Origin of the sequence: Paracoccus sp. SY (genome assembly GCF_002901215.1) — a bacterium.
Lineage (GTDB): Bacteria > Pseudomonadota > Alphaproteobacteria > Rhodobacterales > Rhodobacteraceae > Paracoccus > Paracoccus acridae.
This window is the reverse complement of record NZ_NWMQ01000024.1, coordinates 1-49,004: the sequence shown is the minus strand read 5'-3', so window position 1 is coordinate 49,004 and position 49,004 is coordinate 1. Positions and strand designations below refer to the sequence as shown.

General features: G+C 60.0%; 54 protein-coding genes. 27 read left to right on the top strand and 27 right to left on the bottom strand.

What is annotated here, in order from left to right:
• The 14 genes from CK944_RS15580 to CK944_RS15515 all read left to right on the top strand — a co-directional run.
• Window positions 1–474: DUF2076 family protein (locus CK944_RS15580; RefSeq protein ID WP_103173987.1), on the top strand; the 474-nt coding region annotated here is incomplete at its 5' end.
• 75 nt (window positions 475–549) lie between these two features.
• Entirely contained in the window at window positions 550–1,176 is a 627-nt protein-coding gene (locus CK944_RS15575; protein WP_103173986.1) for an exopolysaccharide biosynthesis protein, read from the top strand.
• A 51-nt stretch (window positions 1,177–1,227) separates the two neighbouring features.
• Window positions 1,228–1,752 (top strand): TIGR00645 family protein, encoded by a 525-nt coding sequence (locus tag CK944_RS15570; RefSeq protein WP_103173985.1) that lies wholly within the window; start codon window positions 1,228–1,230, stop codon window positions 1,750–1,752.
• A gap of 145 nt (window positions 1,753–1,897) precedes the next feature.
• Entirely contained in the window at window positions 1,898–3,274 is a 1,377-nt protein-coding gene (locus tag CK944_RS15565; protein ID WP_103173984.1) for a hemolysin family protein, read from the top strand.
• Window positions 3,271–4,311, top strand: coding sequence for a CNNM domain-containing protein (locus tag CK944_RS15560; protein WP_103173983.1), 1,041 nt, complete (start codon window positions 3,271–3,273; stop codon window positions 4,309–4,311). Before CK944_RS15565 ends, CK944_RS15560 begins: the two co-directional genes overlap by 4 nt.
• A 127-nt stretch (window positions 4,312–4,438) precedes the next feature.
• Window positions 4,439–4,738 (top strand): hypothetical protein, encoded by a 300-nt coding sequence (locus CK944_RS15555; protein ID WP_103173982.1) that lies wholly within the window; start codon window positions 4,439–4,441, stop codon window positions 4,736–4,738.
• 182 nt (window positions 4,739–4,920) lie between these two features.
• A complete protein-coding gene (locus CK944_RS15550) occupies window positions 4,921–5,820 on the top strand; it encodes an IS30 family transposase (RefSeq protein WP_103173981.1) in 900 nt (299 codons plus the stop codon).
• A gap of 192 nt (window positions 5,821–6,012) precedes the next feature.
• Window positions 6,013–6,879 carry a transporter substrate-binding domain-containing protein gene (locus tag CK944_RS15545; RefSeq protein WP_103173980.1) on the top strand — a complete coding sequence of 289 codons (867 nt, stop codon included), beginning with the start codon at window positions 6,013–6,015 and terminating at the stop codon, window positions 6,877–6,879.
• A 63-nt stretch (window positions 6,880–6,942) separates the two neighbouring features.
• Window positions 6,943–7,689, top strand: coding sequence for an amino acid ABC transporter permease (locus CK944_RS15540; protein ID WP_103173979.1), 747 nt, complete (start codon window positions 6,943–6,945; stop codon window positions 7,687–7,689).
• 164 nt (window positions 7,690–7,853) lie between these two features.
• A complete protein-coding gene (locus CK944_RS15535; protein ID WP_239986098.1) occupies window positions 7,854–8,507 on the top strand; it encodes an amino acid ABC transporter permease in 654 nt (217 codons plus the stop codon).
• Window positions 8,508–8,560: 53 nt separating this feature from the next.
• On the top strand, window positions 8,561–9,283 hold the full coding sequence (locus CK944_RS15530; RefSeq protein WP_158248024.1) for an amino acid ABC transporter ATP-binding protein: 723 nt from the start codon (window positions 8,561–8,563) through the stop codon (window positions 9,281–9,283).
• Between the two features lie 70 nt (window positions 9,284–9,353).
• On the top strand, window positions 9,354–11,390 hold the full coding sequence (locus CK944_RS15525; protein WP_103173977.1) for an FAD-dependent oxidoreductase: 2,037 nt from the start codon (window positions 9,354–9,356) through the stop codon (window positions 11,388–11,390).
• A 48-nt stretch (window positions 11,391–11,438) separates the two neighbouring features.
• Window positions 11,439–11,693, top strand: coding sequence for a hypothetical protein (locus CK944_RS15520; RefSeq protein WP_103173976.1), 255 nt, complete (start codon window positions 11,439–11,441; stop codon window positions 11,691–11,693).
• Window positions 11,694–11,785: 92 nt separating this feature from the next.
• Entirely contained in the window at window positions 11,786–12,688 is a 903-nt protein-coding gene (locus CK944_RS15515) for a LysR substrate-binding domain-containing protein (protein ID WP_103173975.1), read from the top strand.
• Between the two features lie 34 nt (window positions 12,689–12,722).
• Here CK944_RS15515 and CK944_RS24015 read toward each other — a convergent pair whose 3' ends face one another.
• The 5 genes from CK944_RS24015 to CK944_RS15490 all read right to left on the bottom strand — a co-directional run bounded on the left by CK944_RS24015 (window position 12,723) and on the right by CK944_RS15490 (window position 17,700).
• Window positions 12,723–12,944: a cupin domain-containing protein gene (locus tag CK944_RS24015; RefSeq protein WP_239986097.1), complete on the bottom strand. Its 222-nt coding sequence runs from the start codon at window positions 12,942–12,944 to the stop codon at window positions 12,723–12,725.
• 170 nt (window positions 12,945–13,114) lie between these two features.
• Window positions 13,115–14,572 carry an NAD-dependent succinate-semialdehyde dehydrogenase gene (locus tag CK944_RS15505; protein WP_205049060.1) on the bottom strand — a complete coding sequence of 486 codons (1,458 nt, stop codon included), beginning with the start codon at window positions 14,570–14,572 and terminating at the stop codon, window positions 13,115–13,117.
• Entirely contained in the window at window positions 14,569–15,609 is a 1,041-nt protein-coding gene (locus tag CK944_RS15500; RefSeq protein WP_103173973.1) for a tartrate dehydrogenase, read from the bottom strand. The genes CK944_RS15505 and CK944_RS15500 overlap by 4 nt, the downstream gene beginning before the upstream one ends.
• Window positions 15,610–15,655: 46 nt before the next feature.
• Entirely contained in the window at window positions 15,656–16,957 is a 1,302-nt protein-coding gene (locus CK944_RS15495) for an FAD-binding oxidoreductase (RefSeq protein ID WP_103173972.1), read from the bottom strand.
• A gap of 8 nt (window positions 16,958–16,965) precedes the next feature.
• Window positions 16,966–17,700: an HAD-IA family hydrolase gene (locus CK944_RS15490; protein ID WP_103173971.1), complete on the bottom strand. Its 735-nt coding sequence runs from the start codon at window positions 17,698–17,700 to the stop codon at window positions 16,966–16,968.
• Window positions 17,701–17,878: 178 nt separating this feature from the next.
• Between CK944_RS15490 and CK944_RS15485 the strand changes: the two genes are divergently transcribed.
• Window positions 17,879–18,817 (top strand): LysR family transcriptional regulator, encoded by a 939-nt coding sequence (locus CK944_RS15485; RefSeq protein ID WP_103173970.1) that lies wholly within the window; start codon window positions 17,879–17,881, stop codon window positions 18,815–18,817.
• 150 nt (window positions 18,818–18,967) lie between these two features.
• On the opposite strand, the gene CK944_RS15480 is transcribed toward CK944_RS15485, so the two are convergent.
• The 5 genes from CK944_RS15480 to CK944_RS15460 all read right to left on the bottom strand — a co-directional run bounded on the left by CK944_RS15480 (window position 18,968) and on the right by CK944_RS15460 (window position 23,699).
• Entirely contained in the window at window positions 18,968–19,897 is a 930-nt protein-coding gene (locus tag CK944_RS15480) for a glyoxylate/hydroxypyruvate reductase A (protein ID WP_103173969.1), read from the bottom strand.
• 64 nt (window positions 19,898–19,961) lie between these two features.
• Window positions 19,962–20,690 carry an amino acid ABC transporter ATP-binding protein gene (locus CK944_RS15475; protein WP_103173994.1) on the bottom strand — a complete coding sequence of 243 codons (729 nt, stop codon included), beginning with the start codon at window positions 20,688–20,690 and terminating at the stop codon, window positions 19,962–19,964.
• A gap of 8 nt (window positions 20,691–20,698) precedes the next feature.
• A complete protein-coding gene (locus CK944_RS15470; protein WP_103173968.1) occupies window positions 20,699–21,361 on the bottom strand; it encodes an amino acid ABC transporter permease in 663 nt (220 codons plus the stop codon).
• Window positions 21,362–21,497: 136 nt separating this feature from the next.
• The gene (locus CK944_RS15465; protein WP_205049059.1) at window positions 21,498–22,343 is read right to left on the bottom strand and encodes an ABC transporter substrate-binding protein; all 846 of its coding nucleotides are present in this window, start codon (window positions 22,341–22,343) and stop codon (window positions 21,498–21,500) included.
• Window positions 22,344–22,382: 39 nt separating this feature from the next.
• Window positions 22,383–23,699 carry an FAD-binding oxidoreductase gene (locus tag CK944_RS15460; protein ID WP_103173993.1) on the bottom strand — a complete coding sequence of 439 codons (1,317 nt, stop codon included), beginning with the start codon at window positions 23,697–23,699 and terminating at the stop codon, window positions 22,383–22,385.
• A gap of 117 nt (window positions 23,700–23,816) precedes the next feature.
• On the opposite strand from CK944_RS15460, the gene CK944_RS15455 reads away from it, so the two are divergent.
• From CK944_RS15455 to CK944_RS15440, 4 genes are all read left to right on the top strand, one after another.
• Complete coding sequence (locus tag CK944_RS15455; RefSeq protein ID WP_205049057.1) at window positions 23,817–24,434, top strand: cupin domain-containing protein; 618 nt, start codon at window positions 23,817–23,819, stop codon at window positions 24,432–24,434.
• 58 nt (window positions 24,435–24,492) lie between these two features.
• The gene (locus tag CK944_RS15450; protein WP_103173966.1) at window positions 24,493–25,794 is read left to right on the top strand and encodes an FAD-binding oxidoreductase; all 1,302 of its coding nucleotides are present in this window, start codon (window positions 24,493–24,495) and stop codon (window positions 25,792–25,794) included.
• Between the two features lie 24 nt (window positions 25,795–25,818).
• Complete coding sequence (locus CK944_RS15445) at window positions 25,819–26,478, top strand: cupin domain-containing protein (RefSeq protein WP_146038682.1); 660 nt, start codon at window positions 25,819–25,821, stop codon at window positions 26,476–26,478.
• 226 nt (window positions 26,479–26,704) lie between these two features.
• Entirely contained in the window at window positions 26,705–28,006 is a 1,302-nt protein-coding gene (locus tag CK944_RS15440) for an FAD-binding oxidoreductase (RefSeq protein ID WP_158248023.1), read from the top strand.
• A gap of 149 nt (window positions 28,007–28,155) precedes the next feature.
• Here the strand turns inward: CK944_RS15440 and CK944_RS15435 are convergent, their stop codons facing one another.
• Entirely contained in the window at window positions 28,156–28,728 is a 573-nt protein-coding gene (locus tag CK944_RS15435) for a cupin domain-containing protein (RefSeq protein WP_103173991.1), read from the bottom strand.
• A gap of 136 nt (window positions 28,729–28,864) precedes the next feature.
• On the opposite strand from CK944_RS15435, the gene CK944_RS15430 reads away from it, so the two are divergent.
• Together CK944_RS15430 and CK944_RS15425 are read left to right on the top strand one after the other, a co-directional pair.
• Entirely contained in the window at window positions 28,865–30,142 is a 1,278-nt protein-coding gene (locus CK944_RS15430) for a 4-aminobutyrate--2-oxoglutarate transaminase (protein WP_103173963.1), read from the top strand.
• Window positions 30,142–31,608, top strand: coding sequence for an NAD-dependent succinate-semialdehyde dehydrogenase (locus tag CK944_RS15425; RefSeq protein WP_103173990.1), 1,467 nt, complete (start codon window positions 30,142–30,144; stop codon window positions 31,606–31,608). The genes CK944_RS15430 and CK944_RS15425 overlap by 1 nt, the downstream gene beginning before the upstream one ends.
• A gap of 157 nt (window positions 31,609–31,765) precedes the next feature.
• Here CK944_RS15425 and CK944_RS15420 read toward each other — a convergent pair whose 3' ends face one another.
• From CK944_RS15420 to CK944_RS15375, 10 genes are all read right to left on the bottom strand, one after another.
• Window positions 31,766–31,945, bottom strand: coding sequence for a DUF1127 domain-containing protein (locus CK944_RS15420; RefSeq protein ID WP_371411670.1), 180 nt, complete (start codon window positions 31,943–31,945; stop codon window positions 31,766–31,768).
• Between the two features lie 459 nt (window positions 31,946–32,404).
• Complete coding sequence (locus CK944_RS15415) at window positions 32,405–32,710, bottom strand: acylphosphatase (protein WP_205049056.1); 306 nt, start codon at window positions 32,708–32,710, stop codon at window positions 32,405–32,407.
• A 58-nt stretch (window positions 32,711–32,768) separates the two neighbouring features.
• Window positions 32,769–33,848 (bottom strand): BMP family ABC transporter substrate-binding protein, encoded by a 1,080-nt coding sequence (locus CK944_RS15410; RefSeq protein ID WP_158248022.1) that lies wholly within the window; start codon window positions 33,846–33,848, stop codon window positions 32,769–32,771.
• Between the two features lie 33 nt (window positions 33,849–33,881).
• Window positions 33,882–34,796 carry an ABC transporter permease gene (locus tag CK944_RS15405; RefSeq protein WP_239986096.1) on the bottom strand — a complete coding sequence of 305 codons (915 nt, stop codon included), beginning with the start codon at window positions 34,794–34,796 and terminating at the stop codon, window positions 33,882–33,884.
• 8 nt (window positions 34,797–34,804) lie between these two features.
• Window positions 34,805–35,896, bottom strand: coding sequence for an ABC transporter permease (locus CK944_RS15400; protein WP_239986095.1), 1,092 nt, complete (start codon window positions 35,894–35,896; stop codon window positions 34,805–34,807).
• A complete protein-coding gene (locus CK944_RS15395) occupies window positions 35,893–37,473 on the bottom strand; it encodes an ABC transporter ATP-binding protein (RefSeq protein ID WP_239986094.1) in 1,581 nt (526 codons plus the stop codon). The genes CK944_RS15400 and CK944_RS15395 overlap by 4 nt, the downstream gene beginning before the upstream one ends.
• 65 nt (window positions 37,474–37,538) lie before the next feature.
• Window positions 37,539–38,507: a PDR/VanB family oxidoreductase gene (locus tag CK944_RS15390; RefSeq protein ID WP_158248021.1), complete on the bottom strand. Its 969-nt coding sequence runs from the start codon at window positions 38,505–38,507 to the stop codon at window positions 37,539–37,541.
• A gap of 17 nt (window positions 38,508–38,524) precedes the next feature.
• Window positions 38,525–39,154, bottom strand: a complete 630-nt coding sequence (locus tag CK944_RS15385; RefSeq protein WP_103173957.1) for a glutathione S-transferase family protein — start codon at window positions 39,152–39,154, stop codon at window positions 38,525–38,527.
• A gap of 3 nt (window positions 39,155–39,157) precedes the next feature.
• A complete protein-coding gene (locus CK944_RS15380; protein WP_103173956.1) occupies window positions 39,158–40,033 on the bottom strand; it encodes a (2Fe-2S)-binding protein in 876 nt (291 codons plus the stop codon).
• Window positions 40,034–40,046: 13 nt separating this feature from the next.
• Window positions 40,047–40,709, bottom strand: a complete 663-nt coding sequence (locus tag CK944_RS15375; RefSeq protein WP_103173955.1) for a Rieske (2Fe-2S) protein — start codon at window positions 40,707–40,709, stop codon at window positions 40,047–40,049.
• 112 nt (window positions 40,710–40,821) lie between these two features.
• Here CK944_RS15375 and CK944_RS15370 point away from each other — a divergent pair, with 112 nt between their 5' ends.
• Window positions 40,822–41,763, top strand: coding sequence for a LysR family transcriptional regulator (locus CK944_RS15370; protein ID WP_103173954.1), 942 nt, complete (start codon window positions 40,822–40,824; stop codon window positions 41,761–41,763).
• Window positions 41,764–41,851: 88 nt separating this feature from the next.
• Here the strand turns inward: CK944_RS15370 and CK944_RS15365 are convergent, their stop codons facing one another.
• Complete coding sequence (locus CK944_RS15365) at window positions 41,852–43,093, bottom strand: FAD-dependent oxidoreductase (RefSeq protein WP_103173953.1); 1,242 nt, start codon at window positions 43,091–43,093, stop codon at window positions 41,852–41,854.
• A gap of 955 nt (window positions 43,094–44,048) precedes the next feature.
• Between CK944_RS15365 and CK944_RS15360 the strand changes: the two genes are divergently transcribed.
• The 5 genes from CK944_RS15360 to CK944_RS23270 all read left to right on the top strand — a co-directional run bounded on the left by CK944_RS15360 (window position 44,049) and on the right by CK944_RS23270 (window position 46,413).
• Window positions 44,049–44,258, top strand: coding sequence for a cold-shock protein (locus tag CK944_RS15360; RefSeq protein WP_103173952.1), 210 nt, complete (start codon window positions 44,049–44,051; stop codon window positions 44,256–44,258).
• A 118-nt stretch (window positions 44,259–44,376) separates the two neighbouring features.
• The gene (locus tag CK944_RS15355) at window positions 44,377–44,559 is read left to right on the top strand and encodes a hypothetical protein (protein WP_146038681.1); all 183 of its coding nucleotides are present in this window, start codon (window positions 44,377–44,379) and stop codon (window positions 44,557–44,559) included.
• 68 nt (window positions 44,560–44,627) lie between these two features.
• Window positions 44,628–45,008, top strand: coding sequence for a DUF6481 family protein (locus tag CK944_RS15350; RefSeq protein WP_103173950.1), 381 nt, complete (start codon window positions 44,628–44,630; stop codon window positions 45,006–45,008).
• A gap of 170 nt (window positions 45,009–45,178) precedes the next feature.
• Window positions 45,179–46,111, top strand: a complete 933-nt coding sequence (gene rsgA, locus CK944_RS15345) for a ribosome small subunit-dependent GTPase A (protein WP_239986093.1) — start codon at window positions 45,179–45,181, stop codon at window positions 46,109–46,111.
• A 125-nt stretch (window positions 46,112–46,236) separates the two neighbouring features.
• Complete coding sequence (locus CK944_RS23270) at window positions 46,237–46,413, top strand: hypothetical protein (RefSeq protein WP_158248020.1); 177 nt, start codon at window positions 46,237–46,239, stop codon at window positions 46,411–46,413.
• 40 nt (window positions 46,414–46,453) lie between these two features.
• Here the strand turns inward: CK944_RS23270 and CK944_RS15335 are convergent, their stop codons facing one another.
• From CK944_RS15335 to CK944_RS23265, 5 genes are all read right to left on the bottom strand, one after another.
• Window positions 46,454–46,708, bottom strand: a complete 255-nt coding sequence (locus CK944_RS15335; protein ID WP_103173947.1) for a hypothetical protein — start codon at window positions 46,706–46,708, stop codon at window positions 46,454–46,456.
• A gap of 159 nt (window positions 46,709–46,867) precedes the next feature.
• The gene (locus CK944_RS22940) at window positions 46,868–47,113 is read right to left on the bottom strand and encodes a hypothetical protein (protein WP_146038680.1); all 246 of its coding nucleotides are present in this window, start codon (window positions 47,111–47,113) and stop codon (window positions 46,868–46,870) included.
• A 140-nt stretch (window positions 47,114–47,253) separates the two neighbouring features.
• Window positions 47,254–47,655 carry a hypothetical protein gene (locus tag CK944_RS15330; RefSeq protein WP_103173946.1) on the bottom strand — a complete coding sequence of 134 codons (402 nt, stop codon included), beginning with the start codon at window positions 47,653–47,655 and terminating at the stop codon, window positions 47,254–47,256.
• Between the two features lie 104 nt (window positions 47,656–47,759).
• Complete coding sequence (locus CK944_RS22935) at window positions 47,760–48,620, bottom strand: hypothetical protein (protein WP_158248019.1); 861 nt, start codon at window positions 48,618–48,620, stop codon at window positions 47,760–47,762.
• A 75-nt stretch (window positions 48,621–48,695) separates the two neighbouring features.
• The coding region (locus CK944_RS23265; RefSeq protein WP_103173945.1) for a hypothetical protein at window positions 48,696–49,004 on the bottom strand (309 nt) is incomplete at its 5' end.

The following is a 49,004-nucleotide window of genomic DNA, read 5'->3' as shown; positions in this document are numbered from 1 at the left end:
CCCGGCGCGGCCTATTACCTGGCCCAGACCGTGATCGTGCAGGAACAGGCCCTGAACGCGGCACAGGACCAGATCCAGCAGCTTCAGCACCAGCCGCAACCCCAGCAGGGCGGCCTCTTCGGGCGGCTCTTCGGCGGCGGTCAGCAGCAAGCGCCGCGCCCGATGACCCCGCGCCCGCAACCCGCAGCCTATAGGCAGCAGCCGGGCTATGGACAGGCGCCGCAGGGCTACGGCCAGGCTCCGCAGGGCGGGTCTCCCTGGAATAGCGGACGTCCGAGTGGCGGTGGTGGCTTCATGGCCGGCGCGGCGCAGACCGCCATGGGCGTGGCCGGCGGCGTGCTGCTGGGCAACGCGATCGGTGGCATGTTCGCCGGCCCAGCCGAAGCAGCGGAAGCGGCAGTTGACGAGTATATGCCCGAGGAAGATGCGGGCTTCGACGACGCAGGCTTCGACGACGGCGGCGACGAGGAATGATGCAAAAGCTGCACCCGCATTCCGGCGGGTGCAGCCCCTTCGATCCCGCAGGAGACCTCCGGCCCCAGGACCTTGATGAGACCCCCTGACACGTTCCCGAGCGAACCGCGTCCGACGACCCTCAGTCGGGCGCTGACCCATCTGGCCGAGCGTTGGAGCGAGCCGCGCCTGTCGATCGCACAGCTGCTGACGGCACTGGGTGATCGGGGCCTGATCGGCCTTCTTCTCATTCTCGCGGTTGCAAACGCCATTCCCAATCCGCCAGGCACCTCGACGGTCCTGGGCCTGCCAATGCTGTATCTCTCATGGCAGGTGACGCGGGGAGGAATGCCCTGGCTGCCGCAGTTCCTGGCAGACCGGTCCTTCGATATTACCCATTTTCGCGCGTTGATTACTCGCGCCATGCCCTATCTTGACCGGGTCGAGCGCCTGCTGCGTCCCCGCCTTGCTGTGCTCAGCTCCCCTCTAGCGATAAAGGCTGTGGGTGGTGTGTGCCTGATCCTGTCGATCGTGCTGATCCTGCCGATCCCCTTCGGCAACCTGCTGCCTGCCACCGCCATCGCGATCATTGCCCTGGGTGCGCTAGAGCGGGACGGGCTCTGGATCCTCGGTGGTGTGCTGTTCGGCCTCGCCACAACCGTCTTTCTCGCCAGTGCCGTGGCGGTCCTGATCACGGCCTTGTTGCGCCTGCTGGGACTGTGACTGGACCAACGCAGGACCCTGAAGAACCTTCCCATACGCTAGATAACGATAATGGAACGACTGATTGAACGCGGGCTGTTTGCCAGCCGCTGGATGATGGCCCCGATGTATCTGGGTCTGGCCGTGGCCCTGGTGATCCTGGTCTGGATCTTCCTGATGGAATTGGGGCGCTTCGTGCTGATCGTTCCGGTGATGACCGTCAATGACGCGATCCTCGGCGTGCTGGCGTTGATCGACCTCAGCCTGGCCGCCAACCTGCTTCTGATCGTGATCTTCTCGGGCTACGAGAACTTCGTCAGCCGCATGGATCTGATGGATCACAAGGATCGTCCCGAATGGCAGGGGGATGTCGATTTCTCGGCCCTCAAGCTGAAGCTGGTCGCCTCGATCGTGGCAATCTCGGGCATCCACCTGCTGAAGGTCTTCATGGATGTCGGGAAATATCCCGCCGACCAGATCCGCTGGATGGTGATCATCCACCTGGTCTTCGTCATCTCGGGCGTGCTGCTGGCAGCCATGGACTGGATCGCCAACCATGCCAAGTCGCTCAAATACCGCAAGGCGGCTCCCTCGTGATCCGCCTGTCATGGATTTTCGAAATCCATGCGTGCCAAATGACGTTCCCGGACGTCATCCTTCCTGAACAGCCACAAAGGCAAGAAAATACGATGCATCCCAGCCCAGAGCCTATCCTTCCGCGAAGTCGCCGGAGAACCAGCCGATGATCGAGGCGCTTCTTCTGTTTCTGATCGGAACCCTCGTGATCCTGGCGATCATCGCCGCCAACGGGTATTTCGTGGCCCAGGAATTCGCCTACATGTCCGTGGATCGCGCGCGGCTGGCAGCGCAGGCGGCGCAAGGTGATGCCGCGGCCAAGCGGGCGCTTGCGGTGACGCGGCGCACCAGCTTCATGCTGTCGGGGGCGCAACTGGGTATCACGGTCACCGGCCTTCTGGTGGGCTTCGTGGCCGAGCCGCTGGTCGGCCAGTCGCTGGGCGTACTTCTGGGCGGGGCGGGCATCTCGACCGAGGTCGGGGTTGCGATCGGCACCATCTTGGCCCTTCTCGCCGCCACGATCATACAGATGATCTTTGGCGAGCTTTACCCCAAGAACCTGGCCATCGCTGACCCAGAACCGCTGGCTCGCAAGCTTGCGCGCTCGACGCTGATCTACCTGACCGTCTTCGGCTGGCTGATCGGGCTGTTCGACAAGGCGGCCAATCTGCTGCTGCGGGCCCTGCGGATCGAGCCTGTGCATGATCTCGATGTCACCGCCTCGGCGGACGATCTTCATCACATCATCGAGGACTCCCGCGACAGCGGCGACCTGCCGGTCGAGCTGTCCTTGATGATGGACCGGATCCTCGATTTCCCGCAGCAGGATGTCGAACATGCCATGGTGCCGCGGTCCCAAGTGGATTGGGTCAGCCCCAATACGACGCTGGAGGAACTACGCGGCATGATGGCGCGTGCCCATACCCGCTATCCAGTCATTGACGACGAGGATACGCCGGTCGGGGTCGTTCACCTGGCGGATGTGCTGGCTCACGAGACTTCGGGCAACATGGGCGGAACCGTCGCGGATGTGATGCGGAAACCCACAGTGATCCCGACCCTGATGGCGCTGCCGGATGCCCTGGCTCTGCTGGCCTCGTCCAACAACCAGCTGGCCTGCGTCATTGACGAATATGGCGGCTTTGCCGGCGTCCTGACGCTTGAGGACCTGGCGATGGAGATCGTGGGCGAGATCACCGATGAACATGATGACGGCCCCAGCGATGGGCTGACACCAGAAACCGAGGACAGCTGGCTGATCGACGGCGACGTTCACCTAGACGAGTTGCGGCGCGCCATTGGCCGCGACCTGCCGCAGCCCGATGTGGAAACCGTCGCGGGCCTGCTGATCGCCGAACGCGGCGCGCTGCCCGCCGAAGGCGAGCGGGTCACGATCCCGCTGCCCATCGATCCCGCCGAACTGGTGGATCGTGACCCGAGCCGCTGGTTGCTGGAGGTCGAGGTCCTGCGTGTCGAGCGCCATGTCCCCACGCGGCTGCGGGTGCGGCTGGTGGAAAGCCTGATCACCGAGGATGACGCATGAAAGACCCCCTGATTGTCACCCTGGTGACGATGGCCCTGATCGCGCTCAGCGCGCTCTTCGTCATCATCGAGTTCGCCTTGCTGGGCGCGCGGCGCCACCGGCTCGAGGAACTGGCGCCGACCAGGCGGTCTGCCCGTGCCGCCCTGCGGGGCATGAACGACCTGACGCTAATGCTCGCCGGCGCGCAGCTTGGTATCACCGTCTGCACCTTTGCCCTGGGCGCAGTCACGAAACCGGCCCTTGATGCCTGGATGGGGCCGGTCCTGGCTGATCTGGGACTGCCCCTGTGGCTGGCTGGAGGCGCGGCATTCGCCTTATCTCTATTCGTCGTAACCTTCCTGCATCTTGTCGTGGGCGAGATGGCGCCGAAGTCTTGGGCCATCGCCCATCCCGAGCGCTCGGCGATGACGGTGGGCCTGATCGCACAAGCCTTCATCTGGCCGCTGCGCCCCTTGTTGGGATGGGTGAACCGGCTTGCAAACCGGCTGGTCCAGGCCAGCGGTGTCGAGCCTGTCGAAAAGGCTGCCGTGGGCGGACGCGACGCGGCGACCATCCGCCAGTTGGTCGAGCATTCGGCCAAGGTCGGGACGCTGGCTCCGGAGGTGCAGCAGCAGCTGTCGGGCCTGATCGACCTGGGAACGCTGCGGGTCGCCGCGTTGATCGGAAAGAGCAAGGAGCTGACACAAGTAGGACCAACGGCAACGGCGGCAGATGTTCGTGCGGCTGGCCGTGTCTCGGGGCACATGCGCATCCTGATGACGGGGCAGGGACCTGTTCCCACTGTCGTGCATGTGCGCGATACCCTGCTATTGCCTGACGCCAGCCCTGTCGCCTCGATCACCCGTCCGGCGCATGTCCTGGACCCCAGGATGCCGGTCTATGAAGCCTTGTCCCGCATGCGCGCCGCAAGCGTCCAACTGGCCGTGGTCATGGAAGACGGCCGCCTGCTTGGGGTCATCTCGTTGTCCGACATCGTCAAGCGGGTTTTGCCGGGAGGCAATGTTGCGACCTCGGCACTTGGAGCGGCGCCCTCATGACAGAAGGGCCTCAGGTTCTGTGGCAATGGTCCCTGGAACGATCATTGCCATGCCTTGAAGTCCTTTCGGGCTGGGATCCCGCTGCCGAACATCGGCGACCCGGACATGCCGTGCGGCGGATGCTGCGATGAGCAGACTGCGGGCATTCTGGCGGGGCGATTTGCCGCTGGATGAGGCATTCTGGACATGGACGGTGATGGTGGGGCTGGCAATCAACCTGTCCGCCATCATCGCGCTTCTGACACTGCTAAGTCTTGATCGACCGTGGGAAGCCTTGATTGCCGGCTATGCGTTTACCGTGCCCTACAACATCATGGCGGTCATCGGCACCTGGCGATCGGCCGAGCGTTATCAGGGTCCGAGGGTACATGCGGATCTCGCGCGCGGAGCCAGTGTCATCCTGATGACCGTGTTGAGCCTGGTGTAGCCTGATCGCAGACATCCCTCATTCACAGTTCGGGCAGCAATTGCGGGATCAGCAGGAGCATCCACCGCTGTTAGCGAGAAACTAAGCGCTCCATAACACCCGTTGATCGCGATCGCGACGGGGCACATTCCATTCTGGAATGCATCACTTGATAGTTTCCTGAAGCTATTTAGGAGCACGTGATGAGGCGCCCTTTCACCAACCTGACGCTGGACGAACGCCGCGTGATAGCGCGTTTGTTGCAGGCCAAGGTGCCGAAGACGAAGATTGCGCAGATGCTCGGCCGCAGTCGCTCGACCATCACCCGCGAAGTCAAGCGCAACTGGTGGCATGACAAGGATGTCCCGCTGGCTGATGGATACTGGCATGTGACGGCTCAGTCCCAGGCCGACCGCAGGCGTTCCCGCCGGCGCAAGCTCGAGCGTCTTCCGGACTTACGCGCCGAAGTGATCCGTTGCCTTCAGGAAGGCTGGTCTCCCGAACAGCTTGCAGGCCGGCTCAGGATCGAACCCGGTGCCCCGCACCGGCTCTGCCATGAGACGATCTACCAGTATGTCTATTCTGCCGAAGGACAGTCCGCGCAACTGGCGCGCCTCCTGCCCGAACGGCGCCGAAAGCGGAAGCCGCGCTATGCCCGCACACCTCGCGACCGGGCTTTTCCTGTGGAAACAAGCATCCATAACCGGCCGTCCGAGATCAACGATCGCAGCCAGTTCGGGAATTGGGAGGGTGATCTGATGATCTTTGAGCGCGCTCAGGGCGATGCCAATGTGGCGACGCTGGTCGAACGCAAGACCCGCTACACCGTTCTGCTGCGCAACAATGACCGGAAGTCTCGGCCCCTCATGAACCGTCTGATTCATGAGATGTCACCCCTGCCCGCCGACGCGCGGCGCTCGATCACCTTTGACCGCGGTCTGGAGTTCGTGGCCTGGCGCGAGTTGGAAACCGGCATGGGCACAAGGGCGTGGTTCTGCGATCCGCAGGCGCCTTGGCAAAAGGGCTCGGTCGAGAACATGAACAGGCGGCTACGCCGCTACCTGCCTCGGGACACTGCTGTGTTCAAACTTCATTATGCATAAAACGCATTACGGACGGATAATTTATCACTTTGCACAGTGCCGAGAATCGATAAAGCTCAGCTTCTATCTGAGGGTGTCCACCTAAGATCCTGAAAGGCTCACTCCGACCTCGCTGTCTTGCGAAGGTAATGGAACGGTGTTGATCAGCTGCAAGGGCACCTGTGAACCAGAAGAAACAAAACTGGGTGGAATATGAAACTGCTAAGCACCATCATCACGTCCGTCGCCGTGGCCTGCGGAAGTTTGGCTGCGACTGCACCTGCTTTTGCACAGGAAACTGAAGCTGTTCAGCAAGGCACCGAGACGCTAGGCGAAATCCTCAATCGAGGTGTTCTTCGCGTGGGTGTGCTGGGCGCATTCAAGCCTTGGGCGTTTCGCGCTGAGGATGGCTCTTTGCAGGGCATCGAGGTCGACCTGGCACAACGCGTGGCAGATACACTGGGTGTCGATTTGGAACTGGTCGAGGTGTCTTCGGCCAACCGGATGCAGTTTCTGGAACAGAAGCGCATCGATCTGATCATAGGCGGCATGTATGACCGCCCCGACCGCCGGGAACTGGTCGGTATTGTAGAACCCGCCTACTGGGCCTCAGGACCCACACTGTTGGCGCGCGAGGGTGCAATCACATCCTGGGAGGACGTCAAGGGAAAGCCCATCTGCGCCAAGCAGGGCGTGGTCTATAACCAGCTGATCGAGACTCAGTTCGGTGGCCGCCTGCTGGCATTTGGTGGAAACACCGAAGGAAAAGAGGCGCTGCGATCGGGCAAGTGCGTGGCCTGGTTCTATGACGATAGCTCCATCGCTGCCGATCTGGCCAGCGGTCAGTGGGAAGGCTTTGCCATGCCCGTTGATACGCTGTTTGTTAACCCCTGGGGCGCCGGTGTTCCGCTCGCCGAACGGGATGGGGCCTTTGGCAAGATGCTGTCGGGGTTGATCTACGGCTGGCACGAAGACGGCACCCTGATCGAGCTGGAGAAAAAATACGGTATTCAGCCGACGAAATGGCTGGCCGATATGCACGAGAAGCTGGTCTATGACAGGTCCTACCTGACCGAGTAACATGATCGGCGGCGTTGCCCATGGCACCGCCGCAACATTCTGCTCGTTGTAGGAACCTGTCCCATGCTTGATTTCATCGCGCCCTTGTTTTTGTCGCTTCAGGAGGCGACGGGGCTGAACTTCTCGCCGTTCTTCGACGAGTATGATTTTTCGCGCCTTCTGCAGGGCGTCAAAACCTCGCTTCTGCTGATCCTGTGCGTTCTGATCGTGTCGCTTGTTGTGGGCCTAATCGGCGCCGCGGCGCAAAAATCGGGATCGCGCATCCTGCAGGTGATCGTCGCTGCATATATCGCGTTGTTCCGAAACACTCCACCCGTCGTTCAACTGTTGTTCTTCTATTTCGGGCTAGGCGCCTTTACGCCGCAGGTTGATATGGGCGGGTGGTACGAACCCATGATCTCGGCCTTCGGATGGGCAGTTATCGCACTTGGCATTTTCGGCGGCAGCTATAATGTCGAGATCTTTAGAGCGGGCATCGAAGCGGTGCCAAAAACCACGGCCGAAGCATCCGAAGCCCTGGGGTTCAGTCCGCTCCAAACCTTTCTTTACATCACATTGCCGTTGGGCATTCGCTTCTCGCTGCCGGCCCTTGCCAGCAACCTGATCAGCCTAGCCAAGACGACGTCGATTGCCTACGTGATCGCCGTTCCCGAGATGACCTATGCGCTCAGCGGCGTTTGGAACGATCGTATGAACGTCGGCGAGATGATGACGCTGCTGTTCATTTACTACATCGCTGTTGTCGCCATCATCGGGGCTGTCATGGGACGGCTAGAGAAGCGAATGTACGTGCCTGGGATGGGAAAATGACCCGATCTGCCGTTCAACCCCGAACCTTCGGACCCATGCCGGCCATCGTCAAGGGAACTGTGATCGTACTTGCCGGGCTGTGTGCGCTTTATCTGGCCTATCAGGGGCTGCGCGCAGCCTTTCCCGACGCAGCCTCGGGCAGCATGGGCGTCCTTGTCCAGTGGATGCCCTTCATCCTGCAAGGCTTCCTGTTGAATATAGTCATGAGCGTCATTGCCATGTTGCTGGCCACGATCCTGGGCGTCGTGCTAGGCTTCATGCAGATAAGCGACATGACCCTGATCCGGGTGCCTGCGCGCTTCATCACGCAAATCTTCCGCAACTCGCCCTGGCTGGTGATCCTGTTTGCCATCATGCTGATGGTCCCGTTTGAGGTCAGCCTGCCATACCTCGGCACCGTGATGATCCCCGGCTGGGTGAAAGCGACGGTAGGCTTCACGCTTCCCGTCATGGCTAATATCGCCGAGATCCTGCGCGGCGCCGTGGCCTCGATCCCAACAGGGCAATGGGAAAGCGCTGAAAGTCTGGCCTTCACACGCACCCAAACTATGCGCCATGTCATCCTGCCGCAGTGCGTGCGCCGCATGCTGCCGCCTTGGATGAACTGGTTCGCGCTGTTGACGCTGATGACCCCGATCGCGGCAATCCTGGGGGTCAACGAGGCTTTGGGCAACACGCAGGCAGCCATGGAGGCGGCCGGCTCCAGCCCGGATCTGCTGATCCCGTTCTACCTGTTCCTGATGTCTATCTTTTTCGTCTTCATCTATCCTGTTTCGGTCTGGACCAAGAGACTGGAACGCCGGTTTGCGACAGCATAAGCGAGGTCAATGTGAACGCTCATACTCCCGGTTCCTGGACGCCGGACCAGCCAATCATCGACATTCGCGGCCTTCGCAAATCCTTTGGCGCCTTGGAGGTTCTGAAGGGCATCGACCTTTCCATCCATCAAGGTGAGGTCATCTGCATCATTGGCCCGTCGGGGTCCGGCAAGTCCACCCTCATCCGCACCATCAATGGCCTGACGCCCATCAATGCAGGTGAGATATATGTCGAAGGACAGCTTATCTCCTCAGCAGGGTTCGACAAGCTGGCCTTGAGGCGCAAGGTCGGGATGGTGTTTCAGCAGTACAACCTGTTTCCGCACCGGACGGTTCTGGACAACGTGATGATGGCGCCGCTGCTGGTGTTGAAGGAGCCCAAGGCCGAGGTTCGCGAACGGGCCCGTGCCCTGCTGGCCAAGGTCAGGCTCGCCGACAAGGAAGATTACTATCCCGGCGAGCTTTCGGGCGGCCAGCAGCAAAGGGTGGCGATTGCCCGCTCGTTGTGCATGCGTCCGGATATGATGCTGTTCGATGAGGTTACTGCGGCGCTTGATCCCGAAACGGTGAAGGAAGTCCTGCTGACGATCAAGGAGCTGGCCGCCGAGGGCATGACCTGCGTCCTTGTCACGCATGAGATGGGCTTCGCTCGAGAAATTGCGGATCGGGTGGTGTTCACCGATGGCGGCCGGATTGTCGAAGCAGGCCCGCCCGAGCAGGTCTTCGGCAATCCCCAGGATCCGAGAACCCGGGAGTTTCTGTCCAAGGTTCTTTGAGCCCAAAGCCGTTCAACAGCAACAAGACCGCCGGCCCGGACCCGTCCGCGGCCAACAGAGAGTTAGTGCCATGACTATCCAGACGACAGCCGTTCGCGATCCGCTTCTGAGGCCTTTGACAATCAAGAAGACAACCTTTCGTAACCGGATCTTGTCTACCAGCCATGCCTGCGGGTTGCAGAAAGACGGCTTTCCGCAGGAGGCCTACCAGGCCTATCACGAGGAAAAAGCGCGGGGAGGCGTGGCGTTGTCGATGTTCGGCGGATCCTCGAACGTGGATCGCGACAGCCCCAATGTGTTCAGCCAACTCGACGTCGGAACGGATGATATCATCCCTCACTTCCGGCGCTTTGCCGAACGGATGCACGCTCAAGGTGCCGCCCTGATGTGCCAGATCACTCATCTGGGGCGCCGAGCCGAACCCTATGCGCAGGATTGGCTGCCAGCTATCGCCCCATCACCCGTGCGCGAGGCCCTGCACCGGGCGATCCCGCGCGAAATGGATGAAGAAGACATCGCTCGGGTCGTCAAAGCCTATGGCGCGGCAGCCAGGCGTTGTGAAGAAGGTGGATTGGACGGGATCGAGACGCTGGCGGGGGGACACCTGATCGGCCAGTTCTTATCTCCCAAGACCAACCTGCGAACCGACAGATTTGGAGGCAGCCTTCAAAACCGCGTCCGGTTCGCACTCATGGTTCACGAGGCCATCCGCAAGTCGGTCAGCGATGATTTCCTGGTCGGCATCCGTTATGTCGTGGACGAGGGGCAGGATGGCGTTCTGTCGGCTGAGGAATGCTTGGAGGCTGCGTCAATCTTGCGCGACGAAGGCGCAATCGATTTTGTCAATGCCATCTACGGCTCCATGGACACGGCGCGTGCGTTGTCCGAAGAGAACATGCCGGGAATGGGTGTCGGCTCCGCGCCTTGGGTCGATGCGGTCGGACGCTTCAAAGACCATATCGGACTGCCAGTCTTTCATGCGGCGAAGCTGTCAGACCTGGCAACCGCACGCTATGCTGTCGAAAGCGGCAAGATCGACATGGCGGGTTTGACCCGCCCGCAGATCGCTGATCCGCATATGGTCCGCAAGCTGATGGAGGGCAAGGAGGACCGCATCCGTCCCTGCGTCGGCGCCGGGCATTGCCAGTCAGGGTTCCGACCAAAATGCCTGCACAATGCCGCAACCGGACGTGAAACCTTGTTCCCTTCCGAAATTGCGCCTGTGTCGGCCGAGCAGAAGCGTCACGCCGTGGTGGTCGGCGCGGGTCCTGCAGGCCTTGAGGCCGCCCGCGTTCTGGCCCTGCGTGGCCATGACGTGCAGGTGTTTGAGGCCGCCGCCAAACCGGGTGGGCAGCTTCTTCTGGCAGCGCAGGATTGGCGGCGCGACCTCATCAGCATCGTGGACTGGCGGCTGATGGAGCTGCAGCACCTGGGTGTCGAGGTGACGTGCAACAGCTATCTGGATACTGACGATATCCTGGCACTTGATCCAGATCTGGTCATCCTTGCCACCGGCGGCATGCCGCAAACGGATTTCGGTCCCGGATCCGATCTGGCGATCTCCCCATGGGAGGTGCTGAGCCGGCAGATCACCGTCAAGGGCGACGTCCTGATCTGGGACGGCACTGGCCGTCACTCAGCCCAGCTCGCAGCTCTTGCGGCTCATGAGGCAGGAGCACAAGTCACCTTCGCGACCATCGACAAGGAACTGTCGCAGGAACAAGTCTACCCCGAGACGACCCGGTGGCGGAAAGAATTCGCCAAGCGCGGTATCCGTCCCGAGATCGACACCAGACTGATCTCGGCTCGACGGGAGGGCAACCGTATTGAAGCCACGGTGCTGAACGAACTGACCCGCGACACCCGCGCACTGCTGGTGGATCACCTGCTGGTCGAGATGGGGACCTTGCCCATGAACGACATCTATGACGAACTGCGTGGCCGATCCGGCAACAACGGCAAGACTGATATTCACGCTCTTGTCGCACAGCGTCCGCAGCCGAGAGGAGAAAGCGGCTTCGAGCTTCACAGGATTGGAGATGCGCAGGCCTCGCGCAATGTCCACGCCGCGATCTATGACGCTTTCCGTCTTTGCCGCCTTAGCTGAGCGGGCTCCGCATTACCGCCTTGCCATTCTTTCAGGAGGAACATCCCAATGGCCTATTTCACCGCGTTCATCCGTGCCCGCAGCGTTCACATTGGCTATGATGCCGCGGGCGAGTTGATCAAGCGCGATCTGCCCGAAACCGATTTTGTCGAGAAGGTTATCAGACTGGACCGTATACTGTCCTTCACCGAGGACCATCTATTCGTCGCCTGCCCGCACAACACGGTTCAGGTTTGGGACTACAAGGGGGATCTAGGCGATGTGAAGCTGCGGCTCAAACAGGCTGGCGTTCCGCTGGTCTGAGCGAGGTGCAGCCGGTCTGTGGTGATTAACTGCAAGCCATTCACAAGCGTGGTGCAAGGGCATTACGATGCCACCTTTTCCCGGAGGCTAGGATGAAGGCCAGCTTGCTTGAAGCGTTTCGGATCACCATGCAGACCGGCACCGTCTCAGGCGCGGCCGAGGCCTTAGGTCGGAGCCAGTCAGCAGTCAGCCGAATGCTGGACCGATTGGAAGAAGATTTACAGATCAAACTCTTCGAGCGGCGTAAGGGCAGGGTGGTCCCGACCCTGGAAGCCCATGCCCTGATTGAGGATGTCGAGCGAGCCTTTATTTCGCTTTCGGAACTCGAAACACGCGCCCGCCAGATCCGCGAAGGTCACGAGACGAATGTGACAGTGGCGGTTCTGCCTGCCCTCGGCATCGACTTCATGCCACGGGTGATCGGCCGGTTTTCACGAGTGAAGCCCGATGTGGGTGTCACCTCGCACGTCCTTGCCTCCCACAGTGTTGAGCAGTGGGTGGCCAATCACCAGGTCGAACTCGGCCTTGCCGAGACCCCCTTCCGGCGATCCGGCTTTGACACCTGGGTGTTCATAGACGAGCCCTATGTCTTGGCGGTTCCGGCAGGGCATCGACTGGCCGAACTGGACATGGTGCGTCCAAGTGACCTCCAAGGCGAATGCATGGTCCATTGGACCTCGGTCGTGGCGCCGCGCCGATTGATGGACGAACTGTTCCAGCATTCCGGTGTCACCATTCGCAGCAGCGCTGAAACCTCTATTTCATCGGCAATGCTGTCGTTGGTGCGCGAAAACCTTGGCGTCGCGTTGATCGATCCCATCACGGCTATCCTCAAGACGGATCCCAATGTCGTAATTCGTCGTTTTCAGCCCAGCATTCCTTGCCGTATCGCGCGAATGATGCCCCGCAAGGACTATAAACGCGCCATAGTGGATGATTTTCTCGGCTGCGCCGAGGATGAGCGTGACCGCGTTCTGGCGCTCCGGAATTGGTAGAGCAGGACAGCCTATTGCAGGCAGAAAATCCGGATCATTCCACCACGACGTAGATCTTGCGCACTCTTTCAATGGTTTTCCAGATGCCACGAAATCCGGGCTTCATGATGAAGCTGTCACCAGAACGATACGTTACTGGCTCCTCACCGTCTTCCGTCAGCTGCATGACGCCACTGAGGATATGGCAGAACTCAAAGGTCTCGCCCTTGGCCGAGATGGTCTTGCCCGGCGAAGCTTCCCAAACGCCGGTTCGCATGGGATCGCCAACGGCATCCTCGCGGGACCGGTCAAGCACCCGGGTCAGATAGGAGGGGTCGCCGGCAATCAGGCGTTCGGGTGCCGCCTTGCTGGCCTCGGGGGAGCCGGAAGGATTTGCGTTGATTCGTCAGAAGTCTGGGCATGCTGTCAGTTCCTGAGCGCTGCGGATCAAAGCCCGGCCATGTGGAAAGCCTTGGTTTCGAGATATTCCTCAATCCCGCTGCGTGCGCCCTCGCGGCCTAGCCCAGACTGCTTCACCCCGCCAAAAGGCGAAACGGTGGTGGAAACGGAGCCGGTGTTCAGCCCCACCATCCCGAACTCCAAGGCCTGACCCACACGCCAGGCGCGGCGATGGTTTTCCGTGTAGAAATAGGCGGCGAGGCCAAAGGGTGTGGCATTGGCGATGGCAATGGCCTCATCTTCAGTTTCGAACCGGAACAAGGGCGCGATGGGGCCAAAGGTTTCCTCGCTGGCCAGGACCATGGCCGTCGTGGCGCCACCCAGGACGGTCGGTGCGGCATACTGACCGTCCGGCACCGCGGCCTGCGCCAAAATGGTTGCGCCCCTGGCCAAGGCATCCTCGACATGGCGATGGATCTTGTCAATCGCGGGCTGATTGATCATCGGGCCGATCTCCACGCCCTCGTCCATGCCCGAACCGACGCGCATGACCGACACCTTTTCAGCAAGCTTCTGCGCAAAGGCGTCGTAAACTCCCGCCTGCACAAGAATGCGGTTTGAGCACACGCAGGTCTGGCCGCCGTTGCGGAACTTCGACACGATGGTGCCTTCAACCGCCGCGTCCAGGTCGGCGTCGTCAAAGACGATAAAGGGCGCGTTGCCGCCCAGCTCCAGCGAAAGGCGCTTGATCGTGGGAGCGCACTGTTCCATCAGGATCGCGCCAACTCGGGTCGATCCGGTGAAGGACAGCTTGCGGACCGTAGGGCTGGCGCTCAACTCGGCACCGATTGCAGCGGGCATGCCGGTCACGATGTTGATGACGCCGGCTGGAATGCCCGCACGCTGGGCCAGAACGCCAAGGGCGAGCGCTGAGAAGGGCGTCAGTTCGGATGGCTTGATCACCACGGTGCAACCGGCCGCGAGGGCAGGCGCCACTTTGCGGGTGATCATCGCATTGGGGAAATTCCAAGGCGTGATGATCGCCGAAACGCCAACTGGCTCCTTCAGCACGACGATTTGGCGATCGCTCCCGGGGGCGGGTATCACGCAACCGTCTATGCGGCGGGCCTCCTCGGCAAACCATTTGACGAAGCTGGCGCCATAGGCGATCTCGCCACGCGCTTCTGACAGGGGCTTTCCCTGCTCTGCGGTGAGGATCCGCGCCAGATCCTCGGCGTGCTCGTTCATCAGCTCAAACCAGCGTTCCAGAAGTCCCGCCCGTTCCGCATGCGAACGCTTTCGCCAGGTCTGGAACGCGGCATCGGCGGAATCGATCGCTGCTCGGGTCTGCGCAGCGGAAACATCGGGCACTGTGCCGATCACTGCACCGGTGGCAGGATCCGTCACGTCAATGGCGCGCCCGTCATCCGCTGCAACCCACTCACTGCCAATCAGCGCGGCTTGGCAGAACAATGCGGAGTCCTGGAGCCAAGACAGGTCTTTCATGCCGTATTCCCCAATGCAGCCAGGATAGCTGCTGTGATCTGATGAGTCGTGTCTCGGCCGGGAACGGTGCCCTTGCCATTCGCCGTTGTGGCCTCAACCGCAGCCATGATGCGCGACGCCACCTCCCTCTCGCCCAAGTGCTCGAGCATCATGCAGAGCGACCAGATGGCAGCGATCGGATTGGCGATCCCAAGATGCGCAATGTCCGGAGCACTGCCATGAACAGGTTCGAACATCGAGGGGCCCTGGCGCGTCGGATCGATATTGGCGGACGCCGCAAAACCCAGTCCGCCCTGAATTGCTGCCCCCAGATCGGTGAGGATGTCGCCGAACAGGTTCGAGGCCACCACCACGTCAAGCGTTTCCGGAGCCATGACCATACGCGCGGCAATGGCATCGACATGGTAGTGGCTGACCTCCACATCCGGGTATTGGGCGGCCAGTTCGCGTGTCACCTCGTCCCAGAACACCATTGAATGTTTCTGCGCGTTCGACTTCGTGACCGAGGCAAGCTTTCTGCGCCGGCCGATTGCCTGCTCAAAGGCAAAGCGCAGAATGCGCTCCACGCCTGCGCGGGTGAAGATCGCCGTTTCCACGGCGACCTCGTCTCCCGTGCCCTGGTGAACGCGTCCGCCTGCACCGGCATATTCACCCTCGGTGTTCTCGCGGATGCAGAGGATGTCAAAGCCGGTTTTCTTCAAGGGCCCCTCCACGCCAGGCAGCAGGCGGTGCGGGCGAATGTTGGCGTATTGGACAAACGCCTTGCGGATCGGCAGAAGCAATCCATGCAGCGACACGCTGTCAGGAACCTTTTCCGGCCAACCAACCGCCCCCAGGAAGATCGCGTCGAACCCCCGCAGCCTCTCGATCCCGTCCTCGGGCATCATGCGGCCGGTCTGAAGATAATGGTCGCAGGACCACCCAAACGTCTCGGTCCGCAGCAGCCCGGGTGCGGCTTTATCGGCCACGGCCATGGCTGCTTCGACGACGGCGGCACCAACGCCGTCTCCGGGGATCAGAGCAATACGATGGGACATGAGGTATCTTTCTTCAAAGCCTGTGTGGCTGACTTGCCAGCCAGTATCATTTGCCGATGGCGTCAAGAAACTGATACCAGCCGGCCACCAGTCTGACACCGACCTCGCGAGCCGGATAGAATGGGACATTTCGCAGCGGCATGCTGCCAATCAGTCCCGCGTCGGCGGGCTTGTTCAGAACCACTGAGGCGACATGTTGGCCGATATAGCTGCTGAGGGCGACGCCTGTGCCGTTGTAGCCCATCGCATAAACAAGCCGGTCATCAAGCCGTCCCATATGAGGGAGGCTGTCCATTGTCATGGCCACCAGACCCGACCAGCGATGGGTGATTTCCAAGCCGTCCAATTGGGGGAACTGACGCATCATCGCCCGTTCAAGCGCAGCAAAGGCCGATGCACTGTCATTCTTGCCGAATGCGCCCCGTCCACCATAGAGCAGGCGATCTCCCGACTTCCGAAACCACCGCATCATACGCCGGGTCTCGGTATAGCTGCGTCCTTGACCCAGCAGCGCCTCTCCCGGCGTGCCCTTCAGAGGCTGGGTCGCGATCATCGCCGAACGAAACGGCACAACACGCCGCTTGATGGCATCGCCCGCAGGTGTCAGCGACGAATAGGCATTCATTGCCAGCACGGCCTGAGAAGCCCGAACCGAGCCTCCGGGCACATGCAGGCGAAGACCGCCTTTCGGCAGCTGCTCGAGACTGGTTACCGGGCTTTCGCCGTGAATGCGGACGCCCCGGCGGCGCATGCCGGCAACCAGCCCGCGGTGGAACTTCAGCGGGTGGATCACGCCGCCATGACGGTTCAGCATGCCTCCGCAAAAGTCCCGGGAGCCGGTTTCATGCTCCATTTCTTCGGCACCGAGCATTGTCACGGCAGTGTCGCCAAGCTGGTTCTGCAGCCACATGCATTCGCCCTGCAAGCCCGCCAAGGCTTCGGGCCGGTGAGCACAGCGCAGCGAGCCGCGAGGCTGAAAGTCGGCATCGATCTCGAACTCTGCCAGAAGCTTGCTGACATTCTCAATGGCCTCGATACCGATATCGTGCATTCGCCGAGCCGTTTGAATGTCCCAGCGGCGCGCCATGTCGGCAAAGCTCATCCTGAACTTGCCGGAGACGACCCCGCCGTTGCGTCCCGACGCACCCCAGCCCAGCCGATTGGCCTCGAGAACAACGACGTCGACGCCTTGCTGGGCGAGTGCGTATGCAGTGGAAAGGCCCGTATACCCCCCGCCAATGATCGCAACTTCGGCCTGCACCTCACCTTTGAGGCACTCGGAGTGGAGCGGCGCGCCTGCGGTGTCCTGCCAAAGGGACGCAACATCGGTGAGGGGGAACCGGGCCATTGTTCGCCTCAGGCAGCAGCGGCGGCGCTGACCGGCTTTCCGGCCAGTTCCGCGTCCACGGCATCGGCGAGTTCCTTCAGCGTGGTAAAGTGATAGTCGGGAGTGGTCACAACTTTCGGAATGGGTGAACCTCCAAAGCCTTCCTGTCCGGCGCGACGCTGGATCCAGCAGGTTGTGTAACCCAGTTCCCGTGCGATGCCGATGTCATGGTGCTGGCTTTGCGCAACATGAAGGATCTCGGATTGCTTGAAGCCGAAGGCCGACTGCCGCCCTTTATTGTACGCGAAGAACTCGGGCGCAGGCTTGGCATAGCCGGTTTCGTCGCAGGTCACGGCGTCATGGAACGGACGACCAAGCGTATGCTCATATGCCGTAAACGCGGTCCGATCGGCATTGGTCATGGCGACCAGGCGGAACTTCTTACGCAGGCGTGCCAGGGCTTCGACCGAGTCTGCAAAGGCTGGCCACCGCAGGACAGTCAGCTGAAAAGCATTCGCGATTGATTCCGAACTGTCGAAGCCAGTTTCCTCGGCAATGGACAGGTAAACGTCGCGAAAGGCGAAGGACGAGCGACCATAGAACTTGTCGCGGGCACGCAGATAGGGCTCGAAGATCTCGTAGTCGCTCGCGGCCGCGGCCTTGGGTCCGCCCAGCTCACGGATGGCGTCCAGAACGCCTTTTTCGAAGTCTATCAGGGTGCCAACCACGTCGAAGGTCATCACTTTGAAGTCGGTCAGTTTCATCTTCTTGCTCCGTTCATCTGTTGGCCGCCAGGCAGGCGGAGACAATTGTCCTTGATGTAAAAGAAGGCTCGCCGCTCCGAACTCTCCCGATCAGCCACTTGCGGCCTGCAGCGAAATCTGACGGCTGAAGAGCGTTCGGGCAATTGAAATAAAATCGTGCCGAGTGTTACATGATGTAATGGGAAACTATCGTCGCAAACTTCCTTCGCTTAACGCACTGTTCGCCTTTGAGTCTGCAGGACGACACCGCAATTTCTCAAAAGCGGCTGAGGAACTGAACGTGACGCCTGCTGCTGTGAGCCGCATGATGCAGCGGTTGGAGGGGCATTTGGCTGTGTCCCTTTTCAAACGCGGCACGGGTGGGTTGACGCTCAGCGAAAACGGCCAGTTGTTGTTCCAGGCGACCAGTCGCGCTATGTCCCAAATCGGGGCAGCCATTGGCGAAATAGAACGTCGCGCCAATAACGACAGTACAGTTACTTTGTCTGTTTCAACAGCGTTTACAACCCACTGGCTGATGCCGCGCATGATGAAGTTCAAAGCGGCGTTTCCCGACGTTGATCTCCGTTTTCAGCTGTTGATGGGCCCGTTGACTGGAGCGGTCAATGATGTGGATCTTGGAATGCGCTTTCTGCTTCCAGACAAGGTTACAGCAGGACGCAACATCCATACGATAATGCCCGAGGTTTTGGTCCCGTTGTGTAGCCCGTCTTATCGCGAGAAGCGCAAGGATGGAGCCTATGCCGACACGATGATTTTGCTTTCTGGGTCCGATTTCGTCCCTGCCAATGATGTGCTAGAACAGCTTCGTCCCATACACCCAAGCTCGCAATATTTCGGCGACTACGCCATCGTTATCCAAGCGGCGCTTCTTGGCCAAGGGATCTGCTGGGGCTGGCTGAACGTAGTCGGCCACTGGATGAACGAAGGCCAGTTGGTACCGGTAATTCCCCGCAGCTGCACCGCCGAGCGGATCTGCTGCCTTATCGAGAATGAGGCCGAGGCGGCTCGAGACGTCGTGGCGCAAGTTCGCGACTGGATCATTGCAGAAATGCAAGCCGATTACCGATTTATGTCAGCCTCTCATCCAGACCTAGCCGTTCCCGATCTGAGGTAAAGCCTTTGATGGGTGTCCATCGACTATGGCAGATGTTCCTTGCCGCCATTGTGTCTTCGAAGTGCAGGCGGTAGCTGGTGCAGGGGTGGTCTCATCATCGATTGCCGTTTCATAAAACCTGGTCCCTGAAGAAGCGCTAGGTAGAAAATCTCAATAGCCGCGGCTGATATCTACTTCGCCTGCAGGTCGCTCCCCTCGTGCGAGGAGGCGTAGATTGTGAACCAGCATTTCGGCAGCGCCTTCTGCATCAGTGACGCAGGCGATATGCGGGGTGAGGATCACGTTTGGATGGCGCCAGAGAGGGTGATCACTAGGAAGGGGCTCTGGGCTGGTGACATCCATAAAGACGGACGCGATCTGACCAGAGTTCAACGCATCTAGCAAAGCCTGCTGATCAGTCTGATCGCCGCGTCCAACCAGCACAAGATTTGCAGCTCGTGGCAAGCAGGCAAGGAAGGGGGCATTGATCAGCCCTGTGGTTTCGGGAGTAAGCGGCAGCAGGCAGATCAGGATATCGCTGCCATGCAGGAAGGCGTTCAACTGACCCTCGCCGTGAAAGGTATGAACCCCGGCAATCTCACGCGGGCTGCGGGCCCAGGCACGTAGCGGAAAGCCGAAGGGACGCAAAGCCTCGATCGCCCCAAGGCCGAGTTGGCCAAGCCCCATAACCCCCACACGGCGATTTTCGGCGCGCTGCACAGGGCGCGCATACCACTCCCCCTTGCGTGCCTGTTCCAGATAGGCAGGCAGGTCGCGGAGTAGCGATAGAACCGCCAGGACCACGTACTCCTGCATCATCCTGAGGATCCCGTTCTCAGTCATGCGCACCAGTTTGACACCCGCGGGCAGGTTCCGAGCCAGGAACTGATCGACCCCGGCGCCCGAGCAGAAGATGACCTCAAGCTGGGGAAAGCGGGTTACGAAATCCTCCGGCGGCTGCCAGCAGAGCAGATGCCGGACGGTTGCAGCCTGTTCGGACGTGATTTCCCCAGTCAGGAAGGTAACTTCGGGCAGGTCCCGAGCGAATGCTGTGCGGATGATCTCGCTGCGCTCCGCATCAATCATCGAATAAAAGCTCATTACAGCTCCTTTGAGCAACAGGTCCACCGTCTGGAAAGACGGGTCAGCCGGACTAACGGCAGTCTCAGTGATTGAGAACGCGGCGCAGGAAGTCCTGCGTGCGTGGATGCTGCGGGGCGCCAAGAACCTCTTTTGCCGGGCCCTGTTCAACGATTACGCCGCCGTCAAGAAACAGAACGCGGTCCGCTACGTCCCGGGCAAAACCCATCTCATGGGTCACCACCAGCATCGTCATGCCTTCATCGGCAAGGCTGCGCATCACATCCAGAACATCTCCGACCAGTTCCGGATCAAGTGCAGAGGTCGGTTCATCAAACAGGATCGCCTCCGGACGCATTGCCAGTGCCCGAGCTATCGCTACGCGCTGCATCTGACCGCCCGACAACTGGCTCGGATAGTAGTTGACTCGGGCGCCAAGTCCAACGCGCTCCAATAGATGCTGCCCATATTCCCGGGCTTCCTTGGGGTTTTCCCCCTTCACATGGACCGGTCCCTCGATCACGTTTTCCAAGGCTGTCCGATGCGGGAAAAGATTGAAGCGCTGGAAAACCATTGCCATTTTCGTACGCAGTTGGCGAATGCCCGGTTTGGTAGCGTCCACCAGAGCACCATTGATGCGGATCTCGCCGCCTTGATATGTCTCGAGACCATTCAGACAGCGGAGAATGGTTGATTTGCCTGAACCCGAAGGTCCGATCAGACAGACAACCTCACCCTTTTGCACCTGACCGTTGATGCCTTTCAGTACCTGCAACTGACCAAAGGACTTGGTGACGTTCTTCAGTTCAATCATCGCCATGTTCAGTGTCCTTTGCTCTTGCCGAAGCGCTTCTCGAGGCGGCTTACAAACATCATCAGGGGCAAGCTGAGGGAGAGATAGAATAGAGCCACAAGGCTGTAGACGCTCATGTTCTTGAAGGTCGAGGAAGCCAGAAGCTGACCCTGCATGGTAAGTTCGGCCACAGTAATGGCTGAGGCCTGCGAACTGTCTTTCAGCAGCATAACAAGGATGTTGCCATAGGGGGGCAGGATCACCCGCACGGCTTGGGGTAGAATTACGCGGCGCATGGTCTTGAACCAGCTCATGCCGATAGACTGCGCGGCCTCAGTCTGACCATGGTCGATGGCTTCAATCCCGGCGCGGAAGTTCTCTGCCTGATAAGCAGAATATGCAATACCAAGGCCAATGATACCGGCTTGCAGCGCGGTAAACGCAATGCCGAATTCCGGAAGGACAAAATAGATGTAGAAAAGCTGGACAAGGATCGGAATGCCGCGAATTACATTGACAATCGTAGCCGACAGTTTTGCCAGCCAAGTGATCCCCGAAACGCGCATCAGAGCCCAGACAAGGCCGAGAGCGGTGGAAAGGATCAGGGCCCCGAACGTGACGAGCAGCGTGAACTTTACCCCTTGCAACAGCACAGGGAAGAATTCGCGAGCATCCAGCAGGAAGTTTTGCATTGATTTGTCTCTGTATCTTGGCAGTCAGATGCCGCGTAAGACGTAACCGGCAGGAGCATGCCAGGTCAGGACTGAAAGTCCTTGTCGCTAAAAAAGGTCAGCCCGAAAGGGCTGACCTGCAGATTTAGTTTTAGTCCTATTTCAGGCCGTACTGGGCGAGGATTTCAGCCAAAGTGCCGTCTTCCTTGATGCGGGCAATAGCTGTGTTGATGGCTTCGCGGCGAGGATCTCCCTGACGCAATGCGACGCCGAATTCACCACCGGCAGAAGCCTCGTAGCTTTCCACCATTTTTACTTTCGGGAACTGGCCCTGTGCGATGTAATAGGCTGCCATCGGACCATCTGCGATACCTGCATCGATCCGGCCGGCATTCACATCGGCAATGATGTCCGGAATGCCTTTGTAGATTTTTACGTCGGCAAAGATGCCCGACTTCTGGAACAAGTCCACAAAGGTCGTGCCTTGCTGTACCCCAATGGTCTTACCCGAAAGATCTTCCCATTTGGTATAAGCAGTGTCATCGCCAACAGGCACAAATGCCCCTTCGCCATAGCCATAGATTGGATCCGAAAAGTCAACAACCTTGGCGCGCTCTTCTGTGATGAACATGGCCGAGACGATCATATCGATCTTGCCCGAGGTCAGCGAAGGAACGAGTGCCGAGAAGGGGGTCGGCTCGAAGGTGGGCTCGATCTCGAGATCGCCCTTGATTGCTTCGATGACGTCAATCAAAACCCCGTCCATCTTCTTGGTTTCGGTGTTGACGAAGGTGAAAGGCAAGCCAGTCGGCGAAGAGCCAATAGTGACTGCTTCCTGCGCCGTTGCGGCGGCGCCCATTGTTACCACGGCTGCAAGGGCGAGACTGCAGATCTTGTTAAGACGCATGGTATTCTCCTGACCATATTCGTTTCGGAAGGCGGATCCCGGGGCCGCTCGCTGGTGAACTTTAGCGAAGTGAAATCTTTGGTCAACAAATTTCATTTTAGTGTGTATTCATTGTCGCTGGGCAAGCGATGCTTCTCAGACGGCCCCGCGCTCTTTCGCGCCGGCTTTTTCAGCACTTCTGTCTTGGCGGGCAAGATTGGCAAACACCACGGGCATGAACCACGCCTTGCCGGCGACCGTCGGGACCAAGCGCGGGGGACGGAAATCAAAGCCGCTGTCGCCGCCGGGTTCTCCAAGAAGCTTTCGGGCGATTTTCAGGCCGAGCCAAGGGGCCCAGACGACGCCCGAGCCGCAGAAGCTGGTGGCATAATGAATAGGGCCTCGGTTGAAGATGCGCGGCACCATGTCGCGGTTCATGGCTACAAAGCCCGACCACGAATGGCTCAACCCAACCCCTTCCAGATCAGGAAAAATGCGCTGCAGCTCGCGCAGATTATGCTTGGTCGGCGCGGTGTTGTCGCCGAACAATCCAGTGTCGCGGCCACCAAATAGAATGCGGCGGCCATCAGGGCTCGGGCGGTAATAGTAAGTCATGGCACGGGTATCGCCATACATCATCAGTGCCGGCATCAGCGCCTTTACACGCTCCTCGCCAAGATCTTCGGTTGCGATGATGCGCGAGCGCAGAGGAACCAGTCGCTGGCGGAGCCAGCGATCACTGTGATCGGTATAGCCATTGGTGCATACCAAGACCTGGGTCGCAAAGCAATGACCATGGCTGGTGCTGACCCTGTGTTCTCTTTCACCAACAGTAACATTCTCGACCCGCGTCTCACCGTGAATGACCACGCCTGCCGCTTGGGCAAGTCGGATCAACTCAGCCTGGAATTTTGCGGGATGCAGACCCCCGATGTCCATCCGGACCACGCCGCCCTGATAAAGGTCGGTACGAATGTAGCGGTCGACTTCGACGGCAGGCACCGCCCAACACTCAATCCCATCAGCCCGAGCCATTGTCTCGGTTTCGCGAGCGATTTTTTCATATCCGTCCTTTGTCAGGGCGCCGTAGAACCGACCCACCGGCTGGAAATCGCAATTAATCTGCTCTGTCGAAAGAAAGGCGCGCAGATAGGCCCGGGCCTCGTGGCCCTCCGCGATAATCTTTGAAGCCCGTTCAGCCCCATAGGCTCGCTGCAGCTCAGCGGCTCCCGGGCGGATGTTGCCGCTGGTGATGCCGCCGTTGCGGCTGGATGCGCCAGATCCGAGCGCTTCTCGTTCAAAGACCTGGACCCTCCGCCCGGCGCGAGCCAGATGAAGCGCGGCACAAAGTCCAGCATAGCCCGCGCCAACCACTGCCACATCGCAGTGCGCAGCAACTTCTTGGCGTTCCTGCACCTGCGGCGGAGCAGCCTCCCACCAGTAGGGCTGCGACTTGTACAACTGTTCTGACATCTGCTGCATCCCTTCTGCAGAGAGCTACTGCCACTAAAGAATTTAGTTTATTGAAAGTCCTGTCGTTATGAAGCAGAATACTAAAAACAGTGCAAGCCATCATGAAGTGGTGACGCTATGACGCAGAGCAAACCTATGAGCAAAGGTGGTCAGAGCAGATTTGCCGCTGCTCAGCCTGCTAAGACCGATGGCATTGGCGAGCGCATTCGTGCACGGCGTCAAGTGCTTTCACTGACCCAAGGGGAGCTGTCCGAAAAGTCCGGGCTTTCGACTGGGGCCTTGTCGCAGATTGAACGTGGCCTCGTTTCGCCGACGGTGCGCACACTTTACACCATTGCCGATGTTCTGGGCATGAGTCCCGCCCAGCTGATCGATCCCGAAGGTTTCGCCAGCGCGTCACGCGCTAATCCCTATGTGTTGCGCGCATCTGATCAGCCGGAAGTGCTGAATGCGGGTGGCGTGATGAAGCGCCGTGCGTCGCCCGAGTTGATCGAGAAGATCAAATCCTTCGCCGTGCGAATTGCGCCAGGGGGTTCGTCAGGGGATGAATTCTATACCCACTCAGGCGAAGAACTCGGCTATGTCGTCTCGGGCAGTTTTACGCTGCAGATTGAGGATGCAACGTATCTGCTGCAGGCTGGAGATGGCTTTGCCTTGCCTTCAACCATTCGGCATCGCTTCTTCAATTCCGGGGAGTCGGAAGCTTTCGTGCTTTGGGTGAACAAGCCCGACTAACCTGACTGCCGCGCAAGCAGGCGGCAGAACTCTGATTATTGATGCGCCGGAGAAGACCATGGCCGCAACCAGCAGCCTCGAAAGTTTTAGCCGTTCCCTGTGGTGGAACAAGACAGAAGAGCCCGCGCCGGAAACGACCAGGTTGCAAGGTCCTGCGGAGGCCGATGTTGTCGTTGTCGGTGGAGGTTTCACAGGTCTCTCGGCGGCGCTGCATCTGGCGGAGAAAGGTCTGAAGCCGCTGGTGCTGGAAGCACGCCACATCGGTTTCGGTGCATCAGGCCGCAATGGCGGGCAGGTGATCCCCGGGCTAAAGCATGACCCCGACGATCTGCGCGACGCCTATGGCGCACAACGGGGAAGCGAGATGATCCGCCTTGTCGGCAATGCGGCCGATGAAGTGTTTGACTTGATTGAGCGGCATCAGATCCGTTGCGCCCCACAGCGGAGCGGCTGGATTCAAGCCGCACATTCCGAGCTGGCAAAAGGTTCTGTCATGCACCGGGCGCGTCAATGGCAGGCTGAAGGTGTAGCCGTTGAACTGCTGGACCGCGACGGCATTGCTGCGCAGACCGGCACCTCCGGTTACTTCGGCGGATGGCGTGATCCACGGGCCGGCAGCCTGCAGCCACTGGATTACGCCCGGGGTCTTGCCCGCGCTGCGCTAGCTGCCGGTGCAGTGATCTGTGAGCAAAGCCCTGCTCTTGAGATAAAACCTCACGGAAGCAGTTGGCGTGTTCGCACCGCCGTAGGCCATGTCACCGCGAAATCTGTCCTGGTAGCGACCAATGGCTATACCGGTAGGCTTGTGCCGGACCTTGCCCAGAGCATCCTGCCAGTTCAGAGCATGATCCTTACCACAGAAGTTCTGCCCGACACCCTGCGCAGGCGGATCATGCCGGGCGGTGTGGTTCTGTCCGAGACCCGCAAGCTTGCCTTCTATATGCGCCAGTCGCATGACGGCCGTTTCATGATCGGCGGTCGCGGCGCGGTGGGAACGGCAGAAAAGCCGGCTTTGCTGAGAGCCTTGCAAAAAGGCATGCTGCGGCTCTTTCCGGAACTGGATGGCGTGGCCTTGGACTACACATGGTCGGGCCATGTGGCTTTGACCATGGACGGGTTGCCGCATCTTCACCAGCCCGCACCGGGCCTGCATGCAATGCTGGCCTATAATGGCCGTGGTGTAGCTTTGGCCACAGTTTTTGGACGGCTTTATGCCGAGCATCTGACTGAAGGCCGACCGCTTCTCTACCCGGTCACGCCAATCCCGCGCCTGGCTTGGCACGCAATCCGAAAGCCGGTGATGGATCTGGGCATACGCTGGTACTGGCTGAAAGACAGCCTTGGCTTCGCCTCAAAATAGCGCTCAAACCTTAGGAATACGTACGTGATCAGAAATATCGTTGATCTGGGCAATGCGGCAGGGCTGAAAGGTGACTTGGCGGCTGCCATTGCGGCCTTTGAAGCAAACCGTGATCTGCCGGCCCTGCGCGCAGAACTGGCAGGAGAAGGCACGGATCTGCAGTTGCAGAACGCGATGATTATCATCCTGCGTGCTGGCGCGTTGCAACTGCGAAGCGGTGGCTCTGAACTGCTGCTTCAGCTCGGAGACGTTGCCTCTGTGCCGGCCGGTTCAATCGCCTGGAGGGCGGAAGGCGCCGAGGTCGTCCTGGCCGAAGTCAAAACTGGCGCGGCGGATTGTGCCTTTACGAAGCTTGATCTCGATCAGGAACTTAGCCCGGGTGGTCTTCCCAATCCGGCTTTGGTTACCACCGCCATGCCCGAAACTGCCCGACATGAATTTTTCGATGCGAGCGCTTTCTCCTGGGGGCTCTGGAGCGCGACCCCCTATGATCGCAGCGCCATTACCTATCCTTTCAGCGAACTGATGTATTTGCAAAGCGGCAGTGTCACGGTCGGAAATGACGATGAGGGCCGTCAAACCTTTCGAGCTGGGGATGTTTTCATTATTCACCGAGGTGCCAAGGCTGCTTGGTCAAACAGCGAGCCGGTGAAGAAATTCTGGTTGATCCACAGGCCTGAGTGAGTGGGGCCTTCCGGGAGCGGACGGCGATCAGATCGGGAGGTATATGTGCGTTCGCGTGTCGGCTCTGGTCGTAGTCCCGACGCTGAGGCTCCGGGTAAGCGGGGGATTAACGAAACGAGAGCTATCGTCAGGCCACTGTCGGGTCGGCGCCTGAATTTCATATCTCAGCTCTGCTCTGAACGAAGGTCGCCCAACAATGCCTGCTGAAAGACAGAAAGGCTTAAGCGTGGCTGTGATCGGGGCCGGGGTGGTCGGTCTTTCCACCGCACTTTGGCTCCAGCGCTACGGTCATCAAGTCGAGATCATTGACCCCGCCCCACCTTTGCCCGGCATGGATTTCCGGCGGGCAGCTTCTTTTGGCAATGCCGCAACCATTGCTCCAAATGCCATTTTTCCTGTCGCGAGTCCGGGCATCCTGTGGAAAGTGCCGGGGATGTTGCTGGACAAGGAGGGGCCCTTTTCGCTGTACTGGCGTGACCTGCCAGACCTTTTACCCTGGCTAAGTGCTTTTATCCTCTCCTCGCGCAAACCCCGTTTTGACCATCTGACTTCATGCCTGGCCACCCTTATGCGGCATATCGAGGTCGGCCATGCGCCCCTCATGGCCGAAGTAGGCGATATTCGATTGGGCAGGGGGACCGGCTCCCTCCATCTCTATCGCTCTGAGGCAGAACTGAAATCGGCGCACGTAGCAATGGTGCGGCGCAATCAGGAAGGCATCCGCGGCGACATTTTAACCGCTGCCCAGATTCGTGAGCGCGAGCCCAATCTCGCCCAGGAATACTATGGTGGTGCGCTCTTTCATGATGCCTATGTGCTGGATGATCCTGAAGCCTATTGCCACGGTCTCGCCAGAGCGATCATCGCACGAGGCGGCAGTTTCACCCGCGGTAGTGCTGAAGACTTGGAGATCAACGGCGCAGGCCTGACGGTTCGGACCAGCCTCGGCCTGATTAAATCCGATCGTGTTGTGCTTTCGGCCGGAGCTTGGTCACGCGATCTCGCCCGCCGTTCCGGCCAATCTCTGAATTTGAATACCGAGCGCGGTTACCATGTGAGTTTCACTTCGCAGAAGGAACTGCTGTCCCATCCGGTCATGTATCCTTCGGACGGGTTTTTCCTCGTGCCGATGGCAGGTGAGATCCGGGCTGCCGGGACGGTGGAGCTTGGCGGCCTCGACAAGCCAACTCGCCCAGTTCGTCTGGAAGTGCTGGAACGGAAGGCGCGGCGTATGTTGCCGGGGCTTGGGACAAAGCGCAGCGACTGGCTGGGCTTCCGCCCCTCCACCCCCGACAGCCTGCCGTTTATCGGTCCTTCCCTGCGCGATCCTCGCCTGTTCTTCGCCTGTGGGCATGGCCATCTAGGTCTGACGCTCGGGGGTATCACGGGCAAGCTGATTGCGGCGTTAGTTTCGGGTGAGAAGCCCGAACTGGACCTAGCGCCATTCAGCCCTGGACGCAGCACATCCGGCCTCCGCTTGGCAGATCCATGCCCGCGTCATAATCCCAGCCGCCGACGCGGCAGCTAGCAGTAAATCTCTGGCGTCAACTCTCCTCAGGAAGATTGCGTTGCTGTCACCACGCGATTGTAGGAGCCTGCTTTCGCAGGTGGCCAATGTAAAGGCTGTCCGATCTTCATTCGTGAGGGTCAGCCGATCGGGCCGGGGAATACAGCCTGCTAGAACGTCGGTGGGGTGCAGGCACTGACGATCACGCAGGGTTCGGTTCCGATCTGCCGGAACCGATGCGATCTGCGGCTGTCGAAATAGTAAGCGTCGCCTGCGCCAAGGATGCGGCGCTCTTCTCCCACGGTGATCTCGATCCGGCCAGAGACGACCACGCCGCCTTCCTCGCCTTCGTGCTGATACATGACCCTGCCGGTATCGGCTCCGGGTTCATAGCGTTCATGCAGGATGGTCATGGCACGGCCGAACTGGCTGTGGCCAACCCGGCGCAGGGAGAGCTTGCCCTTGCCGAGATCGGGCAACTCATCCGCCTGGTAGAAGATCGTCTGTTCAGGTTCGGGCTCAAAGGCGAAGAACTCGGACAGGCTGACCGGAATGCCGTCAAGAATGCGCCGCAGTGCTCCGACCGAGGGGTTCATCTTGTCTGCCTCGACCAGGGAGATCGTTGCATTGGTCACATTGGCACGCTTGGCCAGGGCACGCTGTGACAGACCTGCGCGCTCGCGCAGGATCCGCAGGCGAGCCCCCAACCGCAGATCACTCAAGCCACTGTTATCTTTGTTCATGATCATAAACGTTTCCAACGCAGATGCATTGCAATCAGGGCGTTACCTGCACGAAGAATTAGACTTTCCGAATGATTTTGAACAGTGCAGATGCAAGGGCATCCGGGATATTTCCCGGCCCACAGGAGATGTCCCCATGCTGAACAACCAACTTGCCGAACTGCGTCAGTCGACCATTGCCCGTGGCGTGGGGATGCAGACCCAGGTCTATGCCGCACGCGCCCGCAATGCCGAGGTCTGGGATGTCGAGGGCACGCGCTACATCGATTTTGCGGCCGGCATCGCTGTGGTGAACACCGGCCATTGCCACCCGAAGATCATCGAGGCCGTGAAGGCCCAAGCCGAGGCTTTTACCCATACCTGCCATCAGGTGCTGCCTTACGAGAATTACCTGCGGCTGGCCGAGCGCCTGAACGCAGCCGTACCGGGTGATTTCGACAAGCGCACCCTGTTCGTGACCACCGGCGCTGAGGCGGTGGAGAATGCAGTCAAGATCGCCCGCGCGCATACGGGCCGCAATGCGGTCATTGCCTTTGGAGGAGGCTTCCACGGGCGCACCTTCATGGGCATGGCGCTGACCGGAAAGGTGCAGCCCTACAAGGCAGGCTTCGGGGCAATGATGCCCGATGTGTTCCACGTGCCGTTCCCGGTCGCCCTGCACGGCGCGACGACCGAGGACGCCATGGCTGGCATCGAGAAGCTGTTCAAGGCCGACCTCGATCCGGCTCGTGTCGCTGCGATCATCTTCGAGCCCGTGCAGGGCGAGGGCGGCTTCAACCCGGCACCGACCGACTTCGTGCGCGCCGTTCGGACGCTTTGCGACAAGCATGGCATTGTCATGATCGCCGACGAGGTGCAGACCGGCTTTGCGCGGACCGGCACGTTGTTTGCCATGGAACAGCATGGCATTGCCGCTGACATCACCACCATGGCCAAGGGCTTGGCGGGTGGCTTGCCCTTGGCTGCTGTGACGGGTCGTGCGGATATCATGGACGCTGCAGGTCCTGGCGGCCTCGGTGGCACCTATGGTGGCAATCCGCTCGGTATCGCTGCGGCCCATGCGGTGCTGGATGTGATCGAGGAAGAAGACCTGTGCACTCGCGCCAATGAACTCGGCTCGCGCCTGCGTCAGCGCCTTGAGGCGATCCGCGCCACCACGCCGGAACTAGCCGAGGTGCGTGGTCCGGGCTTCATGGTCGCGGCCGAGTTCACCGCGGCTGACGGCAAGACGCCCAATCCTGACCTGGTGAACCGCATCCGCATCGAGGCGTTGAACCGCAAGCTGATCCTGCTGACCTGCGGCACCTACGGGAATGTCATCCGTTTCCTTGCGCCGCTCACGATCGACGAGGGGCATTTCTCCGAAGCGATGGACATCCTCGAGGAGTCCATCGCCGCTGCGAGGGCTGCATGATGCTGGATCACAACAACACTTTGGAACTTTCCGATCCCTCCTTGCTGACCGGCAGCGGCTTCATCAACGGAATGCGCTTCAAGGGCGACCGCCTGTTCAAGGTGACCAATCCGGCGAACGGTGCCTTGCTGGCGGAGGTCGCGGACATGGGCGTGGCCGAGATGCGCGATGCCATTGATGCGGCCCATGCGGCACAAAAGGGATGGGCCGCTCGCACCGGCAAGGAACGGGCTGCGATCCTGCGTCGCTGGCATGACCTGATCATGGCCAACCAGGAGGACCTTGCCCGCATCCTGACGGCCGAGATGGGCAAGCCCCTTTCCGAGGCGCGGGGCGAGATCGCTTACGGTGCGGCCTATGTCGAATGGTTTGCCGAGGAAGCCAAGCGCGTCTACGGCGACACCATTCCGGGTCACATGCCCGACAAACGCATCATCGTGCTGAAGCAGCCGGTGGGCGTTGTTGGCGCGATCACACCTTGGAACTTCCCCAATGCCATGCTGGCGCGCAAGATCGCCCCGGCACTTGCAGCGGGTTGTACCATGGTTGCGCGCCCTTCGGAGTTCACGCCGCTGTCGGCACTGGCGCTTGGTGTCCTGGCAGAACGTGCCGGGGTTCCGGCCGGGGTTCTGAACATCGTCCCCGGCCTTGACGCCGCAGGGATGGGCTCCGAGCTTTGCGACAATCCCAAGGTCGCGAAGATCACCTTCACCGGCTCGACCCGTGTCGGCAAGATCCTGATGCGGCAGGGCGCCGAGACCATCAAGAAGCTGTCGCTGGAATTGGGCGGAAACGCCCCCTTCATCGTCTTTGATGACGCTGATCTTGAAGCCGCGGTCGATGGTGCGATGGCTGCCAAGTTCCGCAATGCCGGCCAGACCTGCGTTTGTGCCAACCGGATCTATGTGCAGGCGGGCATCCATGACGCTTTCGTCGAACGGCTGACAGCCCGCGTCGCGGCGCTGAAGGTCGGCGATGGCCAGTCCGATGGTGTTGCCGTTGGCCCGCTGATCAACCAGGCGGCGCTTGCCAAGGTCGAGGATCATCTCTCTGATGCCTGTGCCCATGGCGCCACGGTTACCACCGGTGGAGAGCGTCACACCATGGGCGGCACCTTCTTTCAGCCGACCGTCCTGTCCGGGATGACGACGGCCATGAAGATCGCCCGGGAGGAGACATTCGGCCCCGTCGCTCCAGTTTGGCGCTTTGAGACAGAAGACGAGGCGGTTGCCTTGGCAAATGCCAGCGAATTCGGCCTCGCGGGATACTTCTATTCCCGCGACCTCAGCCGCGTCTGGCGCGTGGCCGAGGCCTTGGAGGTGGGCATGGTGGGCGTAAACACCGGCCTGATCTCGACCGAGGTGGCACCCTTTGGCGGGGTCAAGCAGTCAGGGCTGGGTCGCGAGGGCAGTCACTACGGCATCGAGGATTATCTCGAGATCAAGTACATGTGCCTGTCGATCTGAGAAAGAGGGCCGCTCGCTTGAGCGGCCTTTGTCGTTCCGAAGATCCGTGGAGTTGGCACAAGATGAAAGATACATGTGCATACGCCCGGTGGTACAAAAAACCCCCGCTGCGCCTGCATGGGGGTTCGTTCAATCTAGAGCTGATTAGGCCTATAGCTCAGAGGCCGCGCGCAATCCGCTCAATATCGCCGCGGCATACACCGATGTCGGCCAATTCGCGATCGGACAACCTGTTCAGTTCCCGACGGGTCACCCGGGCATCGTTCCAAGCGGACAGCATCGAGAGGAAGTTCGCGACCACATTGCCAAAACCTCGGGCGGCAAAGCCGCGGCTCATTTCCATCGTCGACATGACATCACCTTGTTTGGAAAAATGCCCGACGCTCGGGCAACTGCTTCATGAACAAGGATATAGATTGTGCAACTGCAGAAATGTAGCCGCCTCATTGGCAAGTCCGATATGCGAAAAATGCAAGTTGAGACACTGTATTCCGCACAGTTCCTAATTCATTCTCCATGGCGCTGCACTGCAGCATCGGCCGCCTAGCTGTCCTCCGAAGCTATTGCACCGCACAATCCTGAAGAGATGCAGGACTACTCAAAAGGTGGGAATGCTCTGACGTCCAAGTTCCAGGTAACTTCTGGAGCCGTTCCATAAAACCCGTTGATCGCGAGCGCGATGAAGAAAACGATGGAGCTCTGGGCATCCGAGAGGCCACAGCTCCTCTTCCAGCCAGAAAAGACTCCCCCACAACTTCTATTTCAACCGGTCCCGTTGTTAAGTGGCAGAGCCTTTTCAGCGCCGCTCAAAACCGGTGTGGTTCACCCCGGCGGCAATATCGCTTCGATGCCAGTCGACGATATCAGCATCGAGAGGGCCGAGGCTGCAGACGATCTCAAAAGCATCGACCAGGGCTTCCGGCCCTTGCGCGGCAACCTTCACTCCTTCTGGCTGGATGCTGATCCAGCCATTCAAGCTTAAGCGGCGCGCACGATTCAACGCGAATTCGACGAAAGATTCCCCAAGCTTGCCGTGATAGATGATTTCGATTGCGCAGAGGTCCTGCCCACCCTGCCCAAAGTTGCCGCTTTCAAAATTCACGTTACGTGTCCTTTAGGCCAAACCATGCGGACAGCCTGACAGGCTGCCCGCGCAGGGTTTATTGCGGCAGCGATCCGGACAAGCCCTCAACCAGCCAATTCATCGCAAAGATTTCGGGATCGGGCAGAACCTCGCCCTCAGGTACGCGTTCGGTGCCACTCTGGTCTTTCAGAGGGCCAGCAAAGACATGGTCCTCGCCGCTCACCAGCGCAGCTTCTACTTCCTTGATTCGCGCCATCTGCTCTTCGGTCAGCACATCATTCCATGCCTGGACCGAGACTGTGCCCGAAGCCAGACCGCCCCGTTCATCCTGACCCTTGAAATTGCCTTCGAGTGCTTCCCCCACGACCCGGATGAAATATTTGCTCCAGTCATGAACCACCGAGCCCAGAACGGCATCAGGGCCATGTGAGCTCATATCCGAGCCCGTGTTGACCACGTAGACCCCCTCAGCCTGTGCCACGTTCACCACTGAAGGCGTGTCCTGATGAAGCGAGAACACCACATCCGCCCCTTGCGAAATGACCGCCCGTGCAGCCTCTTGTTCGCGGGCGGGATCGAACCAACTGTTCACCCAGACAAGGCGGATATTCACGTCCGGGTTCACCTCGCGTGCGGCCAGGGTGATGGCATTAACCTCGGCGATCACCTCGGGAACGGCGAAAGCTGCGACGATGCCGATGGTGTTGCTTTCGGTGACCATGCCGGCGGCCAATCCGCCCAGATAGAACCCTTCATAGCCGCGGGCAGTGAAGGTACCCAGGTTTTCGGTCTGACGAAAGCCGCTGGCATGGATGATATCCACGTCGGAGTGACGCTGTGCCAGCCGAAGGCCGTCATTCATATAGCCGAATGAGCCCAGGACGAGGAAATCTGCCCCATCTGAGACAAGCTGGTTCATTACCCGGCTGGCATCCGGCCCTTCGGGGATATTGTCGACCACGCGGGTGGTTACGCGATCGCCATAGGCTTGTTCGACCGCCTCGCGAGCCAGATCCAGTTGCTTGGCCCAACCTACATCCGCAACAGGAGAAGGATAGATCAAGCCCATCATCAGGGGCTCGGCCACGGCCACCCCGCCGGTCAAGGGCAGCGCGAGAGATGCCGCCAGAATCCAGTTTGTCAAATTGTGCTTCATGACCATTGGTCCTTCTCCTGTTGGAATGACCGCTCAGGCGGTGCTGTTATAGGTGCGGCCCAGTGAGGCCGGCGCATTCAGGCGCATCTTTCGGCCATTCATCGACAAAATCGATATGGCGATGATGGTGGCGATATAGGGAATGCTGGTCAGCAGTTGCGATGGCACCGAAATTCCCATTCCCTGCACGAGCAATTCAGCAATGGTAGCAAGGCCGAACAGCCAGGCACCGATGACCAGCCGATCTACGCGCCACGCGGCAAAGACCACCAGAGCGACCACGATCCAGCCTCGTCCGGCAATCATACCATCCGACCACAAGGTAGCCGATACGGTCGAGATGAAGGCGCCTGCCAGCCCCGCCAGGAAGCCTCCGAGCGTGATTGTCAGGAAGCGGGTTGCCAGCACGCTGTAGCCGATGGCATGGGCTGATTCAGGAGCCTCACCCACTGCGCGGATTACCAGCCCGACCTTGGTGCTGCGCAGCATCCACCAGATGGTCAGCGCTAGCAGGGGCGCCAGATAGACCAGCAGCGAGTGATTGAACAGGCCCGGCCCGATGATCGGGATATCGGACAGGAACGGAATTGGCAGGCGTTTCATGGGCGCGACGGTCATGCCTTCATAGGGGATGCCGATCACCCCTGACAGGCCCAGCCCTAGAATGCCGACCGCAATGCCGGTGGCGACTTGATTGCCCAGGGCCAGCAACACCACCGCCGCGAACAGCGCCGCCAGCGCCACCCCTGCCAGCCCGCCGGAAAACAGCGCCAGCCAATGGCTGCCCGTCGCTATGATCGTGGCAAAGCCAACTACGGCACCCAGCGCCATCATCCCCTCGATGCTGAGATTGAGGATGCCCGAACGCTCGACGATCAGTTCGCCGACGGCCGCCAGCAGCAGAGGTGTTGCTGCGGTCAATGTGCCGGCTAGCAGAAAAACGAGCATGCTTTCCATCAGTTCGCTCCCTGCTGCGACAGGTCGCGCCGCCAGCGGACCCGGTGATCGACGAAAAGCCGCGCTGCGATATAGCTGATCAGCAGCACGCCCTGTAGAGAGGTATTCACTGCATAGGGAACCCCAGCCGAAGCCTGCGCCATGTCGCCGCCGACATAGATCACGGCCATGAAAAAGGCTGCGAACAGGATGCCAATGGCGTTCAGCCCGCCCAGAAAGGCGACGATGATCGCCGCAAAGCCGTAACCGGGCGAGACTACGCGCTGCAACTGCCCCAGCGGCCCGGCCACCTCGAAGACGCCAGCCAGGCCCGCCGCCGCACCACCGATACACAGGCTGACCCAGACAGCGCGCTTTTCGCGAAACCCGGCATAGCGTGCCGCATCGGGAGCCACGCCGCCGACCTGCAGCTTGTAGCCAGTCAAGCTGCGCTCGACAAAGAGCCAGGCTGCGGCGGTCAGCAGCAGCGCCACGATGATCGAGATATTTGCTCGCCCCAGCCCAAACAGCGAAGGCAACATCGCCACCTGCGGAAACAGGGCCGATTGCGGGAAGTTGAAGCCATATGGGTCGCGCAACGGTCCCGAGATCAGATAATACAGCAATTGAAGCCCGATGCTGTTCAGCATCAGCGTGACCAAGATCTCATTGGCGTTGAAGCGCGTGCGCAGGAATGCCGCCAGTGCAGCCCAACCCATGCCGAACAACATTCCGAACAGCGCCATGGCGGGCAGCATCATCGGGTTCACGCTGTCATTGAACCACAATGGAAACAGGCTGCCACCGATCGCGCCAAGGATCAGTTGACCCTCGGCGCCAATATTCCAGACCTTGGCGCGAAAGCCGATCGCCAGACCCTGCGCAATGATCAGCAGCGGCGCCATTTTTAGCAACACCTCACTGAGATTGTAGAGGCTGGAGAGCGGCGCGATATAAAGTTGCCACAGTGCAGCCAAGGGCGCGACGCTCTGCGACGACATCAGGATGATGGCCGCGATGATGGTCGTCACGACGGCAATCAGCGGCGCAAGCAGACTGCGCGCGCCTGTTCGGCCGATCCTCGGCTCAATGACCCAGGGAAGCCGCATCATGCCGTCGCCCCTGGGTCGGCGATCTCGGGTGGTAGGAAGCCGCCGGTCATGTAATCACCGATGGTGGACACCGTGGCCTCGGCTCGGTTTAGGGCGGGCGACAGCCGGCCTCTGAACAGCACATGGATACGGTCGCTGATCTCGAACAATTCGTCCAGTTCCTCGCTGATGACCAGAATGCCGACACCAGTATCGCGTAAGTCGATCAGTTGCTGGCGGATCAGCGCCGCCGCGCCTACATCGACACCCCATGTCGGCTGCGCGGCCACCAGAACCTTCGGTTTCAGCCGAATTTCGCGACCCATGATGAACTTCTGAAGATTACCACCCGACAAGCTGCGCGCCTCGGCTTCAGGACCGGTGCAGCGCACGCCCATGTCGCGGATGCAGTTTTCGGCAAAGGCATGCACGAGCCTCCGCTGGATCAGCCCGCGCCGCACCATCCCCTGTTCATAGCCAGTCAGAAGCGCGTTATCGGCTAGGGTCATTTCCGGGACGGAGCCGCGGCCATTCCGGTCCTCGGGCACGAAAGCCAGACCCCGTCTGCGGCGCAGCTTTGCATCCATATCGCCGCAACCGCTGCCAGATAGCCGGATCTGGTCGCGACGGCGACGGTCCAGCACCGCTTCGCCCGAGAGGACCGCCGCAAGTTCCTTCTGGCCATTTCCCGAAATGCCCGCGATGCCGACAATCTCGCCGGGATAAAGCTGCAGATCCAGATCATGCAGGCCGACGCCGAATGGATCGTCCGCGGACTGCGACAGCCCCGTCACCTCCAGCACTGCATCGCGTCCCAGCGTCGGAGCTGAGCGTTTCGGCTGCGGGATTTCGCGCCCGATCATCAGGTGAGCCAATTCCGTGGCGCTGGAAAGACGCGGGTCGATCGCGGCCACGACCTCGCCTGCGCGCATCACAGTGGCGCTGTGACATAGGCTGCGAATCTCCTCCAGCTTGTGGCTGATGAACAGCACGGCGCAGCCCTGCGCGGCCAGTTCACGGATCGTGTCGAACAAAGCCGGGATCCCGGCAGGCGGCAGGACCGAGGTCGGCTCGTCCATGATGATCAGCCGCGGTTCTTGCAGCAGGCAGCGGATGATCTCGACCCGCTGGCGCTCACCCACGGAAAGGGAATGCACCAGAGAGTTCGGATTGACCGGCAAGGAAAACCGCTGCCCAATCTCGCGGATGCGCTCTGCCAGACGGGGCAGGCTGCCGGGCACGGTCAGCGCGATGTTTTCCGCCACGGTCAGGGATTCAAACAATGAAAAATGCTGAAAGACCATGCCAATGCCAAGCTTGCGCGCCTGCGCGGGGCTGGTCAGCGCGGCAGGCTCGCCATTCCAGCAGATCTCGCCCGCATCTGGAACCAGAACGCCGTAGATCATCTTCATCAGCGTGCTTTTGCCCGCGCCGTTCTCGCCCAGAACCGCGTGGATTTCGCCGGGCCGGATGCTCAGCGAAACGTCGCGATTTGCCACGACCGAATGGAACGCCTTGGTCAGGCCCCGGAGTTCCAGCAGCGACGGACCATCGAACGTCCTTCCCGGGTGATAGGCGCCTTGAAGGGCCATATTCATGGTCTTCTCCCTGTCATTATTGTTGCGCCATGGCTTACGGGCCTCTTCTGCCCGTTGCCCGGTCATCAGATATTCAACACCAGAAGTCGGGATGTGCAGCGCGATACACAGGGCATGATCAGCCTGCCGCCCTCCTGCTCATCGGGGCTAAGAAACAGGTCATGATGTTCCACCTCGCCCTCGATCACCTCGGTAATGCAGGTGCCGCAAACGCCCTGCTCGCAGCTTGTCTTGATTTCGATGCCTGCCTCGCGGATCACCTCAATGATGGTCCGGTCGGAGGGCACGACCAGCTCGATGCCACTTTTGGCCAGCCGCAGCACGAACTCGCCTTCGCCCGGCGTCAGCACCGGCACTTCTGCCGAAAAATGTTCCAGAATAACCGTATCGCGCGGCCAGCCGGTCACTTCGGCACAATGACGTACGACATCCATGAAGGGGTTCGGTCCGCAAAGATAGATTGAATGTCCGCCATCGCGCAGGATGTCCTGCAAGACTTCAGTCAGCAAGGGAGGCACCAGACCATAATGATAGGCGACCCGGTCGGACCAGCCGCTTTCAAGGATCAAGTCGCGGAAGGCGATCTCGGCATTCGAGCGGGCAAAGTAATGCAGCTCAAAATCCTCCTCTTCGCTGGCCAGAACCTGGGCCATGCTCAGCAAAGGCGTGACCCCAATACCGCCCGCAAGCAGAAGACGCCGCCCCTTTCCGCCCGAACGTAGGGCAAAATTGTTGCGCGGCGCGGTGATGCGGACGGTTCCGCCTTCCTGCAACTGGTTGTGCATCGCGCTTGAGCCACCGCGTCCATTCAATTCGCGCTTGACGCCGATCAGATAGCGGCTGCGGTCTGCGGGGTTGTTGACCAGCGAATATTGCCGCGTCAGGCCGGGAATAGGCGTGATCGAGATATGCGCCCCCGCCTCAAACGGCGGCAGGGATTGGCCACTCGTAGCCTCGAATTCAAAGCTGCGGATCTCCGAGGTTTCAGCGCGAACCTTGCGGATGCGGACCTCGAATTCGGTATTGGCTGTCATGTTGCGGTCAATCTTCATCAAACATACTCGGATATGCCGGACATCGCGTGAAAACCCGGCAGCCGGCGGAATTCGCGCAGCCAGTTGCGGATCGCAGGATATTCCTCATGGCCGATGCCGCCGTCGCCCGACAATGCGACATAGGGGAAGCAGGCGAGATCGGCGATGGTGGGATGATCGCCCACGATCCAGGTCCCGCCGTCGATCTCGCGATAGGTCAGATGATCATCCAGCACACGGAAGGCCGAGCGGGCCGCTTTGCGCGCCGCATCTATATCCAGATCATAGCTCATGACATCATGCAGCCGCGCTCTTGACGCCGCCATCAGTTCACCGCCCGCGAACATCAGCCACATCATCACCGGCCCGAAACTGACCGGATCGCGTGGCAGCCATTTGCCCGTCTTGTCGTATTTATTGGCCAGGTGGCACAGAATGGCCTGTGCGTCGCGCAGGAGCAGCCCCTCATCTTCCAGAACCGGCAATTGCCCCAGAGGATTGATCACCAGGAATTCAGGTGTCTTGTGCTGTCGGCCGGGATAAAAATCCACCTGCCGGCGCGCATATTCCAGCCCCAGAAAGCCCAGCATCAGGCGGACCTTGTAGCAGCTGCCCGAAAGCGAATAGTCGTGAAGGGTAATCGTCATGGGTCAGGCAGCCTGCTTTTCATAAATGCCGAAGCTGATATCCATCGCCTTCAGCCAGCGGCGGAACGCGATCGAACTGGCATCGGCGCGGGTCGGCAATTCATAAGTCGGATCCAGAGGCAGCAGCGCCGGACGCTGGTTTTCCAGAATCATCCGGTCCTCTAGGAAAATCGACTGCTGGAAGTCGGCGATATCAGCAGCGGTATTTTTATCATCCACGATGGCCATAGGCGCATAGGCCAGACAGCGGGTTTCTGTCACCGGCTGGATAAAGACGCAGATCGCGTCATTACGATCGGAGTCCTCGCTGATATTTTTGTACAACATGACGCTGAAGGGCGACATCACCCGATACTGATAGCGCGTCATCTGCCCGCCATTTGCCGCTTTTGACGCTGCTGGCTGATAGAAAGTGCAATCAACCGCCCAGATTTCATCGACATCCTTGCGGTGTTCGGTGCGATAGGCCAGCACTTCGGTCTTGTCGGTCGCGCCAAGAGTATCAACATGGATGAAGGAAAAATGCGCCATGTCCAAGAAGTTCTCGACAAGGCGATAGGGGCTCGTGCTGACGCCGATGCTCCCGCAACCCACCACGACGCGGTCTGGTTCGTCAAACTCGGAAATCTCGGGTACGGGACGCGTGGGTTCACCCAGCGTGGTGAAGATGCAGGTATAGCGGGTCTGAACCGGAAGTTCACGACCCTCAGCGGCACTCGCGTCGATTTCAATGACGCGATAATTGTTGCCACTGTCCCGGAAAACGCGGATCGGCTGACCCAGGATCATCGTGTCATAGCTGGCACCGGGGTCGATCTGCCCCAGCCAACCGCAGGCGACCCACTCATTGCGGGCAACAGGGTCTTTCGTCGCAGTCATGGCCAGTCCTCCTTCAGTTCGCTTCAATCCGGTGACGCAGTTGCACCACCCGACGCGCCAGTTCATGCCGGCCCTTGGGCTCAGCCCCTGCACCGCGCGCCACAAAATGCACCCCTGTCGAGCCGGCATCGACCGGTTGGAACGCCGCCGCCAGCCTTGCGCCATCCGCAAGATCCAGCGTGACGACCTCGCCATCAGCCAAGATGCCTTCCCAACCGGCCAGATCATCCAGCACCGCTTTGCGGACCTCGGTGACCGGCGCATTCAAATAGATGCTCCGCACCGCCTGCCAGCCATCATCTGCGCCCAGATCGGGTAGGGGGGCCTTGGGGTCGCTTGCCAGATTGGCCCAGATCAGCCCATAGCGGCTTTCAACCGCATGGCGTGTGGCGCAAATGGTCTTGGGCGGGGTCAAGCCTGGGTGGGCCGGAATGACTTCGCATTGGCCGCCGGTGCCATAGCCCCAGCCATGATAGATGCAGCGCAATTGATCGCCCTCAACGAAACCAAGGCTCAGCCGCATTCCGCGGTGCGGGCAGCGGTCCTCCCATGCGTTCACCTGGCCCGAGGCACTGCGCCACAGGGCAACAGCATAGTCGTTCACCATGACAGGATTGCTGGAAGAGGCGCGGATCTGGCTCTCCAGAGCCACCGCGTTCCACTGGTCGGAGGACATTCCCACTCTCCTTTGCGCTCGACTGGATCAATTCTTCTCCACTCTAAGAAGGCTTGAAGACCTACGCACAGACAGGTATTTTGAAACCTACGTTCAATAATTCCGAACAGTGATGAATCTGGAAGATATCGAGGTGTTTCTGCAGATTGCCGACGCCGGATCGCTGACTGGCGCTGCGCGGGAGCTGCATCGGCCCAAGGCGACGGTCAGTCACCAATTGCGCAGGCTGGAAGAGGAAATCGGCGCGACGCTGTTCATCCGTTCGGCCAACCGACTGGTGCTGTCGAATGCAGGGGCGGAGTTTCTGGACCATGCGCGCACGATCCGGCGCGCCTGCCACCGCGGACTGGACAGTGCAAGGGCGGGACAGAAAAAGGCACAAGGCACGATGCGCATCGGTTCGACCGGGGAGTTCGCCTCGAACCTGATCGCGCCACTGATCCTGCATTTTGCGCGCCATAATCCCGATTTGCGACTGGACCTGTCGGTGGTGCGTTCGGACCTGCTGCTGAGTTCGCGCGGGAATTATGACTGCCTGCTATATCTTGGCGAACCGCCAATGCCGCAGGTCTCGGAGATGACGGGCCGTCTCCTAGGCCGTTTTGCTTTCGGACTGTTTTGCAGTCCCGGCTATCTGGCCCGCCATCCCGCTCCGGCTGCACCTTCCGAACTGCGGCAGCATGACCTCTTAGCCTATCAAAGCGCTGAAAACATCGCCCCGTGGGAATTGCGCAAAGGCGATGAGGAATACGGTCTCCATCCTCAGACGCGACTGCTTAGCAACGATTACTGGGTTATCAAGTTGTCAGCTATTCATGATTATGGCATCTGTTTCGTGCCGAAATTCTTTGCTCGGCTAGAGGTTGAGCAGGGCCTTCTGGTTCCGGTCCTGCCAGAATGGTCATCGCGCGAAGTGCCACTTTATGCTCTGTTTTCCAGTCACCGGCTACGGAATACGCAGGTTCGCGATCTGGTTAACTCCCTAACGCAAAACTTCGCCGATGTGCAAACCTATCTCTATTCCGCTACCGCAAAGGCCGATTATTTCCGATGATCGACAGATAAATATTTTTAACTGTCTTCTTGGATGTAAAATTACGAGATGTCGTCCTGATACAGAGCTGTCATTCAGTATACAAGTGTCACGCTCGCCGCATAGGAATTGCTGCCTCTGAGCGGGAGACGACGGTGTTCGGATGCTCCGGCCGCAGCCCGATGCCAACAAGCCGTCCGGGCATGTCCCGCAGGAGCGGAATGGAGGAGATCAGCCGCAGTGCAAGCGGAGCCCGAAAGTTCGACCGCTTGCGCAGGGCACTCAACAGCACTCGGTCCTGGATAATGATCTGAAGTCGCTGGGTTGCTCGCGTGGGCCACATGCGGCGGCGCTGCACCGCCTGGAGATGGCGATCAGTCAGAACGCTCCGCCGCAAAGGGTCCGCCAGGAGATTGGCCGCAGCGACCGCATCCTGCACCGCGAGGTTCACCCCGACGCCTCCCACAGGCGACATTGCATGAGCCGCGTCGCCGATGCAGAGAAGGCCGGAGCGCCACCATGTCTCCAGACGGTTCACCTGGACGCTGAGAAGCTTCACCTGCTCCCATGTTTCCAACTCTTCCGCGCGGCCGGCGTCTATTGGCAGCAGTTGCGCAAGCTCTTCTCGGAATGCGGCGATGCCGGCCGTCTTCTTGTTGTCGAAGCTACCCTTTGGCATGACATAGGCGCACTGCCAGTAGTCACTGCGATTGAGCATGATGAAGATCTGGCCTGCGTCGAAGCGACCCTGGGTTTCCTCCGTGTCGCCCGGCTCCCGCGACAGCCGGAACCAGAGCACGTCGATCGGTGCGCCTAGATCGTGGATCCGCAGGCCGGCCGCCTCCCGCATGCGTGAGGTCCGTCCATCCGCTGCCACCGTCAAGACTGCATTGATCTGGAGCAGACCGTTTGGCGTGTTCGCCACGACGCCGGTGATCCTCCCGCTCTCTGTCAGCAGTTCACGCGCCTCTGCTTCCATCAGCAGGCGAAAGCCAGGCAGCGCCTTTGCCTTCTCGGCAAGGAAGTTCAGAAAATCCCACTGGGGCATCATGGCGATGAATGGCGCCTTGGCCCGCAGCCGTGAGAAGTCGGCCATCAGCAGCCGATCCGGTCCAAACTGCGCAAAGAGCCTGGGCACGCGTTGATGCGGCAGTTGCAGGAACTCGTTCAGCAGACCGAGCGCATGCATGATCTCCATTGTCGAAGGATGGATGGTGTCACCGCGGAAGTCCCGCAGAAAGTCCGCGTGCTTCTCGAGCACAATCACCTCGACGCCCGCCCGTGCAAGCAGGTATCCAAGAACCAGACCGGCCGGTCCGCCCCCGACGATGCAGCACTGGGTCGTGGTCATTGACGACACCGTCTTGGTCTTTTCCGTGATCGAGCAGGCGCCTTTCTGGCGCCGCAGGCGAATGGGACTTTGCAACCCTTATAACACGCCTGCTTGCCGGGCAGTGAATGGTGTTTTCTGCCATGTTGAAGCGTCAGTTTTGCTTAGCCACTCCATAAAACCCGTTAGGTCTGCAGCGCTATTCGGAAGATTGGCAAAGATCCGTTCAGGAGAGGGCAGAGGGGTGGCGACATTGATGCAGGCGAGACACACCGCATGACGAGCTATGTCCGCTGCCGCACGGTATTTCTCGAAGAGGCACCAGGTGCCTCCTAATCTCGGTTTATCCGCCGCCGGTTTTACCGGCCAACTGGGTGCCGGCCCCGCACATGCGGGTGCCGGCATTTCCTTAGGGGCCGCCAATCAATGACGTGTCCTTGAAAGATCGCAAAGCTTCTTGACCATTCTCTTCTGCCATTGGGCCGGAACCCTCTGCGGTCGTCTTCAGACCTCGCCGCGCTATTGCCGCACCTGCGTCGAAAAGCAGGCAGGCAAGGTCCAAGATCTGATCACGTGGTACCAGATTGTTGTTTTGCTTCGGACGCAGCCAGCATGTCCCAGACCCCGCCAGTCCTTACGGATAGGCTCTCCCACCATAGATCTCATCAAGCGTTGCGAGGAGACAGGGCCGACATTCCCCCTGTCCCGGACAGCATCTTGCAAAGATGCAGATGCCGGCCTGGGACGACGGGGAGAAGACACGGAGAGATCATGACCGGAGTAACCCTGCCGGACCGCGGCCGTTGACATGAGGGCAGGTCGCACCTATCTTTCAGTCATCGATATTTGTCTGCCGAGCTATCTTTGTTGCGCGTTTGGCGCCGCGTTCTGAACTGATCTCTCTTTCAATGTCGCTATGCCTCACCGTCGCGTAGTTGCGCTGCGGTCAATCCACTTGACCTTGAAAGGGTTTATCATGAGCACCGGAACCGTCAAATTCTTCAACTCTGCCAAAGGCTTCGGCTTCATCCAGCCTGATGATGGCGGCTCGGACGCTTTCGTTCATATCTCGGCCGTAGAACGCTCGGGCCTGGGCGACATCGTCGAGGGCCAGAAGCTATCCTATGATCTCGAGCGCGACCGCAAGTCGGGCAAGATGGCCGCCTGTAACCTGCAGGCTGCATAAGCGGGAGAACTGCCTTGTCGGATGCAGGGAAGATCACTGCCAACAAGGCATTCTAAAGATGCGGGGCCAGGCATGTTGCCTGGCCCTTTTTTACTTCGTTCCAGGTCGTGAGGAGAGCATGATGTCCGGCTACAAGTCGCCGCGTGAATTGGCGGAAAGTCACTTCAACAAGCCCGCGCCATCCGCACGAGACCGTGCCTTTGGCGAACTCGAGGCGGTCAAGGCTGATCGTGATGAGAAGACCAGGCAGCTGCGCGAGGCGCGGCTTGCACGAGACGCGCAAGACACCAAGAAGCCGTGACTTCCTGTTCACCCGGAACAACTGGAGGCTGCATCGGCTTTACAATCTGAACCAACCGGAGATGACATTTGAAGAACACCAAAAAAACTGAACTGGCCCAGCGTCAAGGCACCGCCCAGGAGGCAAAAGCCGCCCTTCTGCAGGCCTACAAGGCCGCCAAGGCGGCTGCCGAGCCGCTGCGTGAAGCCAAGGAGCAGGAACGGGCTCAGATAGCCCAGGCCCGCGCAGAACGTCGGGCAGCGCGCGAAGAGGCGAAGCGCGAAGAACAGGACCGTCTCGAAGCAGAAGCTCGGGAACGCGAGGCCGCCGCTGCCAAGGCAGCCACGGCGCAGGCTGACGCCAAGGAGCGTGCCGAGAACAGGATGATCTCCCGCGTCCTTGACGACGTGGCCATGCGCAAGGCGATGCGCGACCAGAGATACGCCGCCCGCAAGGCGCGCCAGCGCTGATCGAGGGGAGCGCCGCCCTCTAAACGTTAGCCTTGCGTCAGCCGAGGGCAGAGTTCAGACACGCCGCTGTGACACATTCATCAGATCAAGCCCCGCGATCCTTGGCCTCTCTTGGCTGGACGGCGTTCTTTGACGACCAGTTGGCTCCGACCGAAACGGGACTCGCAAGGATGCGCATCGCAACTGTTCACCGGGCCCGGCTGACTGCCGAGTCCTTGTCAGGGCCGGTGCGGCTGACGCTGCCCGTCCATGCCAATACTGCAGATCATGCGGTCGGAGACTGGGTTCTGGTGGAGCCGGAAAGCCACTTGCTGATCCGCCGACTGGAGCGTAAGTCCCTGCTGCAGCGGCGCACCGAAGGGAGCCGGACCCCGCAGCTGATTGCAGCGAATGTGGATACGCTCTTCATCGTGACCTCCTGCAACGATGACCTGAACGTGCCGCGTCTCGAGCGCTACCTGGCGCTTGCAAACGAGGCTGGCACAACACCGGTGATCGTTCTGACAAAGGCTGACCAGGTAAAGGATGCCGGCTCCTACCAGAGCCAGGTGGAAGGCCTGCAACGCGGGCTTGAGGTGGTGACGCTGAATGCCAGATCCCCAGAGGCGGCGCTGACACTCGCCCCCTGGTGCGGCGCGGGCCAGACGATCGCCCTTGTCGGCTCGTCTGGCGTGGGGAAGTCCTCACTGCTGAACACGCTTGCGGCAAAGTCGCCGGAAGCGGCGCAGCTGACAGGGAGCATCCGAGAGGCGGACGCCAAGGGCCGACACACCACCACATCCCGCTCGCTTCACGCCGTGACCGGGGGCGGTTGGGCCATCGACACGCCCGGGATCCGAACGCTTCATGTCAGCGACATTTCTGCGGGACTGGACGTGCTGTTTGCCGAGATTGCCGAGCTTGCTCCCTTTTGCCGCTTCGGTGACTGCACCCATTCCCATGAACCAGGATGCGCGGTTCTGACCGCAGTGGCTGCGGGAGCACTCGAGCAGGCGCGAGTAGATCGCTGGCGCAAGCTCGTGGAAGAGAACCGGAGCAATACACCATTGGAGGTCGGACCGCGTGGGAACAAGGCTACCAGGGTGCCAGGAAAGCGGCGCTGAGACAGGACCCAAACCCTTTGGGAAACCAAAAGCACCAGAAGGAAAGGCAGCGGAGCGCGACCTCCGCCAAGTTGATGGCAAGGTGGGGTCGCGCTATGCTTTCATCTCATCGTGAGGGGGTGACATTGACAGACGAAGACTATGCTAACCTCATTCAGACCGCGGTCTTCAAACTGAATGCGGCGATTGAGGCGGCGGCCAAAGACGGGCTACTTTGTGAACTGATGACATTTCATAACCATGCCGACGCGCGGTCGATCCCCACACCTGTGGTCTTCGCAAAGCCTTACAGGCCGGTCTGATCCCGCTGAGAACTCTGCTCAATGCACGCGTTGGCGGGGCTCAGAGCGTCACAAGCTTTGAAGTGTCGTTTGTCTCGCGATCGATCAGGCTCCCGATCAGGCGCAGCAGTTCCTGCTTTTCCGGCCCGAGGCCATCCTGCACAAGAAACTCACCCAGTTCGATACCGCTGACGGAACCGCCGGACGGAAGGTTGGCTCGATGCCGGACAACAACCTGCCCGCTATCCTCGTCACGACATAATCTCCAGCAGTCGCCGTTCTCGCTCGCATAGAGCAGCCTTTCTTGTGCGGGCACCTTTTTCTCTCCTCCTTGTGCCGTCGCAGCGAGACGGTCCGGCTCCTGCCACAGGGTTGCCCCAAAAGAGGCTCTATCGGGGCATTCGGTAAGTTGCGGTGCCAGAGGGTCAAGGCACTCAGCTTCCCGGTGAGTCATAGGCGGGGGCGTTTTTTAGTTTTAGGCCTCAGGTGGAAGGCGGCGCAGCATCAGGTCCATGCTGTATCTTCCATCTTGGGAGATTTCGGTACTTTCCAGCGCAATTCGTTCGATCATACCACCGGTCTCCAGTTGGCCCTCGTGGAGTTCCGCAAACTCCGCCTTGGTCATGTCTGATCTTGTTCGAAGCAGGATCAGATCGCCTATTTGCTCGACTGGGCCGGCGAGGGGTGGCCCGCCTTCAAGCTTCAGAAAACCGTCACTCATGTTCTTCCTCGTTATTGGCCTCTCTCATGAGGCAAAAACAAAACAGCCAGCCAGAGAATTGGTTCGGTCGCGCCACGCACGATTATCATGACCCATGTTTGAAGGACCCGGCGGCCCAGCAAGAGCACGACTGGAACTGCTCACTTCGCAGGATCGGCAGGTCGTTTCGGTGAGCCTGCATAGAGACTGCGAAGTTCGGCCTCTTCCACGCCGTCGGCCTTCATGACGAGCCGGATCATCGGATCGGCAAGCATTTCCTCCAGAAAGAAATCGGTCAGCGCCTTGCCGGTCAGCTTGTCCTTTGCCACTGCCCGTTCGAGTTCCGCAAGGGGGACGGTCAATGTCCGGCTGAGACCCGGATGGGAAGCACGCGAATGAAGATGGACAAGAACGGTAGGCCGCCAGCTATCACCGCCGACTTCGTCCAGCGGACCCGGGATCAGGGTTTCGACCTCGTATTCGCCGGCCGGAAGTATCTCATTGAAGCTTGGAAGTTCGAAGGGCCGTAAAAAGACGGCTGTTGTCTTGATCGATGCGGCCAATTCGTCTTCCTCCTCAAGATCTGCGATGGCAGATGCTCTGGCGCACCTGCTATCAGTTCCTGCGCTTGTGCAGGCCGGATGGCCACGGCGGAGAACTATCTGCATCACTGTTCGCGCACGCACGCCTCGTCCCCACGCTGGAAGCCCGGATTACACCGCCAGCGATTGCCGGAGTCATCAAGATGTGCGTTTTCGGGCAGGTCGATTGCAATGCAGGCGCTGTTCTGTTCGTCCGGCTCGTATCCGCGTTCGCACCGCCATCCTGGACCATGGGCCGTTGGATCGTGAAAGGCATGCTGTGGCGGAACAACGGGATCACACTGTTCGCCAACCTGAGCAAATCCCCGTTCACACGCCCAGGCATCGCCGTAATCAGCATTGGTCAGGTAACCATTCTTCGGCACCACGATTGGGATGCACCTGTCCCCGCTGGCGGTGAAGCCTCGGTCGCAGGCCCATCCGGGTCCCCAGGAGCTGTCGCTCAGATAAGAGTGCTCCGGCAGAACAACAGAGACGCAAGTGTCCCCTTCTCGTCGGTATCCTCGCAGGCATTCCCAGTCGTAACCGGAAGACTTCAGAAAGGCGTTCGCAGGCACCGGGATCGGAATGCAGGACGCTCCATCGACCTCCTTATAGCCCCGAAGGCAGGTCCATCCCGCACCGTAGGACCGTTTGGTCGCATAAGCGTTTTCGGGGATCTCGATCTTTACACATTCTACGTCCTCCATCCGGTAGCCAAGGTTGCAATCCCAGCTTCCCCCACAGCTGCGGGCATGCGCGTTTTCCGGGGGAGAACCGGCATCGCTCTGCGCAAGCACCGGAAAAGCGAGAGACGCAAGAACGCCTGCCAGCGAGACAATCGCGACAATCATCCGCGCCAGGGACCTATGCTCGGGTTTGGGTGTCGGTATCATGAAACGCGTACCTTTCTCGCCAAGAGCTTTCCCGCTGATCGGCTCTTCCATCCGGCAATGAGGAAGACGTCTGGCACGGGGACGGCGATGTCACTGTCTGGGCCCATGCCGCAGGTTCTGGATAGGTCAGCCCTCATTGCTCGAACCGGCCATTTCGGACGGAGGGGCCGAGCCGGCACGTTCTACCGGCGCATCCAGGAGGGCGTCACGTTTCAACGCCAGACTGAGATAAGCCGACGAAGTCGGTCTCATCTCCGTCGGCCCGGAGTTATGTCCTTTCCCGTAGACCAGCAGATAGGCCCCTGTTTGCCTGTATGCGGCGAAACTGAGACCTTCGAGAAGCTCTTCCTCCACCAAGACCTCATAGCGACCGGGCGGGAACTCCTTGTCGGAACCGGGCACGACAAAAGCATGCTTGAATTCAACAACCGAGGT

What these genes read in the sequence shown, in the direction of transcription:
- CK944_RS15575 (WP_103173986.1), top strand. Translation starts at nt 550, where the DNA reads ATGAGACCCCCTGACACGTTCCCGAGCGAACCGCGTCCGACGACCCTC.
- CK944_RS15570 (WP_103173985.1), top strand. Translation starts at nt 1,228, where the DNA reads ATGGAACGACTGATTGAACGCGGGCTGTTTGCCAGCCGCTGGATGATG.
- CK944_RS15565 (WP_103173984.1), top strand. Translation starts at nt 1,898, where the DNA reads ATGATCGAGGCGCTTCTTCTGTTTCTGATCGGAACCCTCGTGATCCTG.
- CK944_RS15560 (WP_103173983.1), top strand. Translation starts at nt 3,271, where the DNA reads ATGAAAGACCCCCTGATTGTCACCCTGGTGACGATGGCCCTGATCGCG.
- CK944_RS15555 (WP_103173982.1), top strand. Translation starts at nt 4,439, where the DNA reads ATGAGCAGACTGCGGGCATTCTGGCGGGGCGATTTGCCGCTGGATGAG.
- CK944_RS15550 (WP_103173981.1), top strand. Translation starts at nt 4,921, where the DNA reads ATGAGGCGCCCTTTCACCAACCTGACGCTGGACGAACGCCGCGTGATA.
- CK944_RS15545 (WP_103173980.1), top strand. Translation starts at nt 6,013, where the DNA reads ATGAAACTGCTAAGCACCATCATCACGTCCGTCGCCGTGGCCTGCGGA.
- CK944_RS15540 (WP_103173979.1), top strand. Translation starts at nt 6,943, where the DNA reads ATGCTTGATTTCATCGCGCCCTTGTTTTTGTCGCTTCAGGAGGCGACG.
- CK944_RS15535 (WP_239986098.1), top strand. Translation starts at nt 7,854, where the DNA reads ATGCCCTTCATCCTGCAAGGCTTCCTGTTGAATATAGTCATGAGCGTC.
- CK944_RS15525 (WP_103173977.1), top strand. Translation starts at nt 9,354, where the DNA reads ATGACTATCCAGACGACAGCCGTTCGCGATCCGCTTCTGAGGCCTTTG.
- CK944_RS15520 (WP_103173976.1), top strand. Translation starts at nt 11,439, where the DNA reads ATGGCCTATTTCACCGCGTTCATCCGTGCCCGCAGCGTTCACATTGGC.
- CK944_RS15515 (WP_103173975.1), top strand. Translation starts at nt 11,786, where the DNA reads ATGAAGGCCAGCTTGCTTGAAGCGTTTCGGATCACCATGCAGACCGGC.
- CK944_RS24015 (WP_239986097.1), bottom strand. Translation starts at nt 12,944, where the DNA reads ATGCGAACCGGCGTTTGGGAAGCTTCGCCGGGCAAGACCATCTCGGCC.
- CK944_RS15505 (WP_205049060.1), bottom strand. Translation starts at nt 14,572, where the DNA reads ATGAAAGACCTGTCTTGGCTCCAGGACTCCGCATTGTTCTGCCAAGCC.
- CK944_RS15500 (WP_103173973.1), bottom strand. Translation starts at nt 15,609, where the DNA reads ATGTCCCATCGTATTGCTCTGATCCCCGGAGACGGCGTTGGTGCCGCC.
- CK944_RS15495 (WP_103173972.1), bottom strand. Translation starts at nt 16,957, where the DNA reads ATGGCCCGGTTCCCCCTCACCGATGTTGCGTCCCTTTGGCAGGACACC.
- CK944_RS15490 (WP_103173971.1), bottom strand. Translation starts at nt 17,700, where the DNA reads ATGAAACTGACCGACTTCAAAGTGATGACCTTCGACGTGGTTGGCACC.
- CK944_RS15485 (WP_103173970.1), top strand. Translation starts at nt 17,879, where the DNA reads ATGGGAAACTATCGTCGCAAACTTCCTTCGCTTAACGCACTGTTCGCC.
- CK944_RS15480 (WP_103173969.1), bottom strand. Translation starts at nt 19,897, where the DNA reads ATGAGCTTTTATTCGATGATTGATGCGGAGCGCAGCGAGATCATCCGC.
- CK944_RS15475 (WP_103173994.1), bottom strand. Translation starts at nt 20,690, where the DNA reads ATGATTGAACTGAAGAACGTCACCAAGTCCTTTGGTCAGTTGCAGGTA.
- CK944_RS15470 (WP_103173968.1), bottom strand. Translation starts at nt 21,361, where the DNA reads ATGCAAAACTTCCTGCTGGATGCTCGCGAATTCTTCCCTGTGCTGTTG.
- CK944_RS15465 (WP_205049059.1), bottom strand. Translation starts at nt 22,343, where the DNA reads ATGAAATTTGTTGACCAAAGATTTCACTTCGCTAAAGTTCACCAGCGA.
- CK944_RS15460 (WP_103173993.1), bottom strand. Translation starts at nt 23,699, where the DNA reads ATGTCAGAACAGTTGTACAAGTCGCAGCCCTACTGGTGGGAGGCTGCT.
- CK944_RS15455 (WP_205049057.1), top strand. Translation starts at nt 23,817, where the DNA reads ATGACGCAGAGCAAACCTATGAGCAAAGGTGGTCAGAGCAGATTTGCC.
- CK944_RS15450 (WP_103173966.1), top strand. Translation starts at nt 24,493, where the DNA reads ATGGCCGCAACCAGCAGCCTCGAAAGTTTTAGCCGTTCCCTGTGGTGG.
- CK944_RS15435 (WP_103173991.1), bottom strand. Translation starts at nt 28,728, where the DNA reads ATGAACAAAGATAACAGTGGCTTGAGTGATCTGCGGTTGGGGGCTCGC.
- CK944_RS15430 (WP_103173963.1), top strand. Translation starts at nt 28,865, where the DNA reads ATGCTGAACAACCAACTTGCCGAACTGCGTCAGTCGACCATTGCCCGT.
- CK944_RS15425 (WP_103173990.1), top strand. Translation starts at nt 30,142, where the DNA reads ATGCTGGATCACAACAACACTTTGGAACTTTCCGATCCCTCCTTGCTG.
- CK944_RS15420 (WP_371411670.1), bottom strand. Translation starts at nt 31,945, where the DNA reads ATGAGCCGCGGCTTTGCCGCCCGAGGTTTTGGCAATGTGGTCGCGAAC.
- CK944_RS15410 (WP_158248022.1), bottom strand. Translation starts at nt 33,848, where the DNA reads ATGAAGCACAATTTGACAAACTGGATTCTGGCGGCATCTCTCGCGCTG.
- CK944_RS15405 (WP_239986096.1), bottom strand. Translation starts at nt 34,796, where the DNA reads ATGCTCGTTTTTCTGCTAGCCGGCACATTGACCGCAGCAACACCTCTG.
- CK944_RS15400 (WP_239986095.1), bottom strand. Translation starts at nt 35,896, where the DNA reads ATGATGCGGCTTCCCTGGGTCATTGAGCCGAGGATCGGCCGAACAGGC.
- CK944_RS15395 (WP_239986094.1), bottom strand. Translation starts at nt 37,473, where the DNA reads ATGAATATGGCCCTTCAAGGCGCCTATCACCCGGGAAGGACGTTCGAT.
- CK944_RS15390 (WP_158248021.1), bottom strand. Translation starts at nt 38,507, where the DNA reads ATGACAGCCAATACCGAATTCGAGGTCCGCATCCGCAAGGTTCGCGCT.
- CK944_RS15385 (WP_103173957.1), bottom strand. Translation starts at nt 39,154, where the DNA reads ATGACGATTACCCTTCACGACTATTCGCTTTCGGGCAGCTGCTACAAG.
- CK944_RS15380 (WP_103173956.1), bottom strand. Translation starts at nt 40,033, where the DNA reads ATGACTGCGACGAAAGACCCTGTTGCCCGCAATGAGTGGGTCGCCTGC.
- CK944_RS15375 (WP_103173955.1), bottom strand. Translation starts at nt 40,709, where the DNA reads ATGTCCTCCGACCAGTGGAACGCGGTGGCTCTGGAGAGCCAGATCCGC.
- CK944_RS15370 (WP_103173954.1), top strand. Translation starts at nt 40,822, where the DNA reads ATGAATCTGGAAGATATCGAGGTGTTTCTGCAGATTGCCGACGCCGGA.
- CK944_RS15365 (WP_103173953.1), bottom strand. Translation starts at nt 43,093, where the DNA reads ATGACCACGACCCAGTGCTGCATCGTCGGGGGCGGACCGGCCGGTCTG.
- CK944_RS15360 (WP_103173952.1), top strand. Translation starts at nt 44,049, where the DNA reads ATGAGCACCGGAACCGTCAAATTCTTCAACTCTGCCAAAGGCTTCGGC.
- CK944_RS15355 (WP_146038681.1), top strand. Translation starts at nt 44,377, where the DNA reads ATGATGTCCGGCTACAAGTCGCCGCGTGAATTGGCGGAAAGTCACTTC.
- rsgA (WP_239986093.1), top strand. Translation starts at nt 45,179, where the DNA reads ATGCGCATCGCAACTGTTCACCGGGCCCGGCTGACTGCCGAGTCCTTG.
- CK944_RS22940 (WP_146038680.1), bottom strand. Translation starts at nt 47,113, where the DNA reads ATGAGTGACGGTTTTCTGAAGCTTGAAGGCGGGCCACCCCTCGCCGGC.
- CK944_RS22935 (WP_158248019.1), bottom strand. Translation starts at nt 48,620, where the DNA reads ATGGAAGAGCCGATCAGCGGGAAAGCTCTTGGCGAGAAAGGTACGCGT.